The 57,671-nt window shown below is 34.5% G+C and carries 45 protein-coding genes and 1 other RNA gene (2 of these 46 cut by a window edge); 6 read left to right on the forward strand and 40 right to left on the reverse strand.

The annotated features are described in order from the left end of the window. From BM183_RS06975 to BM183_RS07005, 7 genes are all read right to left on the reverse strand, one after another. Positions 1-1,151, reverse strand: partial view of an ABC transporter ATP-binding protein gene (locus BM183_RS06975; RefSeq protein WP_091685586.1) — the 5' portion only. The gene continues 118 nt to the left of window position 1, outside the view; only the first 1,151 of its 1,269 coding nucleotides appear in the window; it begins with the start codon at positions 1,149-1,151; the stop codon falls past the left edge of the window. After that, positions 1,151-1,927 (reverse strand): ABC transporter permease, encoded by a 777-nt coding sequence (locus BM183_RS06980; protein ID WP_091685588.1) that lies wholly within the window; start codon positions 1,925-1,927, stop codon positions 1,151-1,153. The genes BM183_RS06975 and BM183_RS06980 overlap by 1 nt, the downstream gene beginning before the upstream one ends. Before the next feature lie 53 nt (positions 1,928-1,980). Next, positions 1,981-3,129 carry a glycosyltransferase family 4 protein gene (locus tag BM183_RS06985; RefSeq protein ID WP_242960904.1) on the reverse strand — a complete coding sequence of 383 codons (1,149 nt, stop codon included), beginning with the start codon at positions 3,127-3,129 and terminating at the stop codon, positions 1,981-1,983. Between the two features lie 560 nt (positions 3,130-3,689). After that, complete coding sequence (locus tag BM183_RS06990) at positions 3,690-4,742, reverse strand: acyltransferase family protein (RefSeq protein ID WP_091685591.1); 1,053 nt, start codon at positions 4,740-4,742, stop codon at positions 3,690-3,692. Between the two features lie 67 nt (positions 4,743-4,809). Next, positions 4,810-5,919, reverse strand: a complete 1,110-nt coding sequence (locus BM183_RS06995) for a glycosyltransferase (RefSeq protein WP_091685680.1) — start codon at positions 5,917-5,919, stop codon at positions 4,810-4,812. Positions 5,920-5,962: 43 nt separating this feature from the next. Further along, the gene (locus tag BM183_RS07000; protein ID WP_091685593.1) at positions 5,963-6,754 is read right to left on the reverse strand and encodes an NAD-dependent epimerase/dehydratase family protein; all 792 of its coding nucleotides are present in this window, start codon (positions 6,752-6,754) and stop codon (positions 5,963-5,965) included. After that, a complete protein-coding gene (locus tag BM183_RS07005) occupies positions 6,751-7,335 on the reverse strand; it encodes a sugar transferase (RefSeq protein WP_091685594.1) in 585 nt (194 codons plus the stop codon). Before BM183_RS07005 ends, BM183_RS07000 begins: the two co-directional genes overlap by 4 nt. 217 nt (positions 7,336-7,552) lie before the next feature. Between BM183_RS07005 and BM183_RS07010 the strand changes: the two genes are divergently transcribed. Next, positions 7,553-9,403, forward strand: a complete 1,851-nt coding sequence (locus tag BM183_RS07010; RefSeq protein WP_091685596.1) for an O-antigen ligase family protein — start codon at positions 7,553-7,555, stop codon at positions 9,401-9,403. Between the two features lie 90 nt (positions 9,404-9,493). On the opposite strand, the gene BM183_RS07015 is transcribed toward BM183_RS07010, so the two are convergent. From BM183_RS07015 to BM183_RS20970, 7 genes are all read right to left on the reverse strand, one after another. Then, positions 9,494-10,231 carry an ABC transporter ATP-binding protein gene (locus BM183_RS07015; protein ID WP_091685598.1) on the reverse strand — a complete coding sequence of 246 codons (738 nt, stop codon included), beginning with the start codon at positions 10,229-10,231 and terminating at the stop codon, positions 9,494-9,496. A 62-nt stretch (positions 10,232-10,293) separates the two neighbouring features. Continuing rightward, a complete protein-coding gene (locus BM183_RS07020; protein WP_091685599.1) occupies positions 10,294-11,070 on the reverse strand; it encodes an ABC transporter permease in 777 nt (258 codons plus the stop codon). Between the two features lie 246 nt (positions 11,071-11,316). Continuing rightward, positions 11,317-13,560, reverse strand: a complete 2,244-nt coding sequence (locus tag BM183_RS07025) for a polysaccharide pyruvyl transferase family protein (protein WP_170847917.1) — start codon at positions 13,558-13,560, stop codon at positions 11,317-11,319. Position 13,561: 1 nt separating this feature from the next. Beyond that, positions 13,562-16,552, reverse strand: a complete 2,991-nt coding sequence (locus BM183_RS07030; protein WP_170847918.1) for a bifunctional glycosyltransferase/CDP-glycerol:glycerophosphate glycerophosphotransferase — start codon at positions 16,550-16,552, stop codon at positions 13,562-13,564. A 185-nt stretch (positions 16,553-16,737) separates the two neighbouring features. Then, on the reverse strand, positions 16,738-19,122 hold the full coding sequence (locus BM183_RS07035; protein WP_091685605.1) for an Ig-like domain-containing protein: 2,385 nt from the start codon (positions 19,120-19,122) through the stop codon (positions 16,738-16,740). Between the two features lie 728 nt (positions 19,123-19,850). Next, positions 19,851-21,335 carry a threonine synthase gene (thrC, locus tag BM183_RS07040; protein ID WP_091685607.1) on the reverse strand — a complete coding sequence of 495 codons (1,485 nt, stop codon included), beginning with the start codon at positions 21,333-21,335 and terminating at the stop codon, positions 19,851-19,853. Between the two features lie 187 nt (positions 21,336-21,522). Then, positions 21,523-22,485, reverse strand: coding sequence for a cell wall hydrolase (locus tag BM183_RS20970; RefSeq protein WP_242960906.1), 963 nt, complete (start codon positions 22,483-22,485; stop codon positions 21,523-21,525). A 643-nt stretch (positions 22,486-23,128) separates the two neighbouring features. Between BM183_RS20970 and BM183_RS07050 the strand changes: the two genes are divergently transcribed. After that, positions 23,129-23,929 carry a hypothetical protein gene (locus BM183_RS07050; RefSeq protein WP_091685609.1) on the forward strand — a complete coding sequence of 267 codons (801 nt, stop codon included), beginning with the start codon at positions 23,129-23,131 and terminating at the stop codon, positions 23,927-23,929. A gap of 182 nt (positions 23,930-24,111) precedes the next feature. Further along, entirely contained in the window at positions 24,112-25,686 is a 1,575-nt protein-coding gene (locus BM183_RS07055; RefSeq protein WP_091685611.1) for a DUF6273 domain-containing protein, read from the forward strand. A gap of 452 nt (positions 25,687-26,138) precedes the next feature. Here the strand turns inward: BM183_RS07055 and BM183_RS07060 are convergent, their stop codons facing one another. The 19 genes from BM183_RS07060 to rnpB form a co-directional block, all read right to left on the reverse strand. Further along, entirely contained in the window at positions 26,139-27,053 is a 915-nt protein-coding gene (locus BM183_RS07060) for an ABC transporter permease (RefSeq protein WP_091685612.1), read from the reverse strand. 69 nt (positions 27,054-27,122) lie between these two features. Then, complete coding sequence (locus BM183_RS07065) at positions 27,123-28,064, reverse strand: ABC transporter ATP-binding protein (protein WP_091685614.1); 942 nt, start codon at positions 28,062-28,064, stop codon at positions 27,123-27,125. Then, positions 28,051-30,681, reverse strand: coding sequence for a hypothetical protein (locus tag BM183_RS07070; protein ID WP_091685615.1), 2,631 nt, complete (start codon positions 30,679-30,681; stop codon positions 28,051-28,053). The genes BM183_RS07065 and BM183_RS07070 overlap by 14 nt, the downstream gene beginning before the upstream one ends. Before the next feature lie 70 nt (positions 30,682-30,751). Beyond that, complete coding sequence (locus BM183_RS07075; RefSeq protein ID WP_091685617.1) at positions 30,752-31,966, reverse strand: sensor histidine kinase; 1,215 nt, start codon at positions 31,964-31,966, stop codon at positions 30,752-30,754. Further along, complete coding sequence (locus tag BM183_RS07080; protein WP_091685618.1) at positions 31,956-32,657, reverse strand: response regulator transcription factor; 702 nt, start codon at positions 32,655-32,657, stop codon at positions 31,956-31,958. The genes BM183_RS07075 and BM183_RS07080 overlap by 11 nt, the downstream gene beginning before the upstream one ends. A gap of 337 nt (positions 32,658-32,994) precedes the next feature. Then, positions 32,995-34,953, reverse strand: a complete 1,959-nt coding sequence (locus BM183_RS07085; RefSeq protein ID WP_091685620.1) for an FAD-binding protein — start codon at positions 34,951-34,953, stop codon at positions 32,995-32,997. Positions 34,954-34,994: 41 nt separating this feature from the next. Then, positions 34,995-35,762 carry a 3-ketoacyl-ACP reductase gene (locus BM183_RS07090; protein ID WP_091685622.1) on the reverse strand — a complete coding sequence of 256 codons (768 nt, stop codon included), beginning with the start codon at positions 35,760-35,762 and terminating at the stop codon, positions 34,995-34,997. Between the two features lie 100 nt (positions 35,763-35,862). Next, a complete protein-coding gene (locus tag BM183_RS07095) occupies positions 35,863-36,891 on the reverse strand; it encodes a zinc-dependent alcohol dehydrogenase (RefSeq protein ID WP_091685624.1) in 1,029 nt (342 codons plus the stop codon). A 36-nt stretch (positions 36,892-36,927) separates the two neighbouring features. Then, entirely contained in the window at positions 36,928-38,295 is a 1,368-nt protein-coding gene (locus tag BM183_RS07100; protein WP_091685626.1) for an oxidoreductase, read from the reverse strand. Between the two features lie 31 nt (positions 38,296-38,326). Then, complete coding sequence (locus tag BM183_RS07105; protein WP_091685628.1) at positions 38,327-39,157, reverse strand: sugar phosphate isomerase/epimerase family protein; 831 nt, start codon at positions 39,155-39,157, stop codon at positions 38,327-38,329. Positions 39,158-39,167: 10 nt separating this feature from the next. Continuing rightward, a complete protein-coding gene (locus tag BM183_RS07110; RefSeq protein WP_091685630.1) occupies positions 39,168-40,163 on the reverse strand; it encodes a LacI family DNA-binding transcriptional regulator in 996 nt (331 codons plus the stop codon). A gap of 109 nt (positions 40,164-40,272) precedes the next feature. Next, complete coding sequence (gene ilvD, locus BM183_RS07115; protein WP_091685631.1) at positions 40,273-41,931, reverse strand: dihydroxy-acid dehydratase; 1,659 nt, start codon at positions 41,929-41,931, stop codon at positions 40,273-40,275. An 86-nt stretch (positions 41,932-42,017) separates the two neighbouring features. Further along, positions 42,018-42,716 (reverse strand): ABC transporter ATP-binding protein, encoded by a 699-nt coding sequence (locus BM183_RS07120; protein WP_091685633.1) that lies wholly within the window; start codon positions 42,714-42,716, stop codon positions 42,018-42,020. Next, a complete protein-coding gene (locus BM183_RS07125) occupies positions 42,709-43,482 on the reverse strand; it encodes an ABC transporter ATP-binding protein (RefSeq protein ID WP_091685634.1) in 774 nt (257 codons plus the stop codon). The genes BM183_RS07120 and BM183_RS07125 overlap by 8 nt, the downstream gene beginning before the upstream one ends. After that, entirely contained in the window at positions 43,463-44,341 is an 879-nt protein-coding gene (locus BM183_RS07130; RefSeq protein ID WP_091685636.1) for a branched-chain amino acid ABC transporter permease, read from the reverse strand. The genes BM183_RS07125 and BM183_RS07130 overlap by 20 nt, the downstream gene beginning before the upstream one ends. Before the next feature lie 11 nt (positions 44,342-44,352). Continuing rightward, the gene (locus BM183_RS07135; RefSeq protein ID WP_091685637.1) at positions 44,353-45,228 is read right to left on the reverse strand and encodes a branched-chain amino acid ABC transporter permease; all 876 of its coding nucleotides are present in this window, start codon (positions 45,226-45,228) and stop codon (positions 44,353-44,355) included. A 269-nt stretch (positions 45,229-45,497) separates the two neighbouring features. Beyond that, positions 45,498-46,754 carry an ABC transporter substrate-binding protein gene (locus tag BM183_RS07140; protein ID WP_170847919.1) on the reverse strand — a complete coding sequence of 419 codons (1,257 nt, stop codon included), beginning with the start codon at positions 46,752-46,754 and terminating at the stop codon, positions 45,498-45,500. 453 nt (positions 46,755-47,207) lie between these two features. Continuing rightward, a complete protein-coding gene (locus tag BM183_RS07145; protein WP_091685641.1) occupies positions 47,208-47,924 on the reverse strand; it encodes a DUF5780 domain-containing protein in 717 nt (238 codons plus the stop codon). A 222-nt stretch (positions 47,925-48,146) separates the two neighbouring features. Further along, positions 48,147-48,525, reverse strand: an RNA gene (rnpB, locus tag BM183_RS07150) — RNase P RNA component class A. Positions 48,526-48,665: 140 nt separating this feature from the next. On the opposite strand from rnpB, the gene BM183_RS07155 reads away from it, so the two are divergent. The 3 genes from BM183_RS07155 to BM183_RS07165 all read left to right on the forward strand — a co-directional run bounded on the left by BM183_RS07155 (position 48,666) and on the right by BM183_RS07165 (position 50,225). Further along, positions 48,666-48,914, forward strand: coding sequence for a hypothetical protein (locus BM183_RS07155; RefSeq protein WP_091685643.1), 249 nt, complete (start codon positions 48,666-48,668; stop codon positions 48,912-48,914). 222 nt (positions 48,915-49,136) lie between these two features. Further along, positions 49,137-49,568, forward strand: coding sequence for a hypothetical protein (locus tag BM183_RS07160; protein ID WP_170847920.1), 432 nt, complete (start codon positions 49,137-49,139; stop codon positions 49,566-49,568). A gap of 222 nt (positions 49,569-49,790) precedes the next feature. After that, positions 49,791-50,225 carry a hypothetical protein gene (locus tag BM183_RS07165; RefSeq protein WP_139221494.1) on the forward strand — a complete coding sequence of 145 codons (435 nt, stop codon included), beginning with the start codon at positions 49,791-49,793 and terminating at the stop codon, positions 50,223-50,225. Between the two features lie 166 nt (positions 50,226-50,391). Here the strand turns inward: BM183_RS07165 and BM183_RS07170 are convergent, their stop codons facing one another. The 7 genes from BM183_RS07170 to feoB form a co-directional block, all read right to left on the reverse strand. Further along, positions 50,392-52,056, reverse strand: a complete 1,665-nt coding sequence (locus BM183_RS07170) for a nucleoside kinase (protein WP_091685648.1) — start codon at positions 52,054-52,056, stop codon at positions 50,392-50,394. A gap of 10 nt (positions 52,057-52,066) precedes the next feature. Beyond that, the gene (locus BM183_RS07175) at positions 52,067-52,873 is read right to left on the reverse strand and encodes a class I SAM-dependent methyltransferase (protein WP_091685650.1); all 807 of its coding nucleotides are present in this window, start codon (positions 52,871-52,873) and stop codon (positions 52,067-52,069) included. 114 nt (positions 52,874-52,987) lie between these two features. After that, positions 52,988-54,082 carry an RNA polymerase sigma factor RpoD gene (gene rpoD / locus BM183_RS07180; protein ID WP_091685652.1) on the reverse strand — a complete coding sequence of 365 codons (1,095 nt, stop codon included), beginning with the start codon at positions 54,080-54,082 and terminating at the stop codon, positions 52,988-52,990. Positions 54,083-54,137: 55 nt separating this feature from the next. Further along, a complete protein-coding gene (gene dnaG / locus BM183_RS07185) occupies positions 54,138-55,904 on the reverse strand; it encodes a DNA primase (protein ID WP_091685654.1) in 1,767 nt (588 codons plus the stop codon). Between the two features lie 54 nt (positions 55,905-55,958). Beyond that, positions 55,959-56,969, reverse strand: coding sequence for a deoxyguanosinetriphosphate triphosphohydrolase (locus BM183_RS07190; protein ID WP_091685683.1), 1,011 nt, complete (start codon positions 56,967-56,969; stop codon positions 55,959-55,961). 367 nt (positions 56,970-57,336) lie between these two features. Beyond that, on the reverse strand, positions 57,337-57,471 hold the full coding sequence (locus BM183_RS07195; RefSeq protein ID WP_242960908.1) for a FeoB-associated Cys-rich membrane protein: 135 nt from the start codon (positions 57,469-57,471) through the stop codon (positions 57,337-57,339). Between the two features lie 34 nt (positions 57,472-57,505). After that, positions 57,506-57,671, reverse strand: partial view of a ferrous iron transport protein B gene (gene feoB, locus BM183_RS07200; protein WP_091685655.1) — the 3' portion only. It continues 1,892 nt past the right edge of the window; the window shows 166 of its 2,058 coding nt (coding positions 1,893-2,058); its start codon lies off the right edge, out of view; its stop codon occupies positions 57,506-57,508.

The following is a 57,671-nucleotide window of genomic DNA, read 5'->3' on the forward strand; positions in this document are numbered from 1 at the left end:
ATTGCAACATCTAATAGGTATTCCCCTTCTAATAAGTTATTTTTTGAGATACTAAATCTAATACTTCCTTCTTCCTTTAAAGTAACATTATCTATACTATCTGTACTTGTATTAGTACCATAGCAGTGTATACCATCATTTCTAAAAATACCTATTCCGATAACAGGGTTAACAGTTTCATTATTCATTTTATATTTAATAATAATATCCATTAAATCACCAGTTCTATATACGTATTTTTCATTTCCTAAATTATCGCATATCTTAACCTCATTAATTTCAATATCTTTATTACCCCATCTGTTTATACTTGTTATCTCTAATGGAGTATTTCCTTCATTTGTATCTTCTGCTTGTTCTTCAATTATCTGATCATTATTTTTTGATTCTATTTTCTTTGAACTTTCTATCACCTGATGCCTTTTTTCACCCATAAATTCCATATAAATTGGATGTACTTCTCTTGGCTTTCCTACTTCTCTTATAACTCCTTGATCTATCCATATAGATTTATCACATATTTGCTCAATTTGCCCCAATGAGTGTGATACTATTACAATGGTTGTCCCATTTTTCTTTATTTCCCTTAATTTATCAAAACACTTGCTCTGGAAACTTGCATCACCAACAGCTAATATTTCATCTATTAGAAGTACATCAGCGTCTACATTAATTGCTACTGAAAAAGCTAGTCGCATATACATACCGGATGAATAAGTTCTGACAGGATTATCAATAAATTCTTCAAGTTCAGAAAAAGAAATTATATCGTTTAATCTTCTGTCTATTTCTTTTTTAGTTAATCCAAAGATAGATGCATTTGTGTAAATGTTTTCTTTACCACTCATGTCAGGATGAAATCCTGCTCCTAATTCAATTAAACTTGAGACCCTGCCTTTAATATTAATATTACCTTTATCTGGATACATGATTTTAGTCATCAATTTTAGCAAAGTACTTTTACCAGAACCATTTTCTCCAATAAGACCTAGTGCTTCCCCTTTATCAACTTCAAAAGAAATTCCTTTCAGTACCTTTCTTATTTCATAGTGATTTCTATTTTTAAACAGTAATCTTTCTTTAAGACTTTGTCCTTTATCAAAATATACTTTAAAGTTTTTTTCAACATTCTTTACACTAATAACACTCACTATAATTCCTCCGCAAAATGTCTCTTTAATTTTCCAAAAACAGCAAATCCAATAACAAGAGTAACAACCCCGAGTAAGAATCCATTCAATAAAGTATTTATGTGAGATATTGTACCATAATATAAAATGTCTCTGTAAGCTGTTATTATAGGTGTCATAGGATTTAACATAAATATTTTTCTTAAATTTTCAGGTACCATCTCTATGGGATACATGATGGGAGTTAAGTACATCCAAGCCATTGTAACAATTCCTAATATGTGTTCCAAATCTCTAAAGTACACTGTTACGGCAGAAGCAATCATTGCAAAACCTAATGCTAATATGTATTCAACAAACATTATAATTGGTAGGCATAAAAGCCCTAACAATTTTATATGAACGCCTGAAAACGCAACCACAATAAATATGATAACAAAACTAAAAAGCATATTAACAAAACAACTAGTTACATATGAAATTGGAATCACTTCTCTGGGAAAATATATCTTTTTTATTAAATCCTGTTGAGAATGGATCGATGCCGAACCTCCAGTGATAGATGTTTGAAAAAATATCCAAGGAACTAAAGCAACAAATAAATATAAATAAAATTTATCTATTCCTGCTCTTAATATTATTGAAAAAACAATTGTATAAATAACAAGTTGTAATAAGGGATTTATAAAAGTCCATAAGAATCCCAAGACAGATCCTTTATATCTACCACGCAAGTCTTTTCTTACCAGGCTATATATCATTTGTCTATAATCATATAATTCTTTTAATATTTGCATTGCATATTTTACCTCAATTTTCAATATGTTTAATAAAAACTAAAAATATAATACTATTTTAACCCATTAAAAACGTTTCTTAATATTTCTGCTGAAACATCCCAAGTGAATGCTTTTGATTTTTGTATTCCTCTTAGTGATAATTCTAACCTTTTTTCCTTATTATTAATTAGATACTCCATACCATTTTTTATGCTTTCTATAGAAAATGGATTCACTTGAATTCCTGCATCACCTACTACCTCCGGCAAAGATGATACATTTGAAACTAATACAGGTGTACCACATGCCATTGCTTCTAATGGAGGCATTCCAAATCCTTCATAAATTGATGGAAATAAGAAAATTTCTGCTCCTTTCATTAAAATAGGAGCATCTTTTTCGTCTACATAGCCTGTAAATACAATTTTTTCTTCCAAATTTAAAGTTTTTACAGTTTTAAAGATACTTTCATACATCCAACCTTTTCTTCCTGCTAAAACTAGTTTAGGCAAGTTTTTTTTCTCCTCAGAAAGCTTTCCGTAAGCTCGAATTAATCTTTCAATATTCTTTCTTGGCTCTAAAGTACCAAGATATAAAATATAAGGGCTATCTATATTATATTTTTCAACTACCTTATTAACTGCATCTACACTATAATTGGGGTGATATATAGAGAAATCCACTCCACAAGGCATAACTGTTATTTTATCCTTAGGTATACCTAAATATTTTATAATCTCCTTTTTACTAAATTCTGAAATTGTTATTATATGATCTGCCCTTTGGCATGACTTTTCCAGTGCCAGATTTAGCAGATGTCTTGTTCTATTTCTTACTGTCTCAGGATAAGTTTTATATGTCATGTCATATATAATTGCTATTTTTTTTCCTCTTACTCCTGGAGGAATTAAGTAATTAAAAAACATTGTAATATCTGTATTCTTACCAAAGAACAATGAATATGGTACAGGAAAGAAGCTCCACATCATTCTATAGAATACATCGTGGAACCATGTACATTTCTTAATTTTAAACCCTAAACTCATATATTTTTCTACGTTTTGTAATTGTTCTGAATTGTATCCAAGAGTAAAACAATTGAGCTGATATACGAAACCATCATATTGAGCTATATTCTTTAATAAGTTTTCTGTACACCAACCAATCCCTGTTTTTTCTCCTTTCATTAACAATTGAACATCAAATGCTATCTTCAACATAATATCCTATCTTTTCATTTATGATTAATAATTCGACAAATTATATTATACCTTACCTAAAATATATTAACAATATAATTTTGTTATATTTGGTTTTTTACCAAATAATAATCTTAATTAGCAACAATAATAGTAATCTCATAGTTACTGGACAATCAAAAGTTCAATCACTTTAAGAATGGGTTTCTGCTTCTCATGAATAAATCGTGTTATGCATAAATAAGACTTTTTAGCCATAATGCGAAAAATATTTTACCTTAAATACTTAGCAACTGTTGCTTCTGATACAATTTCTTTCGACGGTGTCCTCAAATAGCGAAATATTCCCACCTGCATTTCTTCTGAAAAATTCAATGATATAAGTTATATGATACCCATTGCTATGCAGCTAACTTGGACATAACCTTCAATCGTCTTCACTGTTAACTCTATATGTTTCTGTTCTTTTTGGTCTGTTACCGTATCAATTGGTGTGATTTCTCCTTTTTGAGATAACGTTTCAGCTTAGCATGGATTTACTCTAAAAATAGTAACAAAATCCACCAATTACCTGCTTGAGCTTACGAAAGGTTAACTAAAATAGTTTGTTTTAATTTTGTTTTAATTTTATTATAAAACAATATAACTAAAGATGATAATAATACCATTGAAATAAATAGAGTTGATATTTTATTAAACCTAGTAAGAGGAAGCTTAATCTTGCTAATTAATTGAACCATTATTGTACCCATTTGTGTATGTACATAATATATACCTAAGCTTTCTTTATCAATAAAACTTATAAATTTACTTCTTTTAAACCATTTTTCTATATAATCATTACAACAAACTGATAAAACGTATAAAAAAATTACAGTTACAGTTGATACAACAAGATATGACCAAATATGACTCGTTATGAACCAAGCACCAACATACGTATCATACTTAAAAATTATATACACTTGACCATTTAGTACAAAGTATATTGCTATAAACATAACAATTACTTTATTTTTTCGTATAAACGAATCAATAGCAACATGATATTTTCCAAATACAGCTCCAAGATAAAAATAAAATATATATTTTGAAGCTTGTGATATTGAATAAAAGTTAGGCATATTATAAAGGCTAGTTTTTAAATAAATAAATATCAATGTCATTCCAACTATTGGAATTAATATATTGGAATAACGTGTTTTAAAAAGTTTACTTATTGGGTAAAACATTATTATTACCCAATAAAGCATTAATAGGAACCATAAATATTCAACATTTCCTAATAATAAATCTTTACCCTTCTCAAAAATCGTAGAAATTGAAAGCTTCATATCTTGACTAATAAATATATGTGCAGGAAGTATCCAAAATAATGATACAATAAAAGTTGGAATTATTAATCGTTTAAATTTATTTGTAACAACTGTTAAGAATTTGCAATTATTTCGAATTTGTGAATCCATAAAAAGAAATCCCGAAATAAAAACAAACAATGGCATATTATATGAATAAACAACTTTATATACATTAAGCATTATATGGCTTTCATACATTAATGTATGTCCTAAAACTACGCTTATTGTGGCAAAAACTCTTAAAAATGCAATATTATAATACTTAGGCTTATTCATTTTCTACCTCTTTCATTGATTTTATATTAAAAACTTTTAACTATCCAGATAGTTATTACATGTAATTTTAACTTTGATAAACATCTAGAACTTTTTGTAACATATCATCCATACGATAATGTTCCTTCACTCTTATTCTAGCCTTTCTTCCCATTTCTAGCCTTTCTTCTTCGTGCTCAACCATCCATGTCATAGCATCTGCCAGAGCTTGTACATTATTTGGAGGTACTGTTAACCCAGTTTCATGATCTAAACTTACATAAGGTACTCCACTAGGAAGATTGGTATTAATCACTGGCTTCCCGTATGCCATTGCTTCTATCTGAACTAGTCCAAATGCTTCACTTTTCATAATCGAAGGAAGTATAAAAACATCACACTCTTTAAAAGCATGATTAAGTTTTTCCTTATCAACATTACTTAAAAAGTGAACTTTATTAGAAATTCTAGCTTTCTTAGCTTGCAACTTTAACTCTTCTTCTAGTTCGCCACTGCCTATAATAGTTAATTCAGCACCTTTTACTTTACTAAATGCTTCTATTAAAACATTACAACCTTTATAATATACTAGTCTACCTACAAACAACATATTTATATTAGCTTTAAGAGTTGGCTGAGAATTCTTTAAATAATAATCACCTTTTTCTTCGATTTCTTTATCAACTCCATAAGGTATAATAATACATTTACCTATATACTTCAGCAAATAATCTGAACCATCTATATGCCCTTTAGTTGCAACAATAATAACATCTGCCCTTTTTAAAAACTTGTCCATTATAGGCTGGTATAGTTTCATAAGCCTTTTCTGTCTTACAATATCACTGTGCCACCATACTACTACCTTTCCCTTATATCCTGATAATAAACAAGCTAAATCACCTAATGGAAAAGGCATATGGAAGTGTATTACATCTCTATCCCTTGATAGTTTTCTCAATTGCCAAAAAAGAGAGATTGATATCGGCATTGAAAATAAAACTCCGAAGCTACCTGCCCTTTGTATAGTAACACCATTAATATTTTCAATTACTGTTTTTCCTTTTTTCTGGCAGACAAGGACTTTCATATCCGTTTTTTCATTTAATCCCTCTGCAATCTGTTGCACTACTCTTTCTATTCCACCAGTAACTGGATAATATAACTTATTCACTTGCAATACTTTTACTTTTTGCATAATTTCTCCATAAAATCTTTTGTCTATAGTTATACTTTTTATATTATTCAAGATCTTTGTCATAATAATAATCGCTAAACATCTTGTTTAAACTTTTAATATATCTGCTAAGTAAATATATCACTTGGTTAAAAGCTCCTGTAACCCAAGTATTTTTCCCCATACCTTTTCGTATGTTAATTACAAGGTCACAGGTATCTACATAATCTTTGTCCTGCGGGTGAAATACTCCACCTTTTTCATTCTGAATTAACATAGCAAGATATTTATTTAATTCATCGATATGTATCATACTTCTTTTATTATGTATCTCAGGAAATACTGGAACCATTCTAGCTAATTTTACGAGTCTTGGATAATTACCCTTACATCCTTCACCATAAACCATGGGTGGTCTTACAACTGTAATTAGAAATTTATCCGACTTAAGTTTCATAATACCTTTTTCTGCTGCAAGCTTAGATTTACCATAGTAGGTTGTCGGATTGGGAACAGTATGTTTCGTTATGTGCTTTACTTTTGAACCATATACTGCTGCAGTACTCATAAATATAAATTGTTTAACTCCACTCGCTTGAACTGCTTTTGCAATCTGTACAGCCAGTTTATGATTCACTTTATCATAAATATCTTCTAGCGATTTATTCTCCTTCTTATGGACAATACCAGAAAGCATTAGAACAGCATCATAATTCATTAGATTTTCATTCTTCCATGAATCATCAGAGGCACTGGTCTTATATGCAACTATATCATTTTTACATCTAGTTGAAACATACTGACAGAAACTCTTACCAATATAACTATTAGCTCCAATTATTAGTACCTTCTTCATGCCCCCTCCTTTAAACCATCACGACGAATAACGATACTAAAAGTTTTAAGAATACATTTCAAATCAAATATAAATCCAACCTTTTTTATGTATTCCCCATCCAGTTTCGCCTTAACTGTAATTGGTAATTCGTCTCTTCCATTTATTTGCGCCCAACCAGTTAAGCCTGGTCGCACATCATTGGCTCCATATTTATCCCGTTCCTCAATTAAATCATACTGATTCCATAATGCAGGTCTAGGTCCTACAATCGACATATGCCCAACAATAATATTGATTAATTGAGGTAATTCATCAAGGCTAGTCCTTCTTAAAAACCTTCCAATTGGTGTTATATATTCATCTGGATTTTTTAGCATATGAGTTGCCACATCTTTTGGCGTATCAATTCTCATGGTTCGAAACTTAAGTATGTAGAATTCTGACTTATGTATTCCTATCCTTCTTTGACAGAAAAATACTGGTCCTTTAGAAGTTAATTTAATAGTTATAATCAATGTTAGAAATAACCATGACAAAAATATCAATGCCAAAAGCGCTAATACAAAATCCATCCATCTCTTTATATATTTTAAATACATAGTAATACTCTACCTTTCGAATATTTATTTATATTATAAAGATTTCAGCTTTTTTTTACAAGCTAATTCGATATCAAAAATACAAAAACACAATATTTGCACATATTATATTTTATCAATTCATTAATATTTATGGTAACACTTGTTTTTTAAGCTATAACATACTACAATATTATAAATACATTAAACCATTTACATATGAAGGAGATTTATTTATATGAAATCTATGAATTTACCTAGGAATAAGAAATCAAAACATTCGACAAGTTATTCTTATCAGCCAAGTAAAGGTTATAATAAGTTATATATGTTACCTTTAGTAGCTGTTATGTCTATACTTCCGTTGATTATGTATTTGTATGAATTCGATTCCGGTTTATCCGGTTTTTCGTGGCACTCCAGCAACGGTGAGGAACTTGACATATTCTTATTCTACAAACAAGTCTTTTTTATTGTGATTTGTCTCATTATGTTGTTTTTTCTTATCTGGAAGGGCTATATAGAAAAGAAAAAAACAAGATTTTTACCTATCTTTATTCCTTTATCTCTTTATGGACTTTTAGCATTACTCTCTACAGTGTTTTCTGATTATCCATCTTTGGGTTTTAAAGGAACATCCGGACACTTTGAGTCCATCTTTGTTATATTAGGTTACTGTCTCCTTGTTTATTATGCATATCTTTTTATCGAAACTGAGGATGATATTAAGTTCATATTAAAATACTTTTTAATGGGTATATTAATTATGATATTCTTAGGTATTTTACAAGCTACTGGTAACGATTTTTTTGCAACTACTATTGGTAAAAAATTATATACACCTGAAAGATATTGGGACCAACTTGATAGTTTTAAACTTACTTTTGGTCCTAAACGAGTTTATATAACTCTCTTTAATCCAAATTATGTTGGTGTATACGTTTCTTTGATTCTTCCACTTATAGCTGGTTTACTGTTAACTGAGAAAAAATTAAAAACTAGTTTACTATATTTAGGTATAATATTAGGACTTATTATTTGTCTTTTAGGAGCTGAGTCAAAAGCAGGTTTCATTAGTTTATTTATTGCATTAATTATTACCATAATCTTTTATAGAAAATATATTTTTCGTAATATTAAAATAACCTTGCTTATTATTGGTATCTTTATTACATTAATTATTGGCTTTAGATCTGCTATTTCATCAACCTTTAATAAAGTAGTTAGTAATATAAATATCATTTTAAACAAGAAAGCCGAATTCTCTTTGACAGATATTAAAACAGAAGAAGTATTAACTATAACCTACAAAGGTAATAATTTAGTCGTTGACCTAAATAAATTCGATGAAAATATTGACATTACAATGAAGGATACAAATGGTAAAGATATTGAAACCACAATAGATACAAATACACTAACATCCACTATCACAGATGAAAGATTTTCTGGTATTACAGTCACTCCTGTTGTTTATGATTCTTTACTTTGTGTTCAAATAAACATTGAAGGCAGAGATTGGGTCTTCTCCAATCAATTTGAGGATGGTACTTTTTATTACCTTAATTATTTTGGTGGATTCGATAAAATTAATAAAGCAGAATCCTCTTTATTTACAGGTTATGAGAATTTTGCTTCCGGTAGAGGGTATATATGGTCCCGAACCATTCCTTTGCTAAAGGATAATATTATACTCGGTTCCGGTGCAGATACCTTTACAATTCAGTTTCCTCATCAAGACTATGTATACCGTACGAATATGGGATATGATACTCAGATAATAACCAAACCTCATAGTTTATATTTACAGATAAGCGTTCAATCCGGTGTTCTTTCGTTAATTGCATTTCTTGTATTCTTTATTGCATATTTTATATCCTGCATAAAGATATACATAAATGGAAAATTTGATACTTATTTTAAGAGAGTCGGAGTAGCGATATTTATCGGAGTTGTTGCTTATATGGTTTCAGGAATATCCAATGACTCAACCATTACTGTAGCTCCTATTGCTTGGGCATTAATTGGTATCGGAATTGCTTGTAATTATAAAGTAAAAGAACAAATTAGTAATAAAGCAAAAGCTTAACAAGAATAAGATGATAGAGATATAATATAAAAGACAAAAGAATCCTTTGAAAGTTTCTCTTGTCTTTTTATATTATATCTCTATATTTTTTTATTTCGTCTTCTCCTCATATATAGCACTAACTTCATCAATCCCGCCCTGTGCTATAACCTGTCCATGTTCCAGCAATATCGCCTTATCACAGATCTTCTGCACCTGCGCCAATGAGTGAGATACAAACAATACCGTAACCCCTTTATCAAACATAGATTGGATCTTCGCTTCACATTTCTTCTTAAACTTTGCATCACCAACTGCCAATACTTCATCCAGTATTAATATATCCGGTTCCACAATGGTTGCGATAGCGAACCCTAGTCTTGATTTCATACCTGATGAATAATTCTTTAATGGCACATTAATAAATTTACCCAATTCTGAGAAAGCTACTATCTCATCATACTTCTCTGCTATAAACTCTCTTGGATACCCAAGTACAGCTCCATATAGATAGATATTCTCTGCACCTGTATATTGAGGTTCAAATCCTGCACCTAACTCCAATAAGGGGGCAATTACGCCTCTTACTGTTACAGAACCTTCTGTAGGCTTTAATACACCTGCTATAATCTTAAGCAAGGTACTCTTACCAGCACCATTTAGCCCCAGTATTCCAAGACGCTCTCCCTTATTTACTTTTAAGTTTATATCTTTTAAAGCCCAGAACACATTATAAGTAATTTCTTTTTTAACAAATTTAATAAAATATTCTTTTAGATTATCTACCTTTTCTGAAGATAGGCTAAATCGCATACTAACATGTTGTACATCAACAACGGTCTTACCCATGGTATGCCTCCTTTTCTTTTAACACGTATATAAAATGACATTAATGAAGAATGCCATGGCTTTTACACATAAAGAATAAATACATCTTGTTTCTTTGCGAACATAATAGTACCAACTACCAAAAATACTGTACTATAAGCAATTGATATTAATAATGCTCTTTGATCCAATGGTGCACCAAATATGGAATTTCTAAAATTGGATACTACTGAATACAACGGATTTATATCCAGTAACCATCCGTAACCGCCATTAATAATTTTTGCCGGTTTATAAAAGATGGCTGAAGTATACATAATTAACATCAAGGCTACTGACCATATATACTCCAAGTCGCGGAAGAATACAGCCAATGTTGCCAGTATAAGCCCCAATCCATAAGCCATAACTGCAATAATAACTAACGGTACAATAGCTCCAAATAAATAGATAGTCGGCTTTACTTTCAATACTGCAGCGACCGCTACTAATACGATCAGAGATATTAGAAATATAATATATTCCGTAAGTACACTTGACAGTGGATACATATATTTAGGAACATACACTTTTTTAATCATAGAACTATGTGTACGTATTGATTTCATTGCTATTTTAGTACTAATAGAGAAGAAAGAGTATAACAATCTGCCGGATAGAATATATACCGGAAATGTTCGATCGTTATTACCAAATAGTGTACCAAACACTACAGTTAATACAATCATGGTAAGTAATGGCTCAATTAAGGTCCACAAGATACCAAGATAAGATCTTCTATATTTAAGGGAAATTCCCTTTTTAACTAATTCTCCTAATAGGAATCTATATTTAACAAAATTTTGAATATACTTTTTCATATTTTTTATACCCAAATACCTATTTTGATTAGAACAGCATCTTTTATAGGTACCTTTCTATATAATTTTAAATCCACTATATCACTTGAATATGTCAATCATTCATTGCATTTTGCCATTCTGAGTTAAGGTTAGCTTAATTCTTTACTCTAAAATCTGGCATATGATTCCATGGAGTTCTTCCTAACCTTTTAATCTCAGAATGACAGCTGATTCATGCAATATTATAATTCTTTCTTACAATATTTAAGACTCATTGGTTTCCTGTTGCTTTAAATCATTATATCCAAGTAGCAGATCATCTATTGGCGTCTCATCCAACTTATCAAATATTTCTAATCGTTCTAATCGGAACGGACTGGCCGCAATATGATTCTTCGTAAATGCACTGGTCATATCACTAGTTTTGTAGGTAAAGCGGTCTTTCACATTATTCCATACTTTACTGCCTTTTTCATTATTAATTGTCAGTAAACTTACACCCTTATCATCAAACATGTCCGGATCAATATCTCTTATACCCCAGAAGTCACCGATTGTCACATCACCTACTCGGTTTGTAAAGGTATACTCGCATTTATTACAGCTTGGGCGGGCAATAAAGTCATTAAGGAATGCACGGAAATAATTATTTCTTCTTGCATTTATTCTCAATTCTTTTCCATTTTCAAATTCGATTACCATAGTAGCTTTGTGAATTAACCAACCCTTTTCTTTATCACGGAAGGTTATATTCTTAACTTTGGAACCAAACTTTTTCTTTAAGTACTCCATGTATTGTTCTAATATCTTTGGTGATGGAGCAGCATGACAGACTATCTCACATATAATCAAATTGTCGTAGTCTTTTCTTAAGTAAGAACGAAGTCCGGCACATTCACATGGTAAACCGGAATATAATACAGTATGTCCATCTTTTAATAATTGTTTGATCTGCGGGAAGATACCATCAAATTCACTCTTTACATACTTAGAGCCATAAAATGCTTTTAAATCTTCCATGTTATTTGCTATAGAAGCTACTGCCTTCATGTTCTCGTCAAACTTAACACCAACAACATACCCCTTCTTCTCGTCAATTACATATCTGGCAAGTTCAGGGAAGATTGCACCGGAAGAACTCTTCATACGAACTTCTTCCTCTTTGTTCATAACAGAATACACTTTAGGGTATTCTTCTTGATAGTCAATGATGTGATTATCTCTTCGAATACAAGCTTTAGCACAGGCGCCACAATCGGTACATCTATCTTCATCAACCACAGGATAATAGAATCCTTCTGCATCCTTTATCATTGTAATTGCATTGGTTGGACATATCTCTTTACATGCAAAGCAACCATAACACTCATTCCTGCTAATATTAGTAGGGCAATCCACTTGCTTATATTTATCACTTAATCTAAGTGCATCTTCTAAGAATAGCAATGATGCTCTTCTAAGTTCTAATACACGGCTTCTCAGCTTTTCTACATTCTTAATTTCGAATTTTTCAAAGTCTGTAAAATCTTCAATGTTATACAATAAATGTGATTCCAGATTCAATGTATTTAATAAGTCAATGGTTCTACTGCCTGTATTGGAATGCAGCATGGAAACAAAAGGAGTCTCGTATACAATAGAAAATACCGTTCCATGGAAGGAGTTTGTAATAACATACTCTGCATTCTCTATTAATCCAAGGAAGTCCCCTGGGGCAGAAGTATAACAGGTCCCAATTTCATTTTTAAACAGCTTATTAGGCCTCCTCTGAATAATAGGAAGTCCCGTCATCTTAGATACCCTATTAGCAAAAGTAACTACATCAGGATTATGCTCCATCATGTATACGAAAATATATTTTTCTTTAATATCCGGTACTGTCTTAATTTCTTCATAATCTTCTCTTGGTAATAAAAGAGTAGGATCCAGTACAATACTTACAGAATTGCTGGTAAGCTGCTTTACCGCTGCTTTACCACTTTTTTCTCTTATAGAGATAGAGGTAAAGGTTTCTAAACTTTCTCTAATTTTATCATGATAAATCGGTAAAATATAATCCTTACCAAGACTTGCAGCATAAGCAATTTTAAGAGCACCCGGTTTTGCAAAGTTTAGAAAGTAGGCCGGATCGAAACCTCCTATATGCTCACTATTCCATACCTGATCACTGCCAACTATATAGGCATCTAAATCCACATTCCCTGCTTCTAACTCTTTATAAGTAGAATAATCACCTAACAGGTTAAAGCTGTTTTTAATAAAGTTTGTATAGTTATTAAACCTTATTAGACTTCTTGGGTTTGTCCTCTTTAGATTTAATCTGGCTAATTCTTTCTTTAAACCTGACTTCCCACTAAGAGGATCATACAAATCATCAATAATACTTGGATGATAATTAATAACTGAGGCATCTATTTTGTAATTCTTAAGGACTTTTTGTAATGCCCAAGTCTGCAAGCTGGCGCCAAAGTTATGCGCACTATGAAATGTAATAACACCTGCTTTCAAACTATTCAACCTCCTTTACTAATGTCTCATCTAATGTTTCATTATTCAGTAACTTTATAACTTTGTCAATGTCTATCGGAAGGGATTCTACCATACGCACTTTTGTTTTCTTATTCAACTCATGAACTTCTTTCATATTCTTCATAGAATCCGGAAGAACTACTAAGTCATAATTATCTAGGTGTCTTAGGGCATATTGTATATCTTTACGATATTTTTTAGACTTATTATATTGTGCAATAGTAAAGTTATTAAAGCAATATATCTTCTTACCTTGTATTTGATCCAGAATATGAAGTAACATCAAGTCCATACCGGAATAATTAATTACATATTCAAAGTTCGTATCTCCAAAATGTTTTCTTAACTCCCTTAAAGCCAGACTCTGTATTTTACGTTTAGTAAAACCATTCTCAATACCATACTTAAATGTTAAGGTAAATGCTATATATTCTGATAACCTATAATTCTTACCCGGTTGCATCGGAAGATACCCTATATCTTTATTGAATAAAGATAAAAGGCTGGAGGTCTTCTTCATTCCATTCGCTTTAAAATGAATAAAATAGTTTCTTTTCTCTAAATTCATTCCATTCATTTTGTGAATGAAACTATTATCTTCTTCCGTATCCTTAAGTGCCTTTACATGAACAAGAACATTAGGCTTCTTTACCTTTTTGTACTCAATGGTCTTAAGTCCGCATTCTTCCTGCAAAAATACTGTATCACATACATTTCTGGCAGTATCTTCGGAATCGTAACTGCAGAAGCGTTCAAAGAACAATGGATATTCACAATCTTCTTTTATCTCTTTATTAATTTCATCCATTAATTCTTCCACAGTGTCTACTTTTGGAAGGTCCATTTCATCCAAACTAATATAGATACCTCTATCTTTTAAGTACTCTTCTCTGTCATATGTGAATAGAATCATTTTCTTCTTAGAAACTGCATAATCGAACATAATACTGGAGTAATCAGTAATTAGCAAGTCACTGGCATTTAAGAAATCATAAGTTTCATATTCACTAGGAAATTGACGTATATGAATGAAATCATCATAATTAATTTCACTCTTAACAAAAGGATGTAGTTTTACATATAAAATCTGATTCTCTTGTAGTTTATAATCAATGCGAGCTAAATAACTATAGATTCTGGCTACTTGTTCTTTGTTTTGCTTCTTATGAAGTAAACCTCTCCAAGTAGGCATATATACAATTACTTGTTTGTCTTCAATTTTACATTCTTTACGGATAATATCTCTTCTGTCTGTGCGGTAAAAAGCAGAGTTTCTTGGATAACCGGATAATAATACCTTACCTTCATATATCTTATCCAGCATATAATCATTCAAAAATACATCTTTTGAAAAATCATTCTGATATAACAAATAATCTGCGATATTGAAATTTCTCTGAACATTACCAAGACCGTATTCTCTATCCGGTACGGCCCTACCCATAGCTTTCAGAGGAGTTCCATGCCAGGTATTTAAATATACCTGTTCCGGTTTCTTGATAAAGTAAGGTGGCAAACTGGTATCCGTAACAAGGTACTTAGCAGTAGCAATGGCTTTTAGGTATTCATTGGAATGTAATTCAATAAAGCGTACATGACGAATACCATAGTTATTTAATAATGTTCTATAGGTTTCATTCAGTTCTTTTTTCAGAACAAGAAAAACACGGTAGTCCTTGTATTTATCCCTACCTGTTTCATAAATCATATTAAAGATATTACCGGCTAAATCTTCTCCATGTTTTGATTCAAAGAGAATGTCTTTATCATTGACACTTAACTCTTCATAATACTTAGTATATTTTACATCTATAGGCATATGAAATAGCTTAAGAAAAGGTAGTTTCTTTAACTTCTTCTTAATCAATGCCTTTTTGTTCCTGCTTCTTCTAAATTTTCTCCACTTTCCGTTTAACTTAGTCTTTAATTTCCTTAGTTTCTGAGCAATTCGTAATACAAAACCAGGAACCCTGTCACGGAAAGTAATATAACGTATGGTCTTATTCCTGTCTACATAATATTTTAGATGCTTTTTAATAGCAGCACCGGAGCAATACTTTAGGTATTGGTTATCCTGCCAGCCCGGTATCTCTTTCTCTAAGAAATCTTGTGTTTCGTTAATAATATCTATCTTTAGCTGTAATTGGCCTTTCTTCTCATCGGCATAGAAAGACTCATAACGATAAAAGAAATGCCTTGTACAGATATATTCTAATTCTTCTTTGAAAGTATCAAACAAATCATGTTCTTTCATAAAATCAAATAATAAACCAAAGGCTGTAACAATATCCTTGGTTGCTTCTGAAAAACTATTTAAGAACCCACCTTGGGTGGTCTTACGATAATTATAGAGAGGCTCATGAACCACTCCAATACTCTCCGCTCTTGTTACTGCTTCAAAGGCAACAACAAGGTCTTCGAACCGTATTCCTTCCGGGAATCTTATTCCTTCTAATAAAGAACGTTTATAAAGCTTGTCCCAAGGGAATGGTGAAGCATGTGCCAATTCAAACTTTCTCTCAGACATCTTAAAGTTCTGATTCATAGAAAATATCTTAAGAACCTTACGTCTTGGCTCTTTTTTACCTTCAACTTCGTATACATTATATCTGGCACACATAACCAGGTCATTGTAGTCTTTTATTGCCTTCCTGTATAACTTCTTTGCCATATCCAGTTCAATATAATCATCGCTGTCAACAAACATAACGTAATCACCAGAGGCTCTATCAAGTCCATAGTTACGGGCATGGCTAACACCTCGGTTCTCTGTTGAAAACACTTTTACTTTATCCGGGTACTTCTTAGCGTATCTTTCCAATATCTCTATACTATTATCAGGACTACCGTCATTCACTGTAATAATCTCTATCTCTTGTAAGGTTTGGTTAACCAAACTTTCCATACATTGCTTAAGATACTTTTCAACATTATACACAGGGACAATAATACTAACCTTGTACTTATTCATATAAAACCTCCTGATTTGATGGCTATCCACTAAGAAGGATTTTAACATAGTTGACGTTTGATTGCAATAATAATCCTACAAAGTAACTTTCTTATAAAAGATTCTACCAAAAAAAGTTACCTTGAACGGTCATATTGACAGTTCAAGGTAACAAAATAACTAATTAATTAATATTAAGCTAAAGACTATTTTAAATAAAATGGTTTATTAAGAGTAAGTGTTGTTTCAATTTCGTGGTCACCAACTTTATTTATTACAGTAACATTTTCAATGAGCACTTGATTAGTAAGTACCTTACCCTTAGCGGACTGAATTGGAAGTTCGTTACCATTAGCATCTCTAACTTTTAATGTTTCTACTGCTGCATCTAATGGAGTTCCAATAGTATCAATTGTAAGTTTTTCTACTTTAACTGTAGGAAGTACTTGTGTATCTCTTATTGTAAAGTATGAAGTCTTTTCATCTACTTTATTTGTAATTTCATTATCAAACTTTGCAACTACTTTATAACGTCCAGTAGGCAGTTTTTTAATTGCTTGACCGGATACTTGAGGAGTAGTCTCTACAGTAAGAGTTTCAATTCCTGCACCAGTAACTAATACGTCACCATTTGGTTTATAAACTGTAACATCTTTCATTTCCATATAACTATGAAGTACATTACCTTTATATTTACCTACACTGATGGTAATATTTTTACTATCTAATTTAGTATCTTCATAAATTACTGTATCCAAATTATTTGTTGATAATAAAGGTTGATATGTTGTTGAAGCTTTATCATTAACTTCTAAAACTCTTACTGTTACACCATATCTCTTATTACCTGCTTCAATTGTAAATGCATGAGTTCCTGCATCTGCACCTAAGCCATTGAAGATTATTGTTGTACCTTCTACCCTATGTGAAGGAGGTGTAAGTTTTGAATTTTGTGGAGTAACTAAAATCTCTGCATCTGGAATTTTCACTCCATACTGATCGTTTACAGTAACTTCAATTCTTGCCTTATCACCACCTGTAACTTTATCTGAATTAGAAACAGTTACACTGCCTTTATCTACTGCTATAGAAGCAACGGTTCTCTTATCAGAAACAGTTACTGGAAGTGTCCAACTTGTTTTACCAGTAGTTGCAATAACATATACGCTACCTTTTTTGATAGGATATAATTTACCATCAGCATCTACTGCAAGTACATCACCATTGGATGAACTATATTTAATATCATCATTATTAACATATTCATCGTTAGAACCTTTTACTCTTACAAAGATTCTATAACCGTAATCATCAAGAGCAATTCTTGTATTAGGTGTTACTTTATCCCAGTTTGCTGGCTCATCTTTTGCAATAGTGTATTTTTCATAAGTACCAAAAGTAATTTCTGAAGCATCTACTGCAACAATTGTGCCTTTTACTGAAACGGTAACTTCTTCACCATCTTTGTAAGTCCAAGTATGGTATGTTAGTGTAACATTTGCAATATCACCTTTATTGTATAAAGTGATCTTACCATCATCTGTAGAATAACCAGTCTTAGTATCAACATCCATAGTTACTCTGCTAGCATCAATTATACTTGTAATATCAATGCCATTAGCATCAAATAAAGTATATTCAACTTTTGTTTCTTCACCGAATACAACTTTAGTTGTCTTAAGAGCTATAGATGCAACTTCTCCAACACTTGCTGTGAAGTTGAATGCTTTTTCGTCATAAGTAAGTTTGTATTCTTTCTTATCAGCAAAGCTTAAATAAGTTTCTAAAGTAACAGTTTTTCCATCATTTGAGAATGATAAACCTTTAACTGCTTGAACTGAATGAGTTGAAACTTCTTCAATAGCGAAATCTGAAGCTTTAAGAGTCTCAGATACATCCTTGCTGAAAGTTAAAGAAAGTTTGTTAGCTGCTGTTTGTTTAACACTTAATAAACCATCAACAACTGTTACTTTAACTTCGTCATATTTGTTGTATTTGCTATTGTTTGCTGTGAACCAAGCACCTTTAGAAGCAACTTTGATAGTAGCTTCACCAGCTGCAACAGCTGTTACGATACCAGTTTTTGTATCAACTGTAGCTACTTTTTCATCACTTGAAAAATATCTTAAAGTATCAGTTGAGTTAGCTGGAGTCTTAACTGCGTCAAGATCTTTCTTTTCTCCAACTGCTAATTCGAAATCTTCTGCACCGATGCTAACGCTTGTAGCACGTAATTTAACATCTAAGTCTAATTTGAATGCTTTGATAAGCTTTCCAGTTGATTTCTTGTAAGCATTAACTTTAATTGTAGCTTTACCAGGAGCTACTGGAGTTACAATGCCACCTGTTTGAGTGATTTTAGCGATTTTAGCATTGCTAGTAAACCACTTGTAAGTGTTTGTTTTGTATACATTGTTTAGGCTGTAATCAACCTTTTTGCCCACATAAACTGTTTGTGGAGCTGTTTTTCCGCCTTGTTCAACAATTTTAGTAGCTGCAGCTGCAAATGCTGGTGCAGCAGGAGCAAAGCTCGTAACTACCATTGCTAAAGCAAGACCAGAAGCTAATTTCTTAAAGAAATTTTTCTTCATATTCTTTCTTCCTCCTTAAAATATATGTTTGGAATTATATTTTCTTATGTCCCAAGATGTTAATTATCCGACAAATTCATGAAGGATAACCCCACCCCGTAGACACACATAAATATAATCATTCCAATAACAAGTTGATTATAACAATATTCAAACAAAAGGTCAAGTCTTTTTACCTATATTTTTACTTTTTTGGCAATTTTCCAGTTGGGTTGAAAAATTCGGGTTTTACCTTATTTTTGACACATCTCAGCGGTTTATTATCAAGTCATTCTATGTCAATCTTCTGGTAATCCATTCCAAACGTCTTATATAGCTTTATGTCCTGTTTGTTTGAAGTTTTGTATGGAATTGACTATATCTAAGTCACTCTAATGGAACAAAGGAAGTTTTATTGTCCGCATTATTTTTGACTTGCTTATATAATGCACCTTGATTGTGTCAAATTTATGTCACGGTTTTGTCATAATCAGTTTATTTTCTTGTAATATATTGGGCAGCGTATAAATTAGATTAAATTAAAAAGTTATCTCCATTTCTTTCAGTGAACAGAAATAGGGATAACTATTTATGAAATAACTCATTATTAAAGTAACTCATTATTAAAGTAACTCACTACTAAAGTAACTCACTATTAGAGTAACTATTTTTGATTCCTATAGATTCATTACTTTGAATCTTAGTAACATAATATCCAGATAATATAATATTCGGTATAACGTGCAATATTACATCAGTATATTTTCTACCGTTTCTTGCATCTTATCTTTATCACATACTCTTGTATGAAGCACTGCCGCAGTTTTGATTTCTTCAATTGCCTGAGGAATATCTGTTCCGGATAACTTGCTTAATTCATCTACCAGTTCAAACTCACCCAAACCATCATATTTCATATCAACAGCATTCATCACACTTCTTGCAAACTTATAAGGGCTGGCCGTGGAAGCAATTATTGTTTTGGAAGTATCTCCGGTTTGTGTTCTATACTTGTTGTACACACTGGCCGCTACTGCAGTATGAGTATCGATGACATAGCCGGTTTTCTCATATAGCTTCTTTATAGTTTCTGCTGTTTCTGCTTCAGCAGCATATCCGGCTGTAAATTCCTGCATCCTGAATTTCATTTCTTCCGTTATCTCGTACTCGCCCTTTGTACTTAAGGCTTTCATAAGTTCCAAAGTCTTATCTGCATCCTCTCCTGCAATTTGGAAGATGAGCCGCTCTAAATTACTGGAGATCAAGATATCCATGGAAGGTGAGCTGGTTAGTATAAATTCTCTATTCTTATTGTAGATTCCTGTTTGGAAGAAATCGAATAATACTTTGTTATCGTTAGAAGCACAAAGTAGTTTGCCTATTGGTACCCCCATACATTTTGCGTAATATGCAGCTAAGATATTACCAAAGTTACCTGTTGGTACTACTACGTTAATCTTCTCACCTTCTGCAATTTCTTCATTCTTATATAGATTTGCATAGGAATATACGTAGTATACGATTTGAGGCACCAGACGGCCAATGTTAATGGAGTTGGCTGAGGAGAATTGATAGCCTTTCTCCTTCAATTTTGCTCCAAGCTCTTTATTGTTAAACATTGCTTTTACGCCGTTCTGGGCATCATCAAAGTTTCCTCTGATGCCAATTACATAGGTGTTATCACCCTTTTGGGTTACCATTTGTTTTTCTTGTACTACACTGACTCCGTCCTTAGGATAGAATACGATAATCTTGGTTCCTTCTACATCTGCAAATCCAGCTAAAGCTGCTTTGCCGGTATCTCCTGAGGTTGCAGTCAGGATTACGATTTCATCCTGTACCTGATTCTTTTTAGCCGCCGTGGTCAATAGGTGGGGAAGGATGGACAGTGCCATGTCTTTGAAGGCTATGGTTGCACCGTGGAATAATTCCAGGTAATATGCCCCATCTGCTTTTACCAACGGTGCTATTTCCTCTGTATCGAACTTAGAATCATAGGCTTTCTCAATACAGGATTTTAGCTCTTCTTCCGTAAAGTCGGTCAGAAAAAGTTTCATCACTTCGTAGGCTGTTTGTTGGTAATTCAGGTCAGACAGTTCTTTCATAGATAGTTCCAATTTGGGAATAGACTTAGGTACGTATAAACCTCCATCGTCAGCCAGTCCCTTTAAGATGGCTTTGGAAGCTGTAATGGGTTCACTATTGCTGCGTGTACTTTGATACATAAGATTCATAGTTATTCATTCCTTTTGATTATTTATATTTATTTATAAGTTTCAATAGTTTAGCGTGTTAAATTCTATGTATTATAACATGTTAATTATGGGAGAACAAGAATTTTTAAATTAAAATTTTGAGAAATAGAAAATACAATAAAATGCCACTCTGAATGATCTGCACTCAGAATGGCATTTAGTTTGTTTAGCGGAAGAATTCATGTCCGCCGTATTTGAATAAGAATTCCAAATTGTTGTCAAACCAGGACATGCTTCTCTTTTCAGCTCTGGATCTTGCTGAGAAGTATAAAGCTCCTTTGGAGTAATCTTCTCCGTCCATCACTCTCTCAATGGCAGTAATGGTATCCTTCGAAACTTTAACGGACCAGTATCTTTGATCTTTAATTGGTGAAAATTGATACGTACCGCCATTTTTTTGGAATACAACACCTTTAACAGTATCCGGGAAGGTTTTACTCTTTACACGGTTTAAAATAACATTGGCTACAAGTATTTTACCTTTGATGTCTTCCCCGGTTGCTTCAGCTTCCACAATTCGTTGTAATACTTCCTGATCCTCTAGTGATAAATTAACAACGGTTTTAAGTTTGCTAGCTGCTTGTGTTTCTTTTGCTGCTTCCCCAGCTTTATTGGATTCGATTTTTTCTGTACTAACTTTCTTTATTTGTTTTTTACTCTTATCCATTTTTGTACTTTTATCAGTTGAACTGCTATCAACCTTGGCAGCTGCTCCTTTTTGGGAGTTTGCCTTTGTATTCTCTGTAGTACTTTCTAATGTGTTATCTAACATTAACCCCTTGGTAAATGGTTTTTTATATTCTTGGTAATTATCTGTTAAATTTAATAGTATGAATGGATTGTTATTCGTTATCTCCTTTGTAAGTCTTTCTACTATATCGGTTCGTACTATTGCTTCATTAGCTGTTTCTTCCTCTATTTCTATGGTTTTTGTAATTGTACTCCCAACAAATTGCATTTCATAATTGCTTGCACCATAGATATAGTCCGGACTAAGTATGAATAAGACCGTAGCCATCATATAAGCGATGACTGCCATACGGTTCTTATGCTTGCCATTCTTGTTTAAGAATATTGTTTTTAGTGATGGCATCTTAACCCTATGAAGAAACGAGTGTATATTTAGCATGCATACATCCTCTTTTCTTATTTTTTTAGCTCAATTGTAGTATGGTAATATTTGATTGTTTTACCATTTTTTACAATTCCTCTTTTAAGCTTTAACAATTATATCATCTCACTTAATGGTGTCAATAAGCTTTCGTTAATTTTGGAACATAATACATATTTTATTTTCCATGCTTTTACATTATGTCGCATTTTAAACAAATATAAGTGTGCTGATATTTATTTTTTTAGTCAGTTTCTCTAATCAGTTTTTAACAAATTGTTAACCATTTATTAAATATTTTACACCGCTTTTTTTCTTTTATTCACTTTTTAATAAGTTTTTTTCTTTTAAGTAATGGAAAACCCTCATTTTAACTGCTTTTCCTTAGTTTTACTCACGTTATAATTTAACATTTATGTAACAATTACGTAATATTTGTTTTTTAGGTCTTATGGCTTACATTGTTGAAAATGCTAGGGAAAAACGAGACTACTTCTGAAGTATATCCAGTTTATTACTTTCTATACATATAGTACGAAAAAATTTTTGATGCTATCCTAACATTGACATTCTATCTGCCTACAGTTTAATATGATAATAATACATTATTTAGAATCAGTGAATTGAGAATACATTCATTTACTTTAAGGAGGAGCATTCTTTGAAACGGGTACAGGGTGTTTACATTGCAAGGAAGAAAAATGGAGATGTCTATTACCGCGCTTCCATTACACACAAATGCAAGCACATTAGTCTAGGCAGCTATTCTAACGAAAAGTCAGCAGGGTTAGCATACGACACAGCTGTGGCTATTTTACGGGAAAATTGTTATAAGATTGAAGATTATAAGGATAGATATGCTTTATCCTTTGATAAATGGATTGTGCTTATTAATCTTAGGGATAATGGCATATATTTTAAAAACCCTATTTATCTGAGAAAAAAATACTTTTTATACTATTTTAATCAGAAAATATTCTTTAAATTTGACGTAGACGACTTATTCTATTATTCAGAACATAAGATCATGAAAAGAGGCGGACATCTTTTTGTTTCTGACTACGGAATGCAGGTAAACATTCTGTCCCGTTATGGCATTAAGAATTTTGCCGTGGCAGGAAGGGATTACCGTTTTGTTAACGGAGATTCTACCGATTACCGGTATGGAAATATTGAGATTGTTAACCCTTATTATGGCGTTACTAAATCATTTATGAAAGGACTGCCGGTATATACGGCTAAATTACATATTAATGGTGATTATATAATAGGAAGATATTCTTCAGAAAAGGAAGCTGCCATTGCTTATAATAAGGCAGTTCATATTATGAAAAGTAAAGGTTTTACCAAGGATTATCCTTTAAACTATATTGATGGTTTGGATGAAATTGATTATGCCCTTCTATATAATAAGGTAAGAATATCTAAGAAGATCAGAGAATATACCATATTCCCTGCTTGAAAATTTCCTCGTATAATGTTATCATTTTCAACACAATAACAAATCATAACAAAAGAAAGGTCTGGAGATAGGTTGAAAAAACAAGTTTTTTCAACCGGCAATTTGTGCGACACAAATTGTGCCTAAGCACAAAAATTGCTGTCGTTATTAAATGGTGCTAAAGCACCGGAATCGAGGTTAATATGTTTACGAATATAAAACTTTTATTGGGAACAGGCGTTGTAATCATAGTGTTAATTCTTTGCCTTGCTTTCTTATTGAACAAGACATTAAATAAGAATAAAAAGAATAGTAAATCCGAGGATTCGGAACTTATCTATATGAAGGATTCCGACGAAGTGATTTCTCCTTCCTCTGAGAATAATGGGGCTTCCATGTCAAATGGTTCTGAAAGCAATACCAACAAGGATTCCGTTGGAACTTCCGATGAGAATTCTGATGCAGATTCTGATGATATTTCAGAAAATGAGACTGATGACTCTGATTCATCTGAAGATTCACCCGAGGAAGATTCCGATGATACATCGCCTGTTAAAGTTACTAAAACTCTTACCATATACTCTGGTAACACAGATCGCATAAAAATTAAGTCTATAGAAGGCAAACCAGAAAATATTACTTATATTTCAGAAGATACCTCTATTGCAGAAGTATTAATTAACGGTCATGTAATTGCTAATCAGGAAGGTACTACAAATATTACCACTTCATTTTCACTAAATGGGGAAGACATGTCCTTCCTAACCTCCATTACTGTATTATCTGGCAGGGTATCTGTTACTGCCTCAGAGGTTACGGTTATGGAAGGTACTTCTTCAAAAATAAAAACTAAAGTCAACAAAGGTGTATTAAGCGGAGTTACTTATGTGTCAGACAATCCTGAAGTTGCAACTGTAGTTAATGACGGTGTTGACGGTATCATAACCGGAGTAGGCCAAGGAACGGCTTCCATTACCGTTACTGCGGATGTATCCGGAACTATTACAGTGAAAGAGGTCTCCGTTACCGTTTCTGCTTTTAATGCAGAAAGTCTTCCTATTCATAATCCGGTAAACGCAGAAAATTTTACAGAAGAGGATGACTGGCAAGGAAGCCGTGTATACTTCGGTGTATTTGAACAGGATAATAAGACCAGCAACGGTAAAGAGCCTATCTTATGGAGAGTCCTTGAAGTAAATGAAGATTCTGCCCTTCTGCTATCAGAATACGGTTTGATTTGTAAAAATATCAACGAGACCTTTGAGGATTTCACATGGGAAACCTGTTCTTTACGAAATTGGTTAAATACCTCTTTCTTAGATATAGCATTTACTACTCTTGAGAAGAAGGCCATCTTAGACAGCAATATTACAACTCCTGACAGTAAATATTGGGGTACCAAAGGCGGAAATGACACCGTAGATAAGGTATTCCTTCCAACTATGCAGGATGTTATGAATCCCGCTTACGGATTCAAAAAAGACATGAAGCCTTCTAAAACCAGAATGTTAAAATGCACTACTTATGCCCGTAAAAATGGCGGATATAAAAATAAGACCAATGGTAATACCTGCTGGTGGCTCCGCTCACCGGCTCTCCATGAAAAATATGCTGCTTATGTATTTACCACAGGTGCTATTACTGCAACCTATTTTGTAGGAAGACGTTACGACGCCATAAGGCCTGCTATTTGGGTCGATTTATCTGCCATACAAATGAAGCAGCCGGCAGAAACCGGGGAGAATGTATATCCTTATATTAATGTAAAAGAATATTAGTATAATATTATTAGAACTAATTATGAAAGAAAGCGAAGAATCTCACATTGTTAATAGATTCTTCGCTTTCTTTCATTACATTTTTATTTTGCAATCTATTTTATTGAGATTAATTCAAAACCTCACATATGTCCATACCTGTGATAATTCAACATTTTTTGCTTTCAGTTTAACCATCAACTAAACCTTTCGTTTTATTTATACTAAACATTTGGTATATATATTTCAATCTCCATTTATAATTCTAACTTATAAATATTAATTATATATAAGTAATTTTAAAAGTAAATAAAATACTACACTTTTTTTCGAATACATGTTATAATATGTGTATATTAATTCTTCTTCCATTTTTCATAGTTTCGGAAAGAGCCACCAGGCGATCTAGTAAGTATTACTTGCAAGATTATTTGGGGGCTCCTTTTTGTTTTAATTTACGTTGTTCCTTTTACTTAATCCTTCTTTTTAAATCTACGTTTTTCCTTCAAAGGATTTAATAATCTGGATGAAAAATATATAAATATCAAGGACAGTACTCCCTGTATTGCTGCACTAATAAAAAACCAATTGCTTTCTATCCAATCAGAGGTAACACCAAATTCTCTTAAAAAGGTTACAAGTCTTGAACCGGTTCCTATCTGATTCTCAATCATAGAAAAGCAGGTCATGGCAGGATTAACCAGCAAAATTAATATCCAATATCCTGCATCAGGGGACTTACGTATATAATCTGTTTGAGTAACCAAAGCTGCCGCTTTCATATCCTTTAAGATTACTATGGCGGCTATTATGAAGAAAGTTCCCAATGTCAGAAATAACAAGGCTCCATAGGTAGATACGGTAGCTGCTGTGGTTTTCTTAAATAAGCAGGAGAAAAATATTCCGATACTTCCTATATATATGGCAGTAATAATAATTAAGGCCATGAACTCTAGCAGATCCAGGAAAGTAACTCCTCCTATAGAGAATACCAAGGATATAATGGGCAGACTGGAGAATGCCAATAGAATCATAATGCTGATAGAGGACGCCAATTTACCTAATATAACCTGCATGGGTGTTAATTTACTTGTCAAAAGAATGTCTAAGGTTTGTTTTTCCCTCTCCCCGGATATGGAACCTGCCGTTAAAGCAGGTACGGTAAACAGTACCAAACCAAACTCTACTGCTGCAATAATAGCGTAAAGTTCTAAAACCTTTGCATAGTTAACGGTTCCACCATATCTGCTGCCATATTCAAAGGTTGCATAGAATGCAAATAGTCCGAACAATGCCAACAACCCATTATACCCTAATATAATCAGCGCAGTCTTAATGGTGCGGACACCAATTCTTAATTCTTTTTTATATACCGGGTTAATTTTCATGGGAGGACTCCTTTCTGTATATAGGTTTCCATATTAGTATTAATAGCTTTAGAATCAGATCTGCATTTATTATGCTTCGCCGGTATCTTGTTCTGTATGTCCGGTGATTTGTATAAATAAAGATTCCAAGTCACTTTCTTCCCTTGAGAAGTAATTTACATATGCACCATTCTTAATCATGTCAGTGAGCAGCATGGCTTCTTCTTCTTCATTTCCTTTGAATAATATAGATACACTATTATCCCGAATGGTTATGTTATCAACAAGTTCATTCTCTTTCAGAATTTCGATGGCTTTTTCCTGACCATTTACAAACCGCATCACTAACGGACTAGCCGTACCGCGGGTTGTCATAATTTCTTCCACCGTGCCTGTCACCATCATCTTCCCATTCTCAATAATACCAATGTTGGTACACATTTGAGCCAATTCCGGAAGGATGTGGGAACTGATCAGAATGGTTTTGCCTCTTTTATTAAGCTCCTTGATAATTTCTTTCATATCATATCTGGCTCTAGGATCCAAACCGGAAGCAGGTTCATCCAGTATCAGGAACTCCGGATTATGAATCAGGCTTCTGGCAAGGCATAACCTTTGCTTCATTCCTCTGGACAGGCTGTCCACATAGCTATCCGCCTTATCGGATAAGCCTACCAGATCCATAAGTTCCAAGCTGAGCTTTCTTGACTGCTCTCCCTCAATTCCATAGATAGAAGCATAGAACTCCATATATTCCTTAGCTTTCAGGTTATCGTAAACTCCAAAGAAATCCGGCATGTAGCCTATTCTTTCTTTAAATTCCTTAATATGCTCTTTTTGTTCTATTCCGTCCAAATAAACTTGGCCGGAGTCTGGCCTTAGTAATCCGGCTACTATCTTCATGGTAGTTGTCTTTCCGGCTCCGTTAGGTCCTACAAAACCGAAGATTTGGCCTTGGTCTATGGTAAGATTTAAGTTATCCAATGCGGTAAATTTACCGTATTTTTTTGTAAGATTCCTAATTTGTAACATGATCTGCCTCCTTCCAATAAGAAATGTACGGCAAAACTACCTGGTATTCATTAGGAGTCAGCCCGGCTTCATACCGGATTGTGACTTTATTTTCATCTGTTATATAAGAGCTTACATCATCTAACCTTCCAAACTTTCCTGTGGTAAATACCAAATCATAAGTTCCGGTTCTATAATTTAGAAAGTAGATATCCCCACTAAAATTACTGGAATAATCTTTTTTCACTACTTGATTTCGGTTTTTTAAGTATTCAAAAGATAAGATCTTTTCATCAGGGGGCAGCTGATATTCTAAGGTCTTCATTCCATTTTCAAGAGATTTATAATTATAATATTGAGTCTCTCCTATCTCTTCCACCTCTTCAAAAGGAGCAATAGAAGGTACAAAGGTCTTTCCCTCCTTCGTGTGATCCACATCAAATGGCACAGAAAGAGCTTTTGTTCCATATGCATCCATCTGCTCAGCTAATTGGCTGATTACACCTTGTTCAGCATCTCCTTGAATAAATCCAATGAGAAAGTTTTCCTTGGAATGCCCTTCCATGCTGGGTTCTAACAGGTGATACAAGACGTTGTTCCGGCGGTTTACATCTGCTGTGTTATCCGACAGCTTATCTGTTCCACCTGAAATACGGTTTATGATAGTAGTAGTATATAAATCATCTCTGGATATAAATATCTGGGATTCTTTATCTTTTATATCAATAGTTTCACCTTGCTTTATGGTTCCGATATTAATTACAAAACCATCACACTTTAATAAGGCATTGGTTATATCAAATTGAAATCCATTGGTTATACTTCCATACACTTCATCTCCCTCATAGTGAATATCCAAAGTAATTTTATTTTCAAAAGAGTAATGATTCTTGGAATAATAATATATTGGCGTAAAGGCAGCATTACGGTTTACTTCCAAGGTTGTTTTTTCAGTTCCGTAATTAATTGCTGTCAGATATCTGTCCAGGTTTGGTTCCGTAGCTTTGCGATTACTATACATATATCTGCTACTGCTGTCACTTAGTTGAACTACTTGATATTTGTTATCTATATCCACTTTGTATCTATTGTTATAAGGAGCAGTTAATGCGAAATAAACATTATCCTGCACGATATTTTCCTCTTCAAAAGAGAGTATCTCAACGTATCCTACATAAGGTTCATTAATTCTCGTATCAGAACCTACCACGTATACAAGAGCAGTAAATATAAGAGAAAATGATGGTACCAAAATCCAGGTCAGGCTCCTCTTATCCAGTTTCTTTAAAACTATAAATAATACCGGTCCCACTATAATTACATAGATTGCTAAAATAGCAATATACTTTCCGACTTTAGGAATATTTTCAGTGTCCACATAGGACATGCCGTTGTATAGATTATAATCCACATAGTTTCCATAGAATTCATTATTCAACTGAGTACGTTTCGTACTGCTTATATTCTTCATAACAGAATAGAACATGGCAATTCCAAAGGATTCTTGTTCCCCTTCCACACCCATATCCAAATTAAACAATTGCACATTTCCATATCCAAATGAACTGACTTCCATTAAGATATGTTTTTTTTCCATTACCTTTGGTACTCCATCTTTTATTGAAGCATGAATTATATTCTTACGAATAGGAACAATCTTTAATTTATCCAACAGATTCTGCACCCAGCCGGAAGGACCTAAGGCGACTGCATCTTCTGTGGGAGATGAGCCTTTTTCCGTGGCTGCGGAATAACCGTAATACATAGCTTTATTTTGTCTTAAGGTTTCTGCTAATAGTTTATTTGCCTCATCATATTTTATAAGGTCTCTTTTCAGCCGATCCAGAATCTCCTCATTCATTCCGAATGTCAGCTTATATTCCTCAAGTTCTTCCCAATATTGTATGGAGAATATATCCTGGAACTTTGCTAATGTGTCTTTTGCATATTCTCCGGTTCCCAGCACTAAGGTTCCGCCATTGTAAACCCATTGTTGGATGGCTTTAATTTGTAAATCGCTTAAACGGTTAGTATCAAATTGATTCACTATGATAACATCCAAAAGATCAAGTCCAAGGTAATCTTCTGCCAGGTTGTTTTCATCAAGATAAAAAACTTGGGATCCTACTTGGTGGGTGTAATCCAATTTGGCAGCATTTTCACTTAATACTCCAACATAGATGTCTTTTTGATAATTCCCAATCTTTATGCCAATTTCCTTTTCCACTACAGATTTCCCGTCATCATCCAGCAGCTTAACATGTAAGATTCCCGTATCATCTGTTAAAGGTATATTTATAGATATATTCTCTGTTACATCGGATTCCACCGTTACTTCTTTACGATAAAATACGTTATTATCTAATTTAGGCGCTATTACCTGAAACCATCCGTGAAAGTCATCCCCTTCGTTGGTAACATCTGCACGGACATTCATATACCTACCGTATTTGGCATACTGATTGTAACCATAATCAATGGTCATAGATATATCCCCGGAATAAACCGACAACTGATTCTGGGCTTTATTCTGAAATTTACCTGCTACTTTTATGGATAATCCCATAAAGGTAACCAGGATAATGCCCAAGGCGATTATAATCCATATAAGCTTCTTTTTATGCCAATACTCTTTCATAGAAACTCCCATCTGCGTGCTTTAGCACGCATACAAATCAAGATGTACTTATTTTCTACATTTATTACTTTCATTCTTTTTGAATTTTCTCATCCAAGGTCACTTCGAACACTGTTCCATCAAAGTTACTCCTTGCATAAATAGTTCCTCCATGCATTTCAATAATGCTTTTTGCAATGGCAAGGCCTAATCCGGTTCCGCCTGTTTCACTGGATCTGGAACTTTCCACCCGATAAAACCGTTTAAATATATTCTCTATATCTTCCTCTGGGATCAGTCTTCCGTAGTTGATAATATCAACCATCACCTTCCCATTTTCTTTCCATAATTTAATCTTGATTCTTTTTCCATCTTTACCGTATTTAATAGCATTACTGATTAGGTTCGCTATTGCTCTGGATAGCTGATTTCCATCCGCCATAACAATAGCCGAATTAACATTTGTGGTAAATTCATATTCCAATCCACTGTCTTGAAAACTTGGATAGAATTCATCCACCAGCTGATTCATAAACTTCACCATATCCACATCCGTATAGTCCATAGCAACTTCACCGAAGCTTACGTTGGTATAAGCAAATAAATCTTCAATTAACTTCTCCAATCTCTTTGACTTGCTATAAGCTACTTCTACGTATTTTTGCTTCACTTCATCATCAATATTTTTGCCCGTTGAAACCAAATCCAGATAACCTATAATAGATGTTAAAGGCGTCCGTAAGTCATGAGCAACACTGGTAATCAACTCATTCTTTGCATATTCGCTTTTTCGGTTATCTTCAAATATCTGATTCACATCTGCAGCCATCTTATTGATTTTGTCTGCAATAAGGGTGAATTCATCTTCGCTGTCAATATTTATTTTAGTTTTAAAGTTTCCTGCGGATATTTCTTGAATGCCCCAAGAGATTCGTTCCAGATAAACTATGAATTTCTTAGTTAACAGCAGGAAATAGACCGTAAATAATATAACTCCTATGGTCAACGCCAAGGTAACCAGAACGGGCACCATGTCGTTTATAGAGCCCATAGTTTGCCTGCTGTTCTCTGCAGCAGCTCCGTAGCCTGGAATCTGCTGATTGACGTAAGGAAGTGAATTTGTTGTCCCATTCCTTATTGCTTCGGAGTTAAGCACTTTTTCCCGAACTCCATCATTATGAATAATGTTATAAATGAGATAGATTCCAAAAAACAGTGCTGCTTCCGTTAATATTGTATAAATCAAACTAAGTAGACTGTATAGAACTATCTCAAATCTAAAACTTTTAAATATGCTATTTTTCAATTTTATATCCAACTCCCCAAACGGTTTTTATAATTTGTGCATTACGGGAATCCATTTCTATCTTCTCTCTCAATCTTCGGATGTGTACCATTACCGTATTATTGGCTTCAAACATTTTCTCGTTCCAAACTCGTTCAAATATCTCATCTGTACTAAATACTCTGCCCGGATTAGAAGCAAGGAGATGTAAAATATCAAATTCGATGGGGGTTAGTTTTACCTCTTTGCCATAGGAGATTACCCGATGATCTTCTTTATTGATAATCAAATGATTGACTATAATTTCTTTTCCAGACTTCTCTTCATGAGAATTTGGATTAAAAGTGGTATATCTTCTAAGCTGTGATTTTACCCTTGCAGTTAATTCCAAAGGATTAAATGGTTTAATAACATAATCATCTGCTCCTGTACTAAGCCCGATAATTTTATCCAGATCCGCAGACTTGGCGCTTAGCATAATAATGGGAATGGTGCTATTCTTCCGAATGGTCTTACACATGTTTAGACCATCAATTCCCGGCATCATAATATCTAATATGACTAGTTTTATATCTTCTTTTTCTAATATATCGTAACCTTCTTTAGCACTATAGGCCTTAAAGACTTGGTATCCGTCGCTGACCAAATGAATCTCTACCAGCTCTGCAATTTCTTTATCATCATCCACTACCAATATGCTAGTCTGTCCCATGGGTTTCCATCCTTTCATTTAAATATTCAATAGCTCCATTATATTGATTTAATATGTATTTGACAAGTATTTACCATTCTTATCTTTGTACCAATTATTTCCATTATACAATTTGTAGAGTTTTCCTCTAATATGTATAAATATACTAGCATAATTGCTGGAAGAAGTCTTTAATTTTTTCTTAAGAAAGCTTGTGAATTGCTTTACTTTAGCTAACTTTTGAATAACATAAAATACAATGTTTAAATAACAGAAGAAAAAACACTTGCATAAAGCAAATGTTTTCTAATTTATTAGTTACTCAAGTATTCTTTTTTATTAAACTTTATATCCTGAATTATACGATGTTACCGTTTTCCCGGTATTCTCTCCAAACTGTTTCAAAGAAGTTATCTTCCATTGGTAAAGGCCGAACCTGCCGCCAGGTACAGATACATTCCTTGTTTTGATACAATACTTCTTGAATCTGATTATTTTTTGAGCCATCATCTATAGTAAAGTTAAAGATATCCGGCAGGAAGTCATATGGTTTTTTGCCTGATTTATCAGAGTATAAAGCAGAACCTCTGCTTTTACCACCATGTTTCACATAGTCGGTCATGGCAGATAAATACACATATTGACTGGTTAATATATCAAAGAGCCGGTATACTTTTCTTAGCTGCTTTTCTTCTTTTACTTTAATCAATGCACTAAATTGATTGATTTCCGTCAGCACTTCTTTTGTTATTTTCTCAATGGATTCCTCTGTTCTGATTGCAGCCCCTGCCTGACTCATACGTTTTGTGGTATGTTTCCACATATCATCTATATTGTCTTCCGTAGTAATACAGCTTTCTCCAAGACGAATGGTCTCTTCTACCTCTTTTTCTACAACCTTTAAAAATTCTTTTGTTGATTCAGAGTCACCCTGTCTGTTTCTTGCTATATACTGAGCAGCTCTTACCGCGCCAACCTGACCTGCATTGAGTGCTGTTCCTCCCGGTCTGTAAATACCATGACTTCCGCTTACTTCTCCGGCTGCAAAGAAGCCTTCCACATTGGTCTGCCACCAGGCATCCGTAGATAAACCTCCATTATTATGCTGAGCGCAAAGTGCAATTTCTAACATTTGATTTTCCAAATCGATTCCTTTATTCCTGTAAAAATCTACAGCCGGCTGATTCATATGAACCATTCTATCATAGGGGGTTCCAAAGGTAGCACCGGCCCTTTCAAGATATGTTCTTGCTTCATCGGTTAATTGGCTAAAATCTATTTCACTTTTACCCGGATTCTCTCTGAAATCCAAGAACACACGTCTGCCTTTTAAGCAGGTTTCTATGTAAACCAACAAGTCAATTATGGAAGAGCCTCCATCAATTTTTCTTACGTCAAAGGGCCATTGATAACCCTTTAAAAATACTTTACTTAATAAATCATATTTATCCTGGAAATAATCAAATAAGAATTCTCGTTCATCTCCACCCTCTTCATCCGTTGAGACGAATCTTGGTATTACCTGCATATAGGTTCCGGATACATTCCAGCGTGGTTTTACAGAAGCTAATCCGTATTGCCATTCTGTTAAATTCTTTCCTTTTACTCCTGCCTGGAACGCTAAACCAGAAGCACCATAGTGGCCGAAAGGATAAGCAGAGTCTGAATACATCCCGGCAGGTCCCCCTGTTGCATAGATTATATTCTTTGCATTAAAAAGTACATATCGGTGGGATTTGTCTACGGAATTCAAATTTAGGCATAAGATGCCATAAAATCTATTATTTTGGGTCAATACACGTATACACTGCATTTTATCATGTAGGGTAATGTTTTTATCTGACACGGCCTTTTCTAAGCATTCTGTCATAACCTTTGATGTATAAGGCCCTACTGAAGTTGCTCTCGTTCTTGGATCATGATCGGTTTTATAACCAACATATTCTCCATAGCGATTTCTTGGAAATGGAACTCCCAGTTCCACTAACTTATAAAAACTCTGAGAAGATAATGCTGCTTCGCAAAGAGCGGTATCACCATCGACACATCCACCTTCAAATAGAGTCTGAGCCATTTCTGCAACGGAATCAGGATTGTCTCCTGACATGGTTAATTTGTAATAAGTTTGTTTATCTGAACCAGTATTTCGGGAAGTACCAGCATTTTTATTCTCAGTTATGATTGCCATATCAGTTTGTCCATACTGATATAAGCGGTCTGCTGCATTAAAGCCTGCTGCACCAGTTCCAAGAACAATGGTATTATAGGAATATACCTCAACTGGATAACCGTTTATTTCTACTGTTTCCTTTTTCATATGACGCCTTCCTTTCATTCTTCTAAATTAATTTTAGAAGTTTACAATCTGCGGATATGGAAACCGCCGTCTAAATCAATATAGTTTCCTGTTGTATATAAGAACTTGCCAGAACAAAATGCAGACACTGCATTGGCAATATCTTCTGGTGTTCCCCAACGTGCAATAGGAAAATTACCATTTTCAAACATTTTGTTATACTTTTCTTGTACGGTAGAAGTCATATCCGTAGCAATAACACCTGGACGAACCTCATGAACAAAGATATCTTCTGATGCCAAACGATCTGCATATAGTGTTGTTAACATTGATATTCCTGCTTTAGAGATACAATATTCCCCTCTTTGTGTGGAAGATACAACAGAGGAACAGGAGGAAATATTTACTATGGTCCCTTTTGATTCAAATACTTTTTCTTGTTTAATCATTTGATTAGCAATAATCTGGGTCAAGAACATAGTACCTTTAGTATTGATACCAACCACTCTGTCAAAGCTTTCTTCTTCCATCTCTAATAAATCTTTTCTTTGTATAGGTGCTACTCCTGCATTATTTATTAGTATATCTACCCTGCCGAATACCTTAAGTGTTTCTGCAAGTAATTTTTCTCTGTCTTCCTTTTTATCAATGCTTCCTTGTACATAGTGATAATCTATATTTAAAGAATCTAATTGGCTTAAATTATCCTCATATTTTTCTTTTGGCTGTGTAGCTAGGATTACTACATTGCATCCGTCTAATCCTAATTGTTTGGAGATACCAAACCCAATCCCACGACTTCCGCCTGTAACTATAGCTGTCTTTTTCACTAGTTTACCTCCATTTTTTCATGTTTCATAATTTATTTTTCATATATTTGCAAAATGTCAAAAGCCCTGTTTAGACGGGACCTTTGACATTGTTTCTTTTTTATGGTTCTATAAGAACTTTAATCGCTCCTTTTTCCCTGCTTAAGCAAGTTTCAAGAGCTTCTTGAAGTTGGTCCAATTGGAATTTATGTGTAATTAATTTTTTAAGTGGTATAGAATCTGCTACGCTTAAAGCTACAGGGAAATCCCAGCAATATCCTTGTGAACCTTGTATTTTTATCTCATGAGTAATAAAACGAGTTGCCGGAATAGTTATATTTGGATTCTCAAAGATCCCAATAATGGTTGCCAATCCATTTTTCTTAACGCTCATCATTGCCTGAATAAAAGTTGCTTCTACCCCCACGCATTCAAAGGATTTATCCATACCGTAACCATCCGTTAGTTCATTAACTATCTGGCATACATCTTCATTCTTTGAATTAATGGTTCTTGTAGCTCCCATTTCCAGGGCCATCTGCAATTTTGCATCATTATGGTCTACAACCACCACTTCAGTAGCACCGGATCTTCTGGATAAGGCAGCAATAAGTATACCAATGGCACCGCTTCCTATTATGATTACTTTTTCTCCAAGCTTTACCCCGGCTCTTCTTACTGCATGAGTAGCAACTGATAAAGGTTCGATCAACGCTCCTTCATCATAGGACATAGAATCCGGAAGCTTATAAACATATGGCTCCTGTACAGTAATATAATGAGCCATTGCGCCATCTCCGTTTCGATAAGTAAAGCTTATATTTTCACAATAGCCATAATTACCGGTACGGCATGCCAAACATTCACCGCATACCAAACAAGGTTCTACCGTAACCCGGTCACCTGCCTTAACATTCTTTACCTGACTACCTACTGCTATAACGTCACCTGAAAATTCATGTCCGATTGTTACCGGTAATGGCGCTGATGGATGTTTGCCTTTAAATATATGTAAATCACTTCCGCAAATACTGCTGGAAACAATTTTAATTAATACTTCTTTTCCTTCCGGATTCTTTAATGTCTTTTCAAGAAAATCCACCTTGCCTGGTTCTACAACTCTTCCGATTTTATTTATTAACTTATCCATAAACTCTCCCATCTAGGCGGCTGGTATCCAATTCCTTTATCTATCAGCGTTTTTAGCATCAGCCTTTTCCCTATATTCTTTGTAGAGCGGAGCATATTGTGCTGCATCTTTTATTACACAACCTGTACGTCCATGATCACGCATAATCTGTGTACACTTACTGCATGCGATACAACATTTCTTCGGGTCCATAGCTTCTGTTCTAAAGATATCCTTTGGTGCATCGGGATATGCAAATGCTTCACGTCCCAGTCCAACTAATGAGCAGGAACCATCCTGAATATTTGCAGATCCAGCATATGGCAGGAATTGACGCAACCAGCTATATCCATTACCAATTACAGGAACAGTAGAAACCTTTTGAATCTGTCTTGTAAAATTGAATAATCTTGCAATACTTTCTAATGGATGTTCTGGTGGTACTTCTCCTCCAATGATAGCGGAATCAAATGGACGGGTAACTTGTGGGAATCTATAGTATGGGTTACCTGCTGAGTTGCTTAATAAGTCAACTCCATTCTCACATAATAATTTTACTAGTTGTAATGGCTCAGTAAAGTCTTCTTTTGTATAGTCATCTTTATCTACTCCAAAGCCATATGGATATGGATGATAATCGAATACATTGAGTCTGCATGCTATAATAAAATCTTCACCAACAGCTTTACGAACTTCTTTTACGATTGTTAATAACAAGCGTATACGATTTTCGAAGCTTCCGCCGTATTTTCCTTTTCTTGTATGGCTGGCTAAGATTTCAGATAACAGATATCTATGGCAGGATTTAATGTCAACACCGTCAAATCCAACTTCTTTTGCAAGTAAAGCAGACTGAACATATTTACCAACTAAACTGTCAAGATATTCATCTGTTACAACGGGATAGTCATTAGTAATCCCTACTCTGGGATCTAATAATGGATCATGCTGCGCAATCATAGGAGCTCCATTGTCTGCCGGACGGGAATATCTTCCTGAGTGAGTTAATTGTAAGATATTAAGTGGTTTGTGATCACTTCCACAGGAATCTGCAGCAGTTTTTTTGCAAACTTGAATTAATTTCGCAAATTCACCTTTGTTTTCTTTGGTAATCATCATTTGCAAAGGATTTGCTCTGCCTTCTTGTACCACTGCATTTGCTTCCCACCATAGAAGTCCGGCACCGCCAGCGGAGAAACGTTCATATCTTCTATATACTAATTCCGATGGACTTCCGTCAGGATTACTGTCGCAGCCTTCCATTGGAAGAATTGCAATAGAGTTTGGAGCTATTTTATTACCTACCTTAACTGGTTTTTTCAAAGGTTCAAGATTGTGGGATAATGTAATATCCACTCCTAGTTCTTCAATCTTTCCTTGGATTTCTTCCATTGTTTTAAAGTTAAATTTTTCAAATTGTGACATATTAACCTCGATTCTGGCGCTTTATTGCCTTCTATATATACTGTTTGATTGTTTCCATACCTATTTTTGCAACATTGTCCGGAGTGTCTAATACAATCCAGCCGCTATCAAAAACACCTTCAGTAAAGGTTTCAACTGTGATATGCCCTTTATAGTCATAGGCTTTTAATATTTCAAATACCGGCTTAAAGTCGATATGTCCCATTCCGGGGGCACCACGATTGGAGTCACTTAGTTGAACATGCAGTAATTTTCCTGCTTTACATATGGTTTTTAAAGGTTCATAAATATCCTCTTCTTCTATATTAGCTTGATAAGTATCGTATAAGATTCCAACATTATCTTTGTTAATATCATATACCATTTGTAATGCCTGTTCTAAGGTATTAACTACGCTTGTCCGGTAACGGTTCAAAGGTTCAATAGCTATGGATATCCCCCATTCAGCAGCAGCCTCTGCCATTTCTCTCAAACCCGTAACAGCAAGCTCCCATTCTTTCCTTTTGTCTTCCCTGCTTAGCAGATGGGCTTTGGCGCCTCCTGCATATACAGGACCAACAAATAATTTGGAACCAATTTCTTTTCCAAGCAGGAAACACTTTCTCATGTATTCTTTTGTATTTTCTCTAATCTGCTCATCGAAATTAGAAATATCCTTCCCTTTTGTCATTGCTGCACATAAGGTAACTTGTAAATTGTTATTTTCGATAGCTTCTTTGATTGGTATTGGATCTATTGCGGCATTTTCTACTCCAATTTCTATTGCCGTATATCCTAACTTTGCGGCTTTATTTATATACTCAATTTTTGATTGGTTAAAATCTCCTGTCCAATTCCACAAATTAATTCCTATTGGATTCATTGATTTACCTCTATTTTGTTGTCTTGCGAATGATAATCTCCGTATCTAACATATCAATTACCGGCTCTGCAGGTCCATGGCCGTTTATAATATTTAATAATTTCTTTGCTGCCAGACTTCCCATCTGATAAAATGGTTGAGAAACTGTTGAAAGGGGCGGATTCAACAAAGTACTTACTGCTATATTATCAAAACCCAGCACCGATATATCGTCTGGTATTTTTAAACCATAGTCCATTATTGCTTTCATGGTTACGATAGCTTTTGGATCACTGGTTGCAAAAACAGCATCAATTCTATCTTCCTTTTTCAAAAGTTCCATCATGGCCTGATAAAGCCCATTATCACCACTGGTTTCATAAATTATCAAATTTTCATCAAGCTCTAAGCCTGCATTTTGTATGGCATCTTTATAGCCTTGTAATCTCTGTCCATAGACATTCAATTCCGGACGTCCTACTACAATTGCAATTTTTTTATTGCCTGTACGGATTAAATAATTGGTTGCATCATAGCCTGCCTGATAATTGTTTATAATAACGGAGTTCATTTTCTCACCATAATATCTGGATACCAATACAACCGGAAAACCATCTTTATGAAGCTGCCTGATACTATCGCTGTCTTTTAGCATGGAGCATACTATAAATCCATCTACAATGTTTTGGCTTAATTTATTCACATAATATTTTTCAATTTCTATATCATCATCTATGTCGCATAAAATAATATTGTATCCTCTTTTTCTTACAAAATCTTCAACCCCTCTAATAATTGGCGGGAACATTTCGTTTTGAATATTAGGTATTAAGAGTCCAATGTTATTACTACGTCCGCCCTTTAATCCTTTTGCAAGAACGTTTGGGGTATAATTCAGCTCTTTAACAGCTTTTAGAACTTTTTCCCTGGTTTCTTTTTTAATATAGTATTGGTTATCACTAAGCACCCTGGATACTGTGCTGGGAGAAACCCCTGCCCGTTCAGCCACATCCTTTATATTTGACATTTTAACCTCGATTCCGGTGCTTTAGCACCATTATAATAATGGCAGCGATTTGTGCTCGGTACAAATCGCCAGTTGAAAAAACCTTGCTTTTTTCAACCTAGCACCACCCTTATTTATTCCAATATACAGTAGCCCCCCTGTGAGCTGATGTGCAGTTCTTCTTGTATAATCCTAACCATCCTGGAGATGGTTTTTCTACCGGTTTCCAGTTTTTCTTTCTGTCTTCAATTTCCTTGTCAGTTAAAGCTACTGTCAGCAAACGATTCTCTATATCGATATCTATTATATCTCCATCTTGAATGATTGCAATATTACCGCCTTCATAAGCTTCCGGTGATACGTGCCCAATTGCCAATCCACCAGTAGCACCTGAGAATCTTCCGTCTGATACCAATGCAATCTTTGTGCCCATGCCTTTACCTAATACGGCTGCCATAAAGGTTTCCATATGAGGCATACCCGGTGATCCCTTTGGTCCCTCATACCGAATGACTACAACATCTCCGGCTTTGATCTCATCTTTCAAAATAGCATTCCATGCATCATCCTGGGAATTATAGACCTTTGCAGGTCCTCTAAACTTCCATACTGCTTTATCTACCGCGGAAAATTTAACAATACAGCTATCTGTTGCAATGTTGCCGGATAATACAGCTAAACCGCCTTGCTCATGTATGGGACTGGAAACAGGATGTATAACATCAGTATTTTTATTATCTGATAATGCAATTTTATCTGCTAAAGTACCAAACATTCCTTTTGCACTTGTTTCTACCAGTCCTGCCTTATCAAGTTCTGACATCACTGCTCCTAATCCACCTGCCATACTAAAATCTGCCATAGTATAGGCAGGGTGATTTGGGTATATAGTACTGATTACCGGTATTTTTCTGCTGATATCATCAAATATTTCCGGGATAATTTCAATATCTGCTTGCCTTGCCATGGCAGGAATATGTAAAATGGAATTCGTAGATCCGCCGGTTGCCATCATATATTTGACCGCATTTTCAAAGTTCTCTTTCTTAATAATGTCTCTGGGCTTAACTTCTTCTTTCACTAATTCTACAATTCTTTTCCCTACGATCTTCGCCATTTCATTCCATTCCTTGGACTGGCATCTGACACTTGCATTACCATGTGGTGATAAACCTAATATTTCAGCCGTTGCACACATAGTGTTGGCAGTTCCCATAAAGGGACAGGCACCTGGGGTTGGACAGGCATTGCGAACTACTTGTTTATATTCCTCTTCTGAAATGTCTCCTGCAATATAAGAGGCATATGCTTGTTTTGTATGTGTTAAGGTAATCATTTTTCCATCTATGTTACCGGGAGCCATAAAACCGCCTGTCATCATAACGGTAGGAATATTTACTCTTAAAGCACCCATGATCATACCTGGAACTACCTTATCACAGGTACCTAGCATAACCATACCTTCCAAGCCATTTAATTCTGCTACTGTTTCCACTTCAGATGATACCATATCACGGGCAGGCAGAGTATAGCGGTCTCCCGGTGTATTGGAACACATACCGTCACAAATACCTGAAATGGGTAATTCTACTGCATATCCACCTGCGTTATATATTTCATCTTTGATTTTTTGTATTACTTCTTTAAAAGCATAATGTCCCGGGTTCATTTCATTCCAGGAATTTACGATACCAATAACGGAACGTTTTGCGTCTGCTTCTGTGACACCCATGGCATATAACAATGCATTTCTGTGATCCAGTGATTCTTCATTCCATTCCCTGATCATATTAACCTCGATTCCGGCGCTTTAACGCCTTTTAATAATGACTTTTGTGGGACCGTACAAATTGCTACATCTATCAAAATTTATTATCAGCCACCTAAATAAGCTTTCTTTACTGATTCAGAACATAATAACTCTTTTCCGGTTCCTTCCAGAATTATCTCGCCATTTTCCAATACATAGGCTTTGTCACATAGCCCAAGTGCTTTCTTGGCATTCTGTTCAACTAATAATACGGTAATTCCTCTATCACGAATCTGGGCAATTAATTCATATACCTGATTTACGATAAGGGGAGCCAGACCTAATGAGGGCTCATCTAATAACATTAGCTTTGGATGTGACATAAGTCCTCTTGCAATAGCAAGCATCTGCTGCTCTCCTCCTGATAGAGTTCCGGCATATTGTTCTTTACGTTGTTTCAATATAGGGAATAATTCATAATTCTTCTTTAATTCTTCTTCATTTTCTTTTGCACTGAATAGGTAGCCACCAACTAATAGATTATCTTGAATTGATAGTCCTGAGAAAGTTTTTCTTCCTTCTGGTACATGAATGATACCTTTTTTTACTATATCATTTGGTTTCTTTGGTATCTGTTCTCCTAAGAATTCAATCGTTCCGGAAGTAGGCTTTACCAAACCGGAGATACAGCGAAGTAACGAAGTTTTACCGGCACCGTTTGCACCAATAATAGATACAATTTGTCCTTGATCAGCCTTAATTGATACTTCTTTCAAAGCTTTTACGTATCCATAACTTGCAGATAAATTATTTACTTTAAGCATTATCTTCCTCCTCTGCACCTAAATAAGCTTCGATTACAGCTGGGTTGTTCTGAACTTCTTTCGGTGTACCAACTCCTATGGTCTTTCCGAAATTTTGAACAACAATCTTATGAGAAATACCCATAACCAACTCTAGTCTATGTTCAATCAGCATGGTAGCAAATCCGAAATCTTTACTTAGCTTTAAAATTAATTCTGTTAACTCACCAACTTCAGTTGGATTAAGACCAGCTGCTGGTTCGTCAAGTAATAATACTTTTGGATTGCACATTAAAGCCCGTGCAATCTCTAAACGTCTCTGGTATCCATAAGCCAGATTCTCGGGTGCTTCATTTATATAATCTTTTAATCCAACAATCTCTAAGTAATGTTCACATAATTCCTTGCCTCGTTTTTCCTCAGCTTTTCTCTTTGGCGTTGGAATAATACTGCCAATGAAGGAGTATTTTGATTGTGGATCAAATGCACACATAACATTTTCTATAATAGAAAGTCCTTTAAAAAGACGAATGTTCTGAAATGTTCTACCAATTCCCAGCTTTGTAATTTCATGTTGGGGTAATTTAGTTACATTCTGACCAGATAATAAAATAGAACCTTCATCTGCAGTATATACACCGGATATAACATTAAAAATAGTTGTTTTACCAGCTCCGTTTGGTCCAATGATACCAACTATTTCTCCTTTGTCTACAGTTACACTGAAATCTTTGGTGGCCTGTACACCTCCAAAGTTTTTACTTATATTACTTACCTGAAGAAGCATGGGTACCCTCCTTCTTTTTCTGGAATAATTTCTTTACGTTCTTTGGAGTCAATTCCCAAGTACCAAGCAAACCTGCCGGTTTAAAATTAAGAACCAATAATACCACAACTGCATAGAATACCATTCTAAAATCAGATAAAAATCTTAACATTTCTGGTAAGGCAGTAAGTATAATAGCTGAAAGTATAGAACCTGTTAAGCTGCTAACGCCGCCAAAGAAGTTCATGATTACCCATTCACCGCTAAGTTTCCATCCAAATAATGTAGGATCTACGTAAGTAACATAGAAAGCATACAGAACTCCGGATAAAGATACTAAAGCCACCGAGAAAAGAAAGGCAATCATCTTCACTTTTGGAACGTTAATGCCCATGGCTTTTGCTGCAAGTTCATCACCTTTTAAAGCAATACATTGTCTTCCATATTTTGATTTTTTAAAAAATGCCACTAATATAACACAAATAATTGCAGCGACCAGAACAATAGGAAAACTAATTACTTTAGGGAAGCCGGAGAAACCTGCGGCACCACCTGTAAGTCCAGTCATTTGGTTTAAGATAGCAGTTAAAGCTTCACCAAATCCTAATGTTACTAATGATATATAGTCACGTCTAAGTTTTACTGTAGGTAAACCTACAAAAAATCCTATAATTACACTAATTAATACTGCTAAAATAGCTGCAGGAAGAAAAGGCCAATTAAGTTTAACAACTAAAATTCCGGATGCATAAGCACCAATTGCCATAAATGCCGCCTGTCCTAAGGAGAACATTCCGGCTAAACTGGTAAGTACATATACACCTGCAACTCCTATTATTGTAATCAAAGTTAGAGTAAGTACTGAAAGATAAAATTGCATTTGTTGCCTCCTTATGCTTTTTCTTGAACTGATTTTCCTGCGATTCCTTGTGGTCTGATAAACAAGAATAAAATCATGATAAGAAATGTTGCAACCGGTGCATAACCGGAACCTATAAAGAAAATTAAAATAGTTTCTAACAACCCTAATAATACTGCACCAAAAACCGCACCGGATATACTTCCAAGACCTCCGATAACAGAAGCAATAAACCCTTTAACTACAAGGTTTCCAAGCTGCGCTGTAAGTGTATAATTATAAATTCCTAAGAATACACCTGCTAAAGCACCTAATGCACCTGATATAAAGAAAGCAATGCTTATAGTCTTAAATACATCAATACCCATTAAATATGCAGTATCTCTATCATATGATACGGCACGTAAAGCACGTCCCATTTTTGTTTTCTGAAGTACAAATACTAATATAATAAGCACAATTGCAGAAATGCCAAGCATTACTACACTACTGGTCTGAATTACAAAATTTCCAATCCAGATAGCTGGTTTGCTAAAGAACATAGGATATACAAAGTATCCTGCTCCCACAATAATAGTTACAATAGATTCATAAAAAGTACCTAACGTAATAGAAGATACAAAATAATAAAATGTTGCTGAGTTTCTTTTTGTAATTCTTCTAAATGCAACGAATTCACCAAATAAACCAATTAAACCGCCTACTAACATGGAAACTATCAGGACAGGAATTAATGACCAGCCTGTACCTGCGGATACAAAATAGCCTACAAATGCACTGAGAGTCATTAAAGCACCATGTGAGAAATTTGAGAATTTTAAAATACTAAAAATTAAAGCAAAGCCGGTAGCTATCAGGGCATAAACTGATCCAACAGCCAAACCGTTCAGTAATAACTGAATAGCCATGTTTCCCTCCTATAAGGTTTGTTACAAAGTTAAGCCTTGTTGTTTTACATTCTGAGTGCAGCGAAGAATCCCATGTCATTCAGAATACTGTTGTCTTTCTAAGCCACCGGAAGAACCTCACAATTATGCAGTGAGATTCTTCGCCTTTCAGGCTTAGTGTGACTTTATATGTTACACTGTCATGGCAAAATGATGGTATATTTTATAACAAAGTCAATTTGTAACAACTCTCTTCATTGTCATATCTTTATGTCTTCTAGATTAGTCAATTATTCTGCTGAATATTGTTTGATCATTACAGATTGTCCATCTTTGATTTCATGAATATACATTTCAAGACCTTGTGGCTGATGATTCTCTGGATTTATAGAAATAATTCCTGTTAATCCTTCATATCCTGTTAGCTTTTCAACCGCATCTCTAATAGCAACGGAATCTTCACCAACTTCTGTAATGGTATCTGCAAGAATGTTAACAACATCATAACCTAAGAAGAATTTATTAGTTGCATCAGCACCCGTTTCAGCTTTATATTTTTCCATTATTTCTGCGACTTTAGGCTCAGATTCTGTAATATTATTGATATAAATCACATTATTTGAAGCTGCACCTGCAAGTGAAGCAAATGGAGGAGCTGCATCCAGTCCCATGATAATAGGGCCTGTATATCCAACTGCACGTGCCTGCTGAGCGATAGTGATTAATTCCTGTGTATAGTTAGGAGCGTAAATAACATCTGCACCTGCATTCATAAGCTTCATTAACATTGTACTAAAATCCGTATCAGTAGCTGTAAATTGAACTTCTTGTACAATTTTTGCATCAGAACCGGATTCTGAAAGGTAACTCTTAAAGCCGTCTACTAAACCTAAAGAATAAGCATTATCACTTCTGTAAATTGCTCCAATCTTCTTAGAATTTAATTCATTAATAGCATATTTTGCCATGATGGCACCTTGTTGATCATCAGATGGTTGGAATAAGAACATGTTCTTGTATGTAACACCATCTTTATTCTGTAAAACTGCAGTATCAATAGCAAACCCTAGGATTGGTACATTATACTGTTCTGAAAGAGGTGCAATTGCAAGTCCAATATTTGCTACTGGAGGTCCAATAATTGCACTAACTCCATCTTGTGTTGCAAGAAGTGTAAAAGCATTGATAGCTTCTGTTACATCACCAGTAGTATCACGTGTTATTAATTCAAGTTTCTTACCATTAACACCGCCAGCTGCATTTATTTCATCAATTGCATACTGAGCACCTGCTTGAATCATTTTACCAAGGGTAGCTGTTTTACCTGTAATATCTTGCAGCGCACCGATTTTAATTGTGTCTCCGCTGGAAGCTGTACCATTTGTATCAGGTGCTTCTGGTGTTTCTGGTGTTTCTGGTGTTTCTGTTTTTTCTGTTGTCTCTGTTTCTGTTTCTTTCTTTTCAGAAGTTTCTGTTTTGTTACCAGAACAGGCAACTAATGAAAATGCCACACCTAAAACCAACAGAGTTTTCCATAACTTCTTCATGTAAATCCTCCTTTTAACTCGTCCCATATTTAATAAAGTTTGTAGATAATGAAACCTATACAATTATTTGTGAAATCGTTTTCATATGTATCATTACATTGTTTTTGTATATTTCGTATAATTTAGTGTATGTGTTTCATTAAATTCATGTTCATTATATTATCACAATCTACATTTGTCAACAAAATAATTGTTATTTTTTAAACAATTCCAATGTTTTTGGCAATATTTTTTGTGAAATCGTTTTCATACCATAGAAATCTGGATTTTACCAATTAATATGATTCTCATTTATGTTATATTTTCAGAAATCAATCCAAATAAATTGCATAATAAAAGTACTCTAAGTTTTATTTACCATTCATTGACATAGTAAATTTCAACTTAAAGTACTTTTAATAATACTTTTCAGTATAAATCTAATTTATTTAATTTATATCACGGCTTTAATGGCTATTCTTCTAACTTTTTGTTTTCGTATAGGCCTACCCAGGTTTCATAATATGGATTTTCCCATGTTTTTTCATCAAAGTTTTTATAATCTACCACAATAGCCTTAATAGTTTCAATATTACCACAATCCGCATAACTAATAGCCATTCCCTTATCCTCACCATATGTGCTGCCATCTATCATATTAACATCACCAAAGTTACATTCCTTAACATAACTTCCATCTGTAAAGTCAATATGACCTACTATTTTAACAGGGAAATTATTTTTATCCCATGCTACAAATGCCACAGTTGCATTTTTTACATCTTCACCAGAATTGTTTTTAATAACTGCATTTAACATATCCGGATATAATGCCTTATACTCTTCATCTTGTACTACATACTCAGATGATATAACATACATCGGTTGTTCTAATAAAGCCGCCTCTAATTCTTTACCGGTCATATTCTTATTAGATACTTTTGTATTTTTTCCTTGTTTTGTGTCATCTGATTCTGTATCTAATGCGAAAGAATCCATTTTAGACTTTAATTCATTATTTTCTTTTATTAGCTCATCGTTTTTTGATTTTAAATTATCAAATTCCGTTTTCAATGTATCAAATTCCCCCATGAGCCGTTTGTAATCTTCCTCTGTTTTGCTATCCTTAGAGCACCCTGCCAATATGCAGCTTGTTAAAACTAACATCAATAATATTAATTTTCTTTTCATACACTTTCCTCCAAAAAATTTTCTCAAATTGTATAATAACCATATTGTACCAGCTATTTATGTGAATGTAAATCTAATTAAACTTACAAATTACCTTTTAAATTTGTTATTATTTGTTTTATCCCACCCGTAGATTTGGCTATAATTATAAAATTACAAATAAAAAACGCATACCAATACTTTATTGTATTGTACGCGTCAGGTTAAGATTTATATAATATTTAAGTGAGCAGCACTATAAGCCGAGTTCTGTATTCGATGATCATCTATCTTTGCTACATGTTACCATATAGCTCATTTGTCAAAGACAAATCGCGACCTACCCAAAGCACGGCGGGCAACCGTATCGCTTTTAATTCGGTCTTACTTCGAGTGGGGTTTACAGAGCCTTGTTTGTTACCAAACAAGCGGTGGTCTCTTACACCACCTTTCCACCCTTACCAAAACATCTGCAAGCAGATGAATCTGGCGGTATATTTCTATTGCACTAGCCTTGGAGTCACCTCCACCGGACGTTATCCGGCACCCTGCCCTATGAAGCTCGGACTTTCCTCACCTATGACCTTTCGGTACTTATAGGCGCGATCATCTGTGCTACTCAGCTTTGTTATTTTAACATAATTCATATGTTATGTAAATAGAAGAATTTTTACATGGAAACTTTATCCTAATTCATGTATAATTAACTCAATGGTATGGTTTATCAGTAATATTTTTTTTATTAAATTTGGAGGCTATAAAATGGATAAAAATAAAAAGATTATGAAGACAGGGTTAATTCTAATAGGCGTTACCCTTTTACTTAATATTTGCACTATCCTGTTTTTAAGAATTAAGGAGCCTGTGTTTCTACATCATTACTATGAACACAAGATGTATCTGCAAAATGAAAATAATTTATTTTATTCAGTTGGACTTGACGGTCCAATTAAGCTTCAATATGTAACCAATATTACAGATGACAAACAAGTTATAGGCATTACTTTTTAAGAAGCACCAGATCTTTATGTTAATGCCTCGGAATATCAACCGGCTATTTTCTCTCCAGGCATGTTTTACTCTACTTCAGATAATAACACATTAGGTACTGAAATTGGCTCCTATAGCCTGCGCACCGTATATCTTAATATAAATATTCCTATTGATTCCGTATCCGATCAGTTGGAATTGTCAGAAGCAATTATTCTTTTTAGTGGTGGAGGTCAACTGGAAGTGAATATTGGTAAGCTGATTTTATATAAAGATGGACTATCTTCAGGAAATTACCTGATGGAATGTAGTGGTTCCAGTTCTTCCTCCGGTAAATCGGATATATCTTTTAAATTACTTAATGACATAAGAATAAAAACAATTACCTTTCTTGATGAGTTAAAAAATTATATGAATCTTGAAATAAATAATCTGGAATATGCCACCGTTAATGACAAAGAATACAAAAAAGGTGATACTATATATATTTCCAATGCCCTGAATCCCCAAATTATTAAGGATTTATCCTTTATCCGATTTGGAATATACCCTAGACTTTATTATGAAAACAGTCAGGGCAATACCTATTATGAACCTTTGTTTCGTGTAAGTAATGATAACTATAATAATCCAAATTTCCTTGACATTATAAAATATGTAAAGTTTAATCGATAATTTTATTTAGCTTTTAATGTGATGCCAATGTTACGGGAGTTTTAGATATAATAAATGATTTAGGAAAGGTACGGTGTTAACATGGAGCAGAATTATAGTTTATTTAAAGGATATAGATTAATCTTCTGGGGTATATTCTTTACATCCTTTAATTTTAATTTTTTCGGTATCCCTATACTTCCGCAATTTATAGAATGGTTCATTGTATACAGCGGAATCAAAATGTTAAAAGAGGTATATACCTCTAAGTCTTTGATAAGTGCTGTTAATTGTGGAACATGGATTGTTTTGTTTACCTTAGTGGTAGGTTTTATATCTCTATTCGAGCCGAATATATTTAAAAACGGGACTTTGTTCACTCTCATATGGTCAACAGGAATTACCACAATGCAGCTTATATTAAAATATTATATATTAGTTGGATCAATTGAACTTTTAGAAGTATTTCATAAACAGGATGTTGCTGAAAAGTATGTAAAAAGTACGGGAAATTATATAATATCTTATATCTTGGTTACAGTAGCTCAGATTATAGTACTTACTATACCATCAGAGGTGTGGATTGCTGCTTTAGGTATCGCTTCCCTTATATTGAACATATGGCTTATGATATTAATTAGTGAACTTAAAAATATCTTTAACAAAGAAGTTGTATAGGAATAAAAGTCAGGTAAAGATGTCACTTTATAGTTAGATTATAGGAAAGTTCAATGTTATGTCAACTTCGTTACTTTGCTACCATTATTCATACTGTTCCGAACTGCATGGGGTTCCCTATCCATACAGTTCGTTGAACTTCAGCATGTATTATAGACTAATCATTTCAAACCTTAAAGCAGCTTCCTCCTACGAATTCTTTCAGTATGGAATTCTGAGGCACGGCCTCGCTGCTTACTCCTAAGAAATAATCCAGAAATTTTAACAGTCTCTTTGCTTCCATAAATTCTTCACTATTCCTATCAATTCCAAATAAAATTGGTTCCGCATATTGCTTCAATATTGCTAATTCATAGATAAGTGCAGAATTGAACATTACATCTACATCTTCCTGGAAAGGAAAGATATTTTCTTCTTCACCACGTCTTACTGATGGCCACATGCTAATGGTCCTTTGTCCGGAAGCCCCTCTTGTGCGGGCATCACGAACCATTCTTCGAATTAATCTTAAATCTGTGGTAGGTATTCTGTTATGTTCATCAATGTTAAGGGAAGTTAGTGCACTGATATAAATCTTAAATTTACTTTCTCTTGGAAGGCTGTAGGATAATTTATCATTTAATCCATGAATTCCTTCAATAACAAGTATATCATTGGGTCCTAATGTCTTATAATTGCCTTTATATTCCCTATGACCGGTCTTAAAATTAAAACTTGGCAGTTCTACTGTTTTTCCTTCCAATAAATTAGTCATATCTTTATTAAACCGTTCCAGATCAATGGCATACAAGGATTCAAAGTTAGGATTTCCTTCTTCGTCTAAAGGGGTATTATCCCGTTCCACAAAGTAATCATCCACGGCTATTGGATGGGGGGTTAATCCATGGGTCTTTAACTGAATAGATAACCTATGGGAAAATGTAGTCTTACCGGAAGAAGATGGTCCCGCAATCATAACGAACTTCTTATCTCCTGCCTCTTTTATCTGCTGGGCGATTTCTCCAATCTTCATTTCCTGCAGCGCTTCCTGAGTCAGTATCAACTCATGAATATTGCCTTCTACTATAATGTCATTTAGCGCACCTACCGTATCCACTTCCATAGTTTTTGCCCATTGGTTGGATTCCTTCAGTGTATGGAACAGTTTATCCAACGGTTTAAAGGGCTCTATTTCTTTTGGATTCTGCTTTCTTGGAAGAAGCAGAATAGCACCCTCATCATAGGGAAATAAATCAAAATATTTAAGCATTCCTGTACTGGGTGGCATATAACCGTAATAATAGTCTTCAAATCCTTCCAGATTATATATATTGGTTTTGGAAACCCTTCGATATTGAAACAGCCTCTCTTTGTCATACATTCTGTACCGGTTGAATAATTCAATGGCTTCGTCGGTTCCAACGGATTTTTTTATAATGGGGTAGTCCTCCCGTACGATAGCTTCCATTCTCTCTTTTATCCTGCTGCAAAGTTCTTCCGTCATTGGAACCATCATTTCGATGGTGCAGTATAATCCATTTCCAAGAGAATACTCTACTGCCGCACGTTTTATTTTATCTGCACCCACTACATTATAGAGTGCTTTTAGCATTACTAAGGTAATACCTCTTACATAGGTTTTATGGCCTGCATCATCCTTCGTAGTCAGGAAAGTTACTGTACAGTCTTGCTCCACTGTTTTTGACAGTTCCCGCAGCCTATTTCCTACAGATGCAAGTATAATGTCAGCGTTATAATCTTTTTGAAACTCTTTGCTGACTTCTAACAAGGAAATTCCTTGAGGATATTCTTTTATGTGACCGTTAATCTCTATCTTGACTGTATTTTCCATGTACTCCTCCTTATCCTTTATAATACACCAAACCAGCTTCTATATAACCTAATTCTTCTTCTACTTCCTTTAACCTTGCCATGGCATTTTCAGTGGGATTTTGTTTTAATGCTTTTATTACCTGAAGGCACTGTATTTTCTCTCTTAATAAGAATTCCTTGGTGATGGGGTCCCTTTTTTGAAGCAGAAGCTTCCCATACCGGTGGAAAAGTTCCCGGTTGTTATCATGAGTAGTACCAGTATCTTCTGGTAACTTGGCCTTTTCACATTCCCCTGTTTCATTCGCCCTTTTGGAAACCTTTAATTGTACTGGTTCTTTTTCATTTTCCACGGTATCATTTGACATGGAAATTGCTTTTATTATGGTGTAATATTTTCCATCATCAATCAGCATTTGTTCTGCGACGATTTCAAATTCAATTTGTTCTAAAAATTTACGCACAAAAGCTAATTCGGATTGAGGCTGTAGGACTAATTCCCTGCACTTTTTTACAGAAGCAAGGCCTTCCTCCAGTATCCGAACTGTTAATGCTCCTCCCATTCCTGCTATAAGAATGGTATCAGCTTCTCCGGGATTCAGTTTATAGAGACCATCCGATAGTCTCGTTTCAATCTGTCCGCCTAATCCAAGGCGTTTAATGTTTTCCTGCCCCCTTTCCAATGGTCCTTTATTCACGTCCATTGCAATAACACTTGGGGCTATGTTTTGACTAATCAAATATATGGATATGTAGGCATGGTCGCACCCTACATCTGCTACCCTGTTACCTTTTGTAACAGAGTCCGCAACTGCTTGTAATCTTTTTGATAATTGCATAACTACCTGCCTTAATACTTATATAAATTTCTGCCATTTCTAAAGGAATTATTTTTAATAATTATTCTATATAGTTGTTTCATTACTTTGTCAGCTATTCATTTTTTAAGAATCTTATTCTAAATAATCCTTTAGTTTACGGCTGCGACTGGGATGCCTTAATTTACGTAATGCCTTAGCTTCTATTTGACGGATTCTTTCCCTTGTTACGTTAAATTCTTTACCTACTTCCTCCAAAGTACGGGAACGTCCGTCATCAAGGCCGAAACGTAATCTTAAAACCTTTTGTTCTCTATCGGTAAGTGTTCCAAGTACATCAATCAACTGCTCTTTCAGCAGAGTAAATGCCGCTGCATCTGCCGGTACCGGAATATTATCATCTTGAATGAAATCTCCAAGATGGCTGTCTTCTTCTTCTCCGATAGGTGTTTCTAAAGATACCGGTTCCTGAGAAATCTTCTGAATTTCACGAACACGCTCCACCGGCATATTCATTTCTTTGGCTACCTCTTCCGGAAATGGTTCCCTGCCTAATTCCTGCACCAACTGTCTTTGTACACGGATTAACTTATTAATCGTTTCCACCATGTGAACCGGAATACGTATGGTTCTTGCCTGGTCTGCTATTGCTCTTGTTATAGCTTGTCTGATCCACCAGGTAGCATAGGTGCTGAACTTAAATCCTTTTTCGTAATCAAACTTTTCAACAGCCTTTATTAATCCCAGATTTCCTTCTTGAATCAAATCTAAGAATTGCATACCACGCCCTACATAACGTTTTGCTATACTGACTACCAAGCGAAGGTTGGCTTCTGCCAGTCTCTTCTTAGCTTCCTGGTCTCCGGCTGACATTCTTTTTGCCAGTTCTATTTCCTCATCAATACTAAGCAAAGGCACTTTACCGATTTCTTTTAGATACATTCTTACCGGATCTTCAATACTGATACCCTCTGGTAATGAATAATCAATTTCTTCAATATCTTCATCTTCCGGTTCTAAAACAATATCCTCTTCATCGTTGGCCAATCTAAGAACATCTACGTTATTTGCTTCCAAATATTCATAGATTTTCTCGATTATGTTACTATCCATTTCAAAGTCTATGAAAAAGTCGTTAATTTCCTGGTATTCCAATACATTTTTCTTTTTTCTTGCATATGCCAGTAACTCTTTTAACTTATCCGTAAATTTTACCATATTTTCGTCCATAACTATCTATCCTCCTAAATTGCCTCTGCTCAATCTTCTTAGTATTTTAACCATCCTAGAAAGAAATATGCAATTTCTGTAAGTCTGCTTGCTCTCTTATGATATTTTGAAGGCCGATGATGTCATTATTTTCAATCGCTTTCTTACTTTTTACATCAAGGCTGTTCTTCTTTATTCGTAATACGGTCTCTTCCAAAGCCTTCTTTCTTTCCACCTCTCCCAGGTCCTCCGGTATCTCAGTGGAGAATAAAGAAGCAACTTCATTTTGCTCTTCTTTGCTTTCAAACTGATTGATGATCTTTGCCGGTGTCACTTTATGTTCCGTATGATATTGGGCAAATAACATCTGTGCAACTTGTTCATACAGTTCCTCCGTAAAATCTTCCGGTGCAATGATTCCCTTTAATTTATCAAATAAACTGGTATCCTCTATAAACCAGGTAAGAAGAATCTTTTGGGATTGTTTCATTCCATCTTCCCGTTTTTTCTTCTTAGCAGGCTCAGCCACCCTCTTTATATCAGTTTGTCCCACAACTATTTGGGCTCCATACCGGTTTACTAATTTCCTTAAATTATCAAATCCAATATTATATTTTTTTGCAACCGTTTCGATATAGATATTTCTTTCGATTTCTTCTGTAAAATTAAGCATCTTTTTAGCAATCTCATTAAAGAATTTGGTTTTTTGCTCCGGATCGGAAAGGTCATATTCCCCCTCCAACACCTCCACTTCAAAAAGAAAGGAATTCTGTGCATTATCAATCCGTTTTTGATATTCTTCCGGGCCTAAGGCTTTGATAAACTCATCTGGATCTTTGTATGGCTTCATATTAATTATTTTTACGGATAGACCTGCTTCTTTTAAAATTGGAATAGCTCTCAGAGCTGCTTTGGTTCCTGCTTCATCACTGTCATAAGTAATAAGAACCTCACTTGTGTATCTCTTTAACAGATTAGCCTGCAAGCCGGTAAATGCTGTTCCAAGCGAGGCCACAGCATTCTTAAATCCTGCCTGATGTAGTGCTATAACATCCATATATCCTTCACATATTAATATGTTTGGTTTTCTGGATATTCTGGCGAAATTCAGGCCGTACAGGTTACGGCTTTTATCAAATAATTTGGTTTCCGGAGAATTTAAATATTTTGGAAGTCCATCTCCCATAACACGCCCGCCAAAGCCGATAACCCGGTTATTCACATCCATGATGGGGAACATGACACGATTCCAAAACTTATCATATACCTTGCTCTTGTCAATGGTAATCAGTCCGGATTCCTTTAAAATTCCATCATCATATCCCAAATGTTTCAAGTATTGATATAAATCATCTCCAGTCTTATTAGAATACCCAAGTCCAAATTGTTTTATTGTATTCTCAGAAAGTTTTCTGCTTAAAAGATAATTTAGGGCAGCTTGTCCGTTTTTTTGCTGTAGTTGGTAATAGTAGTACTTTGCAGCCTCTTTATTTATCTCCAATAATTTTGTTTTTAAGCTGGCTTGCCGTTTGGCTTCTTCACTGTATTCTGCTTCCGGGAGATTTACTCCCACTCGGCCAGCCAATGACTTTAACGCCTCCACAAATGTATAATTTTCATATTCCATAATAAAAGTAAAAACATTTCCTCCAACTCCGCAGCCAAAACAATGATACATTTGTTTAGAGCTGCTTACACTAAAGGAGGGTGTTTTTTCATTATGGAAGGGACAAAGCCCCATATGGTTACTTCCTTTTTTTTGTAATTTTACATAGGAGCCTATCACATCTACTATATCGTTCCTTATTCTTATTTCTTCCACTAAATCTTCCGGGTAAAACATGGTAATCTCCTATTCTATCTATAATTGATTATGAAGTTACATCCTTTCATAATTTTAATATATACTCCATGATCTTGGTATATTTAATTCCTTGAATTTCGCAACTGCAAACCGGTCCGTCATACCTGCAATATAGTCACAAACAACTCTGGTTACTGTTTCGCCTTTTTCTTCAATCATTTCTAAGAATTCCTCCGGCATTAATTCCAGATTCTTTACATAATATTCAAAAAGCCATGCTACCATGGATTCGGCTTTGGCTTCTTCACCTTTTGCCACCGGATTGGTATATACGCTTCTGAACATATATTTACGCATTTCAAACATTGCCTGTTCAATCTTTTCCGACATAATTATATCACCGGTGCCTTCACTGTTGATGATAATGTCATGTATAATAGTATTCAAACGCTCTCTTGAGCTGTGTCCTAATATATCGGTAAATTCTCTGGGAATATCCTCTTCCAGTATGATATGTCCCCGAATAGCATCATCAATATCATGATTAATATAAGCAATTTTATCAGACAGCCGTACAATCTTTCCTTCCAAAGTCTTTGGTTTTCCCTTTGTCTGATGGTTTAAGATGCCATCCCGTACTTCTTTGGTAAGATTTAATCCCCGCCCGTGATTTTCTAAGATTTCCACGATACGAATACTTTGTAAATGATGTTCGAACTTCTCAGGACAAACGCGGTTTAACACTCTTTCTCCCGCATGTCCAAATGGGGTATGTCCCAGATCATGTCCAAGAGCAATGGCTTCTGTTAAATCTTCATTTAAACGCAATGCCCTTGCAATGGTTCTGGCTGTTTGCGCTACTTCCAGAGTATGAGTGAGTCTGGTACGGTAGTGATCCCCTTCCGGAGCCAGAAAAACCTGGGTCTTATGTTTTAATCTGCGGAAGGATTTTGAATGTAGAATTCTGTCCCGGTCTCTTTGATATATGGGACGAATGTCGCAAGGATCTTCATAGATATCTCTGCCTTCTGAACTATCACTAAAGGATGCATAAGGACTTAAAATTTCATGTTCCCTCTGCTCCAGTTTCTGTCTAATATTCACACTGCTAACTAATTTATCTTGATTAAAATCCTTTTTCACTTCTATCACTCCCCTTTTTGAAGTTAATGTACGATCAAATTATGTATTAGTATTTGTGCTATGTTACGGACTATTCTTACTTATATTATTAATATTCTACCAAAGTTGGTGATTTCCTTTTTTATTTTTCAATTTTCCGTAATATTTTTTATAAATATCAGTTTTGGACAAATTTATATACAAGGAAGCTATTATTAGCAGTGTATTCATGGAGTCACCAAAGGTGCTTTTAGTCAACTTTTACATATTTTTTATACATCCTATATTGCAAAATGAGATTCACCCGGTATTAAACAATAGGAAATACCGAATGAATCTCTATCAAAGCTTAATGGCACTTTTCTTTTGATGGGCAGTCACTGCAGCCACAGCTGCAGAATTTACCTGCCTTTATATCTTTTACCTTTTTATATATAATATAAATAACATAGATTGCAATCGCTGCTCCAATTACGTATGGCATAATTCCACTCCTTTCAATCAACCGCACAAATCAATTAAATAAGACTACCGATTTGGTAAACAATAGTTGCTACTGCCCATGCAATCACTAATTGGAATAAGATTGTAAATAAAGTTAATTTCACAGACTTTAATTCTTTTGCAATAACTCCTACGGCTGCTGCACATGGCGTATACAATAAACAAAATAGCATAAGCGCG

It is taken from the genome of Anaerocolumna aminovalerica (assembly GCF_900115365.1).
In the GTDB taxonomy this organism is placed as follows: domain Bacteria; phylum Bacillota; class Clostridia; order Lachnospirales; family Lachnospiraceae; genus Anaerocolumna; species Anaerocolumna aminovalerica.

Coding starts and splice junctions, on each gene's coding strand:
- BM183_RS07000 (WP_091685593.1), bottom strand. CDS start 6,754: ATGAAGAAGGTACTAATAATTGGAGCTAATAGTTATATTGGTAAGAGT.
- BM183_RS07135 (WP_091685637.1), bottom strand. CDS start 45,228: ATGGCTATTCAGTTATTACTGAACGGTTTGGCTGTTGGATCAGTTTAT.
- BM183_RS07130 (WP_091685636.1), bottom strand. CDS start 44,341: ATGCAATTTTATCTTTCAGTACTTACTCTAACTTTGATTACAATAATA.
- BM183_RS07010 (WP_091685596.1), top strand. CDS start 7,553: ATGAAATCTATGAATTTACCTAGGAATAAGAAATCAAAACATTCGACA.
- dnaG (WP_091685654.1), bottom strand. CDS start 55,904: ATGTTTTACCCGGAAGATTTAGTGGAAGAAATAAGAATAAGGAACGAT.
- BM183_RS07095 (WP_091685624.1), bottom strand. CDS start 36,891: ATGGATAAGTTAATAAATAAAATCGGAAGAGTTGTAGAACCAGGCAAG.
- BM183_RS07125 (WP_091685634.1), bottom strand. CDS start 43,482: ATGCTTCTTCAGGTAAGTAATATAAGTAAAAACTTTGGAGGTGTACAG.
- BM183_RS07080 (WP_091685618.1), bottom strand. CDS start 32,657: ATGGGACAGACTAGCATATTGGTAGTGGATGATGATAAAGAAATTGCA.
- BM183_RS07070 (WP_091685615.1), bottom strand. CDS start 30,681: ATGAAAGAGTATTGGCATAAAAAGAAGCTTATATGGATTATAATCGCC.
- BM183_RS06995 (WP_091685680.1), bottom strand. CDS start 5,919: ATGCAAAAAGTAAAAGTATTGCAAGTGAATAAGTTATATTATCCAGTT.
- BM183_RS07035 (WP_091685605.1), bottom strand. CDS start 19,122: ATGAAGAAAAATTTCTTTAAGAAATTAGCTTCTGGTCTTGCTTTAGCA.
- BM183_RS07195 (WP_242960908.1), bottom strand. CDS start 57,471: ATGCCATACGTAATTGGAGCAGCGATTGCAATCTATGTTATTTATATT.
- thrC (WP_091685607.1), bottom strand. CDS start 21,335: ATGAATCTTATGTATCAAAGTACACGCAGCAATAGTGAACCCATTACA.
- BM183_RS07020 (WP_091685599.1), bottom strand. CDS start 11,070: ATGAAAAAGTATATTCAAAATTTTGTTAAATATAGATTCCTATTAGGA.
- BM183_RS07085 (WP_091685620.1), bottom strand. CDS start 34,953: ATGAAAAAGGAAACAGTAGAAATAAACGGTTATCCAGTTGAGGTATAT.
- BM183_RS07110 (WP_091685630.1), bottom strand. CDS start 40,163: ATGTCAAATATAAAGGATGTGGCTGAACGGGCAGGGGTTTCTCCCAGC.
- BM183_RS07005 (WP_091685594.1), bottom strand. CDS start 7,335: ATGTATTTAAAATATATAAAGAGATGGATGGATTTTGTATTAGCGCTT.
- BM183_RS07175 (WP_091685650.1), bottom strand. CDS start 52,873: ATGCAATTATCAAAAAGATTACAAGCAGTTGCGGACTCTGTTACAAAA.
- BM183_RS07145 (WP_091685641.1), bottom strand. CDS start 47,924: ATGAAAAGAAAATTAATATTATTGATGTTAGTTTTAACAAGCTGCATA.
- BM183_RS07155 (WP_091685643.1), top strand. CDS start 48,666: ATGGATAAAAATAAAAAGATTATGAAGACAGGGTTAATTCTAATAGGC.
- BM183_RS07170 (WP_091685648.1), bottom strand. CDS start 52,056: ATGGAAAATACAGTCAAGATAGAGATTAACGGTCACATAAAAGAATAT.
- BM183_RS20970 (WP_242960906.1), bottom strand. CDS start 22,485: ATGCTAAATATACACTCGTTTCTTCATAGGGTTAAGATGCCATCACTA.
- BM183_RS07060 (WP_091685612.1), bottom strand. CDS start 27,053: ATGAAAATTAACCCGGTATATAAAAAAGAATTAAGAATTGGTGTCCGC.
- BM183_RS06990 (WP_091685591.1), bottom strand. CDS start 4,742: ATGAATAAGCCTAAGTATTATAATATTGCATTTTTAAGAGTTTTTGCC.
- ilvD (WP_091685631.1), bottom strand. CDS start 41,931: ATGATCAGGGAATGGAATGAAGAATCACTGGATCACAGAAATGCATTG.
- BM183_RS07120 (WP_091685633.1), bottom strand. CDS start 42,716: ATGCTTAAAGTAAATAATTTATCTGCAAGTTATGGATACGTAAAAGCT.
- BM183_RS06980 (WP_091685588.1), bottom strand. CDS start 1,927: ATGCAAATATTAAAAGAATTATATGATTATAGACAAATGATATATAGC.
- BM183_RS07140 (WP_170847919.1), bottom strand. CDS start 46,754: ATGAAGAAGTTATGGAAAACTCTGTTGGTTTTAGGTGTGGCATTTTCA.
- BM183_RS07030 (WP_170847918.1), bottom strand. CDS start 16,552: ATGAATAAGTACAAGGTTAGTATTATTGTCCCTGTGTATAATGTTGAA.
- BM183_RS07015 (WP_091685598.1), bottom strand. CDS start 10,231: ATGGGTAAGACCGTTGTTGATGTACAACATGTTAGTATGCGATTTAGC.
- BM183_RS07165 (WP_139221494.1), top strand. CDS start 49,791: ATGTTAAAAGAGGTATATACCTCTAAGTCTTTGATAAGTGCTGTTAAT.
- BM183_RS07100 (WP_091685626.1), bottom strand. CDS start 38,295: ATGTCACAATTTGAAAAATTTAACTTTAAAACAATGGAAGAAATCCAA.
- rpoD (WP_091685652.1), bottom strand. CDS start 54,082: ATGGACGAAAATATGGTAAAATTTACGGATAAGTTAAAAGAGTTACTG.
- BM183_RS07065 (WP_091685614.1), bottom strand. CDS start 28,064: ATGTTACAAATTAGGAATCTTACAAAAAAATACGGTAAATTTACCGCA.
- BM183_RS07105 (WP_091685628.1), bottom strand. CDS start 39,157: ATGAATCCAATAGGAATTAATTTGTGGAATTGGACAGGAGATTTTAAC.
- BM183_RS06985 (WP_242960904.1), bottom strand. CDS start 3,129: ATGTTGAAGATAGCATTTGATGTTCAATTGTTAATGAAAGGAGAAAAA.
- BM183_RS07055 (WP_091685611.1), top strand. CDS start 24,112: ATGTTTACGAATATAAAACTTTTATTGGGAACAGGCGTTGTAATCATA.